This is a genomic window from Zhengella mangrovi, assembly GCF_002727065.1.
GTDB lineage: Bacteria > Pseudomonadota > Alphaproteobacteria > Rhizobiales > Rhizobiaceae > Zhengella > Zhengella mangrovi.
The window spans coordinates 672753-728076 of record NZ_PDVP01000001.1 but is presented as its reverse complement, the minus strand read 5'-3'; the positions used below and the strand labels follow the sequence as shown (position 1 = coordinate 728076).

The window sequence follows — 55324 nt, the reverse complement described above, 5'->3', positions numbered from 1 at the left end:
CTCGTCGGCAAGTCCAAGGCGATGGACATGTGCCTGACCGGGCGGATGATGGATGCCGATGAGGCAGAGCGGTCCGGCCTGGCCTCGCGCGTCGTGCCGCTGGCCGACCTGATGGACACCGCCATGGAAGCGGCGGAGAAGATCGCCTCGTTCTCGCTGCCGGCCGTGATGATGGCCAAGGAAGCGGTCAACCGGGCGCTGGAGACCACGCTGACAGAGGGCCTGCGCTTCGAGCGGCGGCTGTTCCACTCGACCTTCGCCTTCGAGGACCAGAAGGAAGGGATGAGCGCGTTCACCGAAAAGCGCAAACCGAATTTCAAGCACCGCTGACGCTTCGGCAGCAAAGCGCGGTTTGGGCGCGCGAAAGCGTTGACGCGGGAGGAAAGCTGCACTATAAGCCCTCAACAACCGCGGCGGCCATCTGGCCGCCCGTCATGTTTTCGCGTCTCGATGGCCGCAAGCCAGGACGCCCCAAGCTGAGACGAAAAGAGAGGCACCATGGCCAACACTCCTTCGGCCAAGAAGGCTACGCGCAAGATCGCCGCGCGCACTGCAGTGAACAAGACCCGCCGTTCGCGCGTCCGCACCTTCATCCGCAAGATCGAGGAAGCGATCGCTTCGGGCAACAAGGACGAGGCGCAGACCGCTTTCAGGGCGGTGCAGCCGGAACTGATGCGCGCCGCCTCGAAGGGCGTCATGCACAAGAACACGGCCTCGCGGAAAGTGTCCCGCCTGGCCTCGCGCGTGAAGGCCCTCGGCTGAGCCGACCGCCTTCCCCAGCGTTACATTCGGACGACCCGATCCGCGGCTTCCAGCCGCGGATTTTTTTTGCGCCTGCGGCAAGTGGCTAACATTGTTTTCCTTTTGCCGGCGCAGGACGGGAAAGGCCATGGCCGAGTCCGTGGCGGCAATCCGGCGCCATCTTTTTCGTGACACGGAATATCTTTATTTATCAATGTCTTGCTGGAGGTTTTTCCACAGCACATCCCCAATCCGGACCAGCAAAATCGGAACCGGACGAGTCAAGCGGATTCTTTTAAAAAATTTCTTTGCCGCCACCAGAAAACGGTCGCGCGGATAAACGATATGAATCCAAACGATTTATCCGGACGGGTCGATTCCGGCGCTGCGAGTCAAGTGGTCCCGAAGACCAGATTCGTTAAAAATTGGTAAGCGGGCGACTTGCCCTTTCCACAGTGTTTTTTGTAATCTCCAGACATCGAGAGGGACGGGCCGCCACGGCCTGAAGCACCGGAAAAAAAGAAGGGTTTTGAGCTCGGGTCAAGTGCCCGGGACGGGTGTTGTGTGTCTCTCGATATTGGTCAGCCTGGCTGACCTGTTGGGCTTGAGGTTTCCGTTTCCGGGGCTTCCGGTCCAGCCTTTTTGTCTTCACCGGCACTGCCGGTCGGGTGGGGCGACCTGCAGGCAAAGGGGCTTCAAGATAGTCGTCAAGGGTGCCGGATTGTGAAATCACCGGTTTCACAAAACGGTCGTTCCTTGGCCAAATTTGGGGGGCGGTCCTGCAACGGGCCTTCCCGGGTAAGCAGACTTCGGTGATGCGGGCGTAGCGGCGGCGATCCGGAGCGGGAAAAAGGAACGAGGAAACATGCAGGGTGCCATGCAGACTGCAGTGGCCGGGCAGTGCAATACTGTCTGCCCGGATGCGAGGAACGAGGGGATGACGAAGAAGGGAGCGAACGCGGAAGCGTCTTTCGAACGGGTGCGCGCACAGCTGAAGGCTCAGCTGGGCGGCGAAGTCTACCAGAGCTGGTTCGGACGGATGAAACTGGTCGAGGCCTCACGGTCCGTGGTGCGGCTCTCGGTGCCGACCGCGTTCCTGCGGTCCTGGATCAACGGACATTACATCGATCTCATGACGCAGCTCTGGCAGGCGGAAGATCCCGACATCCTGCGCGTCGAGCTGGTCGTCCGCTCGGCGACGCGGGCAAGGAAACCCGACCTGGCGGCCGACACGCCGGTGAGGCCGGCGACGAAGCCGGCGACCCAGTCCACCGCGACGATCGCCCAGTTTCCGAACCAGGCGCCGCGGACGACACCGCGGATGCGCGGCGAGGAAAGCGGCCGCAACAGCGTGCTGGGGTCACCGCTCGACCCGCGCTACACGTTCAGCACCTTCGTCGAAGGGGCGGCGAACCGGATGGCGCTCGCGGCTGCCCGCACGGTGGCCGAGTCGGGCTCGGGTTCGGTGCGGTTCAACCCGCTGTTCATCCATGCCTCCGTCGGCCTCGGCAAGACGCACCTGCTGCAGGCCATCGCGGCCGAGGCACTGAAGCGGCATGCCCAGGCACGGGTCGTCTACCTGACGGCGGAATATTTCATGTGGCGTTTCGCCACCGCGATCCGCGACAATTCCGCGCTGACGCTGAAGGACCAGTTGCGCGACATCGACCTGCTGATCATCGACGACATGCAGTTCCTGCAGGGCAAGACGATCCAGAACGAGTTCTGCCACCTGATCAACATGCTGCTCGACAGCGCCAAGCAGGTGGTGGTGGCGGCAGACCGCCCGGCCGGCGAACTGGAATCGCTGGAGCCCCGGGTGCGGTCCCGCCTCCTCGGCGGCGTGGCGCTGGAAATGGCCCAGCCCGACTACGACATGCGGCTGACCATGCTGCGCAACAAGCTGGCCGAGGCCAGGGTCGAGGACCAGAGCCTGGAGATCGGCGAGGACATCCTCGACCATGTCGCCCGCACGGTCAGCGGTTCGGGCCGCGAACTGGAAGGGGCCTTCAACCAGCTGCTGTTCCGGCGCTCGTTCGAGCCGCACCTCACCGTGGACCACGTGGAGGACCTGCTGGCGCACATCTACCGCTCGGGCGAGCCGAAGCGGGTGCGCATCGAGGACATCCAGCGTATCGTGGCGCGGCACTATAACGTGTCGAAGACGGAACTGCTGTCCAACCGGCGCACGCGGACGATCGTCAAGCCGCGTCAGGTGGCCATGTACCTGTCCAAGACGATGACACCCCGGTCGCTGCCCGAAATCGGGCGCCGGTTCGGCGGGCGGGACCATACGACGGTGCTGCACGCGGTGCGCAAGATCGAGGACCTGACCACCGGCGACCAGACGCTGGCGCAGGAAATCGAACTGCTCAAGCGGCTCATCAACGAGCAGGCCTGAACCGGGCCGCGGGGACCGCCCCGCAGACCACGAAAAGGGTTCCGCCGACATGCGGCGGGCCTGGCCGGTGGCGCTCCCGATGCGACATCGGCCCATGGCGAGAGGGGGAGCGCGCGCGGGGCTGCGCTCCCCTCTTCGCGCTGTCCGGCCGCAGCAGCACGACAATGCGGTTTGACGTGGATAGGGCGCGTCCGCGGCCCTTTGCGCCCTTGCCTTTGCGACTGTTTTCCTGTTGTTTTGCAGGACTCTTCCGGCCGTCCGGCCGGGGCGGTCCAGTGTTCGTGCCGGACCGGCTCCTGTTTCGATCAGTCCTGCAGGTCTTCCCATGCGCGTCACGCTTGAACGGTCCAACCTCCTTAAGTCGCTGAACCATGTCCATCGCGTGGTCGAACGCCGCAACACGATCCCGATTCTTTCCAACGTGCTGCTCAAGGCCGAAGGCGCGAGCCTGGAGATGAAGGCGACCGACCTCGACCTGGAAGTGACTGAGGCCACGAGCGCCCAGGTGGACCAGGCCGGCGCGACGACCGTGCCCGCCCACCTGCTCTACGACATCGTGCGCAAGCTGCCCGACGGCTCTGAAGTGATGCTGAAGGTGGAGGAGGACGGCGGCTCGATGAGCGTGATCTCCGGCCGTTCGAGCTTCCGCCTGCAATGCCTGCCGCAGGCCGATTTCCCGGAACTGACGGCCGGCTCGTTCAGCCACATCTTCCGCATGGATTCCGACGACCTGAAGGGCCTCATCGAGAAGACGCAGTTCGCGATCTCGACCGAGGAGACGCGCTACTATCTCAACGGCATCTTCTTCCACACGCTGGAAGACGGCGGCCAGCTCAAGCTGCGGGCCGTGGCCACGGACGGACACCGCCTGGCGCGCGCGGAAATGGAAGCGCCGGCCGGGTCGGAAGGCATGCCCGGCATCATCATCCCGCGCAAGACGGTCAGCGAGTTGCAGAAGCTCGTCGACGATCCGGACATCAAGGTGACGGTCGAGCTTTCGGACACCAAGATCCGCTTCACGCTCGGCTCGGTGATCCTGACGTCCAAGCTGATCGACGGCACCTTCCCCGACTACCAGCGTGTCATTCCGACCGGAAACGACAAGGAACTGCTCATCGACCGGCAGAGCTTCGGCCAGGCCGTCGACCGCGTGTCCACCATCTCGTCCGAACGCGGCCGGGCGGTCAAGCTTGCCATCGGCAACGGCCAGGTGGTGCTGACGGTCAACAACCCGGATTCCGGCTCGGCGACCGAGGAAGTGGCCGCCGGCTACGAGGCGGATCCGCTGGAGATCGGCTTCAACGCCAAGTACCTGCTCGACGTCACGTCGCAGATCGGCGGCTCGGAAGCCCGCTTCCTGCTGGCCGACGCCGGTTCGCCGACGCTGATTTCCGATCCCGCCGATCCGGACGCACTCTACGTCCTCATGCCGATGCGCGTGTAACCGGAGCGACGGCGGCCATGAACGATCACGGCGGCGCACCGCCGCGGGTCTGGTTGTCGCGCATCCGGCTGACCGATTTCCGCAATTATGCCGCGCTGTCGCTGCCGCTCGGCGACAGCCACGTGGTGCTGACCGGCGAGAACGGCGCCGGCAAGACAAACCTGCTGGAAGCGGTCTCGCTGCTGTCGCCGGGACGCGGCATGCGGCGCGCGCCCTACGAGACGGTGGCCCGCGAGGGGTCGGCCGGCTTCGCCATCCACGCCGTCATCAACGGGCCGCAGGGCGAGAGCGAGATCGGCACCGGCACGGCGGGGCTTGCGCCGGGCGAAGCCGGGCGGCGCATCCGCATCAACGGCGCGGCGGCACGCTCGGGCGAAGACCTGCTGGAGCACCTGCGCGTCGTCTGGCTGATCCCGGCCATGGACGGTCTGTTTACCGGACCGGCCGGGGACCGGCGGCGCTTTCTCGACCGGATGGTCCTGGCCATCGATCCGGCGCACGGCCGCCGGGCGCTGGATTTCGAAAAGGCGATGCGATCGCGCAACCGGCTGCTGGCCGAAGACCGGCGCGACGATGTCTGGTTCGAGGCCATCGAGGCGCAGATGGCCGAAACGGGAACGGCGATCGCGGCGGCGCGCGGCGAAATGATGCGGCTCCTGAAGGCCATGAACGAACGCCTGCCCGACGACAGCCCGTTTCCCAAGGCCGACCTGGCGCTGACCGGCGAGATGGAAACAGCCTGCGCGACCCGCCCGGCGGTCGAGGTGGAAGAGGACTACCGCCAGGCGCTCAGGACCGGCCGCCCGCGCGACCGGGCGGCAGGCCGCACGCTGGAGGGCCCGCATCGCTCGGACCTCGACGTGCGCCACCGGCCAAAGGACATGCCGGCAGCGCTGTGCTCGACGGGCGAGCAGAAGGCGCTGCTGACCGGCCTGGTCCTGTCGCATGCACGGCTGACCGGCGAGATGACCGGCATGGCGCCCGTGCTGCTGCTCGACGAGATCGCCGCGCACCTGGATGCGGGGCGGCGCGCCGCGCTGTTCGAGATCATCGACGGGCTCAATGCACAGGCGATCATGACCGGCACGGACGCGGCGCTGTTTTCCGCGCTTGCCGGCCGGGCGCAGTTCTTCCGCGTTTCCGGCGGAACGGTGGAACCGGAAAGCCCGCCTGACAGCGGCGCCTGAAAAGGATAGAAACGGCGCATGAACACGACCCTCAGCGACAGCGAACTGGAACGCTATGCCCGCCACATCGTGCTGCCGGAAGTGGGCGGCGCAGGCCAGCAGGCCCTGAAGGCGGCGCGGGTGCTGGTCATCGGCGCAGGCGGGCTCGGCGCGCCGGTGCTGGCCTATCTTGCCGCCGCCGGGGTCGGCACGCTCGGCATTGCCGACGACGACATCGTGGCGCTGTCCAACCTGCAACGGCAGGTTATCCACGGCACCGACGCGGTGGGTTCCGCCAAGGTGGAGAGCGCGGCACAGGCAATTGCCCGGCTCAATCCGCATGTCGCCGTCGAGGCGCACGCGACGCGGCTGGTGCCGGCCAACGCGGCCGATCTCGTCGGCCGCTACGATGTGGTGGTCGACGGGTCGGACAATTTCGCCACGCGGTACCTGGCCGCCGACACCTGCGCGGGGCTGTCGAAGCCGCTGGTGACGGGCGCGGTGGGCCGGTTCGACGGGTCGGTGACGGTTCTGACGCCCTTCGCCCGCTTCCCGGACGGAAGCCGCTGCCCCGGATATCGCGACCTGTTTCCCGAACCGCCGCCCGCCGGCGTTGTGCCGTCCTGCGCCGAGGCCGGCATCCTGGGCGCGCTGACCGGGGTGATCGGCACCCTCCAGGCGATGGAAACCATCAAGGTGATCACCGGCGCCGGCGAGCCGCTCGTCGGCCGCCTGCTGCTCTACGACGCGCTGGCGGCGCGTTTCGAAACGATCCGCTACAAGGCGCGGAAAGGCGACTGACATGGCCGTTCGGCTGAGCGACGAAGAAGAAGCCATTGCCCGCGGCAGGGACGGGGCGGGCGCGGCCATGGCGATGCGGCTGGTGGCGGAGACGGCGCGGCTGATGGGCGCGCCGCACCTGTTGCCGGTCGCCTCGGCGCATATCGACGGGGCGCTCTACCACGGCGATTCCGGCACGCTGTTCGCCGAGAAGCTCGTCGAAGGCGGCGCGCGCGTCGCCGTGCCGTCGACGCTCAACGTCGGCGCGCTGGACCTCACCGGCTGTTCGCGCCAGCAACTGGCCCCGCACGAGCGCGACATGGCGAAGCGCATGATGCAGGCCTACCTGGCGCTCGGCTGCCAGCCGTCCTGGACCTGCGCGCCCTACCAGGCCGGTCACCGGCCGGCAACGGGAAGCGACGTCGCCTGGGGCGAATCCAACGCCGTGGCCTTCTGCAACTCGGTGCTCGGCGCGCGGACCAACCGCTACGGCGATTTTCTCGACATCGCCTGCGCGATTGCCGGCCGGGCACCGGCCTACGGCCTGCACCTGGCTGAGAACCGCCGGGCGCGCTTCGTCTTCGATCTCGGCGACGCGCCTGCCGCCTTCCTCGCTGACCCATCGAGCTGGCCGGTGCTCGGATCGCTCTACGGCCGCCTGGCCGGCGACAGCGTCGGCGTGGTGACCGGTGTCCTCCGCCATCCGGGCGAAGACCAGCTGAAGGCCTTCGCTGCGGCAGCCGCCTCCTCCGGCGCGGTCGGCCTGTTTCACGTGGCCGGCATCACGCCGGAAGCGCCCGACGCGGCGACCGTGCTCGGCGGCCTGGCGCCCGAGGAGACGATCGCGGTGACGGGCGCGATGGTGGCACAGGCGCGCGCCGGCCTTTCCACCGCGACCGGCGACCGGCTGGACGCGGTCGCCATCGGCAGCCCGCACCTGTCGGAAGACGAGTTCCTGGCGCTCGACGCGCTGATCGGGGAGCGCCGTCTGGCCCTGCCCTTCTATGCCTGCACGGGCCGCCACGCGCTCGACGCCCTCGTCCGCCGCGGGCTGAAAGACGGCCTGGAGCGCAAGGGCGTGACCATCGTGGCGGATACCTGCGTGGTCGTCACGCCGATGATGGCCAGGAAGGCGGACGGGGTGCTGATGACCAATTCGGGAAAATTCGCCCATTACGCGCCGGGCAACACGGGCTACGCGACGCTCTACGGCTCGCTGGCCTCCTGCGTGGAAAGCGCGGTCGCGGGACGGCCGGTCTACACGGAGCAGGCAGCATGGACCTGAAGGCGGAAATCCTGTGCGCCGGCGTGCCCGGCCACGGCAAGGGGCTTGTGCTGACCGCGCCGATCAGCTTCTGGGGCGGCGTGGATCCGAAGACGGGACTGATCGCCGATGTCCGCCATCCGCAGCACGGTGTCTGCATCGCCGGGACGGTGCTTTTCCTGCCGGGCACGATCGGCTCGTCCTCGGCCTCGGCGGTGATGATGGAGCTGGTCCATGCCGGCCGGGCGCCCGCGGGCCTGGTCATGCACCAGCCCGATGCCATCCTGCTGCTGGGTTTCCTCACCGCCGCCGAGATGGGCTGGCGGCCGCCCATGGCGGTCCGGCTGGACAAGGCGCATCACGCCCGCTTCGACGGGTGCGAGATCGCGTTGCGCGAGGACGGGACGCTGGAAACGGCGCCGGCCTGAGCCGGTCAGACGCGCGAGGCGAGCACGCGGTCCGGCGGGCGGTGGCCGTCGGCCATGGTGCGGATGTTGATGATGACCTTCTCGCCCATGTCGATGCGGCCCTCGATGGTGGCCGAACCCATGTGCGGCAGAACCACGACCCTGCCGGATTCGGCGAGCCGGACGAAGCGCTTGTTGATGGCCGGTTCATGCTCGAAGACATCGAGGCCGGCACCGGCGAGATGCCCGCTTTCCAGGCAGTCGGCCAGGGCATTGCTGTCGACGATCTCGCCGCGGGCGGTGTTGACCAGGTAGGCGCCCGGCTTCATCAGCTGCAGGCGGCGGGCCGACAGCAGGTGAAAGGTGGCGGGCGTCGACGGGCAATTGACCGAGATGATGTCCATGCGCGCCAGCATCTGGTCGAGGCTGTCCCACCAGGTGGCTTCCAGGTCCTCCTCGATGGCCGGGGCGACGCGGCTGCGGTTGTGGTAGTGGATCGACAGGCCGAAAGCCTTGGCGCGGCGGGCGACGGCGGTGCCGATACGGCCCATGCCGACGATGCCGAGGCGCTTGCCGTGGATGCGGTGGCCGAGCATCCAGGTCGGCGACCAGCCGGCCCAGGTTCCGTCGCCCTTGAGAATGTCGGCACCCTCGACCAGGCGGCGCGGCACGGCGAGCATGAGCGCCATGGTCATGTCGGCGGTGTCCTCGTTGAGGACGTTGGGCGTGTTGGTGACGTAGATCCCGCGCTTCGCGGCCGCGGCAACGTCGATGTTGTCGACGCCGTTGCCGTAGTTGGCGATCAGCTTCAGATTGGCGCCGGCCTGCTCGATGAGGGCCGCGTCCACCCGGTCGGTGATCGTCGGCACCAGCACGTCGGCCTCCTTCATGGCGGCGAGAAGCTGGGGCTGGGTCATCGGCTTGTCGTCGATATTCAGGCGGGTATCAAAGAGCTCGCGCATGCGCGTTTCGACCTGGTCCGGCAGTTTGCGCGTGACAACGACGAGCGGCTTCTTTTTTCCCGACATGGACGACCTCGACTCCCATTCCGTTGAGACCTCTTTAACCAAGAACCGTCACAGTGCAACTGCTCATGGCGTGAAGCCCCTTCCGGGGCGAGGCGGCGCGCCCGGACTGCGCCACCTGTCTAACAAGCGCCGTGACGGATGACAAAGAAATTCGGGTCCGCGGACAGGCCGCGTCCCCGGCAAGCAGGTCTGTATCACGATGCGTCATTTCCTTCTCTGCGGCATGGCCGCGCTCACCGGAATTCTCCTTGCCGCGCCGCTTTCCGCCAGCGCCCATGCCGGCGAGGCCAAGGCCGCGACCCTGGGGCCGAGCGGCCTTCCGCTGCCGCGTTTCGTCTCCATCAAGGCGAGCAAGGTGAACCTGCGAATCGGGCCGGGAACCAACTACCCGGTGGACTGGATGTACGTGCGCCAGGGACTGCCGCTGGAGATCATCCAGGAATATTCGAACTGGCGGCGGGTGCGCGACGCCGACGGCACGGAAGGCTGGATCTCCCAGGCGCTGCTGTCGGGCAAGCGCACGGCGGTCGTCGAGCCGTGGAACGCGGGAAAGACCGCCCTGGCGGACCTGCGCTCCGGCCCGTCCGGTGACGCCGGACGGGTGGCGCGGGTCGAACCGGGCGCGATCGGCACGGTCACCTCGTGCAGTGGCCAGTGGTGCCACGTCGATTTTTCCGGCACCGAGGGCTGGATGGAGCAGGCGCAGCTGTGGGGCGTCTACCCGGGCGAAAAGGTCGACGACTGACGCGGCCCGGACGACGCAACCCGCCTTTCATCGAAATAATTCGCATCAAAATCGCGATATCGGGGCATTCGGGCTTTGATCCCGGGTGCCCTTTCCTGTAATCGCGAACCCTGAGAAATCGACCGTCGCGTTTCTTGCGCGGGCGGCGGTTTTCGCACACGTGGTGTCCGTGCTAGGGGTACGGCACCAAACGGATCAGGGAACGGAACGAACGATGGCCGAACGCAAGAGCGCATACGACTACGAAGACCTTCTCGCCTGCGGGCGCGGCGAACTGTTCGGTCCGGGCAATGCCCAGCTTCCCGCCCCGCCGATGCTGATGTTCGACCGCATCACCGAGGTCTCGGAAGACGGCGGCGTCAACGGCAAGGGCTGCATCCGCGCCGAGCTCGACATCAAGCCGGACCTCTGGTTCTTTCCCTGCCACTTCATCGGCAACGAGATCATGCCGGGCTGCCTCGGGCTGGACGCCATGTGGCAGCTCACCGGTTTCTTCCTCGGCTGGCTCGGCGAGCCGGGCTACGGCATGGCGCTGTCGACCGGCGAAGTGAAGTTCAAGGGCATGGTCACGCCGAAGACGAAGCTCGTCGAGTACGGCGTCGATTTCAAGCGCGTCATGCGCGGCCGGCTGGTGCTCGGCATCGCCGATGGCTGGCTGAAAGCCGATGGCGAGACTATCTATACGGCAACGGACCTGAAGGTCGGTCTGTCCAAGGAAAAAGCCGGCGCATGATGCGACCGGACCTGCCAGGCAAGGAGAACCCATGAGACGAGTGGTCGTAACCGGCATCGGGATCGTGTCATCGATCGGCAACAACCAGGCCGAGGTGACGGAGTCCCTGCGTCAGGCCAAATCGGGGATCACCTTTTCGGAATCCTTCGCTGAACACGGTTTCCGCAGCCAGGTCTGGGGACGGCCGACCATCGACGGCACGGACCTCGTCGACCGGCGGGCGATGCGCTTCCTCGGCCAGGGCGGCATCTGGAACCATATCGCCATGCAGCAGGCGATCGAGGATTCCGGCCTGGAAGAGGGCGACGTCACCAACGAGCGCACGGGCATCGTGATGGGCTCCGGCGGCCCGTCGACCCGCACCATCGTGGAAGCCGCGCTGACGACGGAAAAGAACGGCAGCCCGAAGCGGATCGGCCCCTTTGCCGTGCCGAAGGCGATGAGCTCGACCGCCTCGGCGACGCTGGCGACCTGGTTCAAGATCCACGGCGTCAACTACTCCATCTCCTCGGCCTGCTCGACCTCGGCGCACTGCATCGGCAATGCCGCCGAGCTCATCCAGATGGGCAAGCAGGACGTGATGTTCGCGGGCGGCCACGAGGACCTCGACTGGACCATGTCGAACCTGTTCGACGCGATGGGGGCGATGTCGTCGAAGTACAACGATGCGCCGGCCTCCGCCTCGCGCGCCTACGACGAAGGGCGTGACGGTTTCGTCATCGCCGGCGGCGCGGGCGTGGTGATCCTGGAAGAGCTGGAGCACGCCAAGGCGCGCGGCGCCAGGATCTATGCCGAACTGGTGGGCTACGGCGCCACGTCGGACGGCTACGACATGGTGGCGCCCTCCGGCGAGGGCGCGGTGCGCTGCATGCGCCAGGCCATGGCGACGGTCGACGCCAAGGTCGACTACATCAACACGCACGGCACCTCGACGCCGGTCGGCGACAGCCGCGAGATCGCGGCCATCCGCGAGGTCTTCGGCGAGGACATGCCCTGGATCGGCTCGACGAAGTCGCTCACCGGCCACTCGCTCGGCGGGGCCGGCGCACAGGAAGCGATCTACTCGATCCTGATGATGCAGAACGACTTCATGGCCGAGAGCGCGCACATCCAGACGCTGGACCCGGAATTCGAGGGCGCGCGCATCCTGCGGGCCCGCCAGGACGGCGCCTTCGACGTGGCGCTGTCGAACTCGTTCGGCTTCGGCGGCACGAATGCGACGCTGGTGTTCCAGCGCCATAACGGGTGAGGACCTGCAGATGACTTCGTTGATGGCGGGCAAACGCGGCCTGATCATGGGCGTTGCCAACGATCACTCGATCGCCTGGGGCATCGCCAAGGCCGTGGCCGCGCAGGGCGCCGAACTGGCCTTCACCTACCAGGGCGAATCCTTCGGCAAGCGGGTCAAGCCGCTGGCCGACCAGGTGGGTGCGAAGCACCTGCTGCCCTGCGACGTGGAGGACACGAGCAGCGTCGACGCTGTTTTCGAGACGCTCGGCAACGACTGGGGCTCGCTCGACTTCGTCGTTCACGCCATCGGCTTCTCGGACCGCAACGAGTTGAAGGGGCTCTATGCGGAAACCACCCGCGACAATTTCGTGCGCACGATGGTCATCTCCTGCTTCTCCTTCACCGAGGTTTCCCGCAAGGCCGCGGCGCTGATGCCGAACGGCGGGTCCCTCATCACGCTGACCTATGCGGGATCGACCCGCGTCATGCCCAATTACAACGTGATGGGCGTGGCCAAGGCGGGGCTGGAAGCCTCGGTGCGCTATCTGGCCAACGACTACGGTCCGCGCGGCATCCGCGTCAACGCGATCTCGGCCGGGCCGGTGCGCACGCTGGCCGGCGCCGGCATTTCCGACGCGCGCTACATGTTCTCGTTCCAGCAGCGCAATTCGCCGCTCCGGCGCACCGTTACCCATGACGAGGTCGGCAACTCGGCGCTCTACCTGCTGTCGGACCTTTCGTCCGGCGTGACCGGCGAAATCCACTACGTCGATTCCGGCTACAACATCATTTCCATGCCGTCGATCGACACGTTGAAGAAGCTGGACCAGATTCCCGAATAGTTGCAACCGGTTGCCGTTTGTTAACCGATGTTCTTGGGTCAAGCATTAACACCTTGGGCCGTATAGTCCCCATTCCAGAGGGGATTGTGATGGCTATCAAAGGCAACCCGAAGCGAACCCGCCGCTTTCGACTGATCACGATCGGAGCATCCGGTCTCGGCAGCATGCTGCTTGGCCAATGGGCCATGCAGCTGGGCCTTGCCGAGCACATGCAATCCATTCCCCCGTCCCTGCTCGGCGGCGCGATCGCGGGTCTGGGAACCGTTGCCGCCAGCTTCGCCGCCATCGCCTTCTTCGCCGGCGTCGACGAGTCGGAGCAATACGTTCACCAGGAAACCCATGTCGACAAGCTGACCGGGTTTCACACCCGCGTGGCGATGATCGCCAAGATCGCCGAGGCCGTCGCCAGTGTGCTGAAATCGGGCAAGCCGATCTTCATGCTCGACATCGACATCGACCGCTTCAAGCAGATCAACGACGCCATCGGCTACCAGCAGGGCGACCAGCTGATCCGCGCCTTCGGCGAACGCCTCAAGCTGCAGTTCCCGCGCGAAGTGGAAATCGGCCGCATGGGCGCCGGGGAGTTCGTCGTGCTCCTGCCCGACGAGGTCATGACGGAGTCCATCGACACGATGGTCGAGGACCTGCTGGCGGAAATGATGCGGCCCTACCAGATGGCGCACAATCCGCAATCGGTGAACCTGTCGGCCGGCATCGTCGCGCTGCCGAAGGACGGCCAGGACCCGATCGTGCTGCTGCGCCGCTCCAACCTGGCGCTGCAGCGGGCACGGGCAAGCGGCATCGGCACGTGGTCGATCTTCCATCCGGAAATGAGCCGCGTCGCCGACTACCGCCACTGGATCGAGGGCGAACTGCCGGTGGCGATGAAGCGGGGCGATTTCGACCTTCACTACCAGCCGCAGCTTGACCTGGGCACGGGCAAGGTGGTCGGCTACGAGGCGCTGCTGCGCTGGCGCCACCCGGAACGCGGCATGATCCCGCCGTCGGAATTCATCCCGGTCGCCGAGGAATCCGGCATGATCGTGCCGATCGGCGAGTGGGTGCTCAGGCGCGGCTGCCACGATGCGCTGTCGCTGCCGGAGGACAGCTACGTGGCGATCAACCTGTCGCCGATGCAGTTCATGTCCGGCGACCTGGTCGAACTCGTCAAGGGCGCGCTGGAAGAAGCCGGCCTGCCGGCCCGGCGGCTGGAACTCGAGATCACCGAAACCGCGATGACGCGGGACCGCAACAAGGCCGCCAGCATCCTCAAGCTGCTGTCGGACATGGGCGTGTCGATTGCCATCGACGATTTCGGCACCGGCTATTCCAACCTGAGCTATCTGATGGATTTCCACTTCAGGAAGCTGAAGATCGACCGGTCCTTCGTGCAACGGCTGGAAAGCGACGAGAACTCCGGGGCGCTGGTATCGACGATCGTCGGCCTATCGCGGGCGCTCGGCGCGAACACGCTGGCCGAGGGCGTGGAAACCGAGGGCCAGGCCGTGCTGCTGCGCGCGGCGGGCTGCGACGAGGTCCAGGGCTTCTACTACGGCAAGCCCGCGCCATTGGAAGACTGCAAGACCTTCGCTGCCCGGATGCGCGCGACGCCCGTGGCCAGCAGCGATCCGGTCATGGCCATGCCGGCACAGGCCGGCATGCTTCACTGAATTCGCGCATCCGCCTTCAGCGCTGAGCGACCAGGACCTTGAACCCGCCCTCTTCGGCGGGTTTTTCCACACTCCTGAAGTGGTGCGCCAGTTCGTCCTCGTAGGGCAGCTGGCGGTTCGCCACCATGAACAGGCGGCCGCCCGGCTTCAGCGCCGAGGCCGCGCGGCGGATCATCGCCTGGCCCAGTGACGGTTCGGCCTTCCGTCCCGCATGGAACGGCGGGTTCATGACGATGGCGGCGTATTTCCGCTCGACGGGTTCGGCGGCCAGGTCGTGCCAGTGGAACGCCACAGCAACCGGGCAGCCCGCGAGGTTTTCCCGGGCCGCCCGAAGCGCCGCGTGGTCGGCCTCGTAGAGGTCGATGGAGGCGACACCGGGACAGCGCGCGGCCACCTCGGCCGAAAGGTAGCCCCAGCCGGCACAGAAATCGGCCACCGCGCCAGCCAGGCCTTGCGGCAGGTGCGCGGCCAGCAGGTGCGACCCGGCATCGATCCGGTCATGGGAAAACATGCCCGCAGCGGTGCGGAAACGCCCGTCGATCCTCGCCTCATCGGCCGGCGGAAAGAGGGATGCCGCGGCCGCGTCATCCGGCCGTCGAAACCACATGGCAAGACCATGGTGCTTGGCGATCGTCGCGACATCCGGAAGGAGCGGCTTCAACCGCCTGGCAAAGCTCTGCGCGCCCTCGGTCTTGCCCCCGGCCACCAGAACGAGCGCGCCCGGCCGGAGCCGGACCACCGCCTCGTGCAGCCAGCGTTCGTTCTGGCCGCGATGGCGCCCGAGAAGGATCATGGCGCCATCGAAGCGAGGTGCGGTGGCATCCGGCCAGCCGGGCACCACCTGGAACCCGGCGCGGCGCAGCGCGTCGTGATCCGGCTTGAACCCCTGCACCAGCGTCAGGCCGGCGCCGAAATCCGCGGGCAGCGACAGGCCGGCGCCGAGGCCTGCCGCGATCCAGCGGCCGCCGTCCGGCATGTCGAGCAGGCCGGCCTTCAGGGGGTGAAACAGCGTCTTCAGCGCATCGTCGCTCATCGGTCATTCCCGCCACGAAAAAGGGGCGCGGATGGAAACCACCCGCGCCCCGTACCTCTTTTTGAAGGACGCGCCTTACTCGGCGTCGTCGTCCTTCTTCTCACGCTTCTCGCGGGCGATTTCCTGGCCGGTTTCCTGGTCGACGACCTTCATCGACAGGCGGACCTTGCCACGCTCGTCGAAGCCCATCAGCTTGACGTAGACCTTGTCGCCTTCCTTGACCACGTCGGTGGTCTTGGCAACGCGCTCGGGCGCCAGCTGGGAGATGTGGACCAGGCCGTCACGCGGACCGAAGAAGTTGACGAAGGCGCCGAAGTCGGCCGTCTTGACGACCGTGCCCTGGTAGATCTCGCCCACTTCCGGCTCGGCCACGATGGAGTGGATCCACTTCTTGGCGGCCTCGATTTCCTTGCCGTTCGACGAGGCGATCTTGATGGTGCCGTCGTCCTCGATGTTGATCTTGGCGCCAGTCTTTTCCACGATCTCGCGGATGACCTTGCCGCCGGTGCCGATCACGTCGCGGATCTTGTCGGTCGGGATGTTCATGACCTCGATGCGCGGGGCGAATTCGCCCAGCTCGCCGCGGCTCTCGGAAATGGCATTGCCCATCTCGCCGAGAATGTGCAGGCGGCCATCCTTGGCCTGGTTCAGCGCGACATCCATGATCTCTTCGGTGATGCCGGCGATCTTGATGTCCATCTGCAGCGAGGTGATACCATTGGCCGTGCCGGCGACCTTGAAGTCCATGTCGCCGAGGTGATCCTCGTCGCCGAGGATGTCGGACAGGACGGCGAAGCGGTCGCCTTCCTTGATCAGGCCCATGGCGATACCGGCCACCGGGGAAGCCAGCGGAACGCCGGCATCCATCAGCGCCAGAGAGGTGCCGCAGACGGTCGCCATGGAGGACGAGCCGTTCGACTCGGTGATCTCGGAGACGACGCGCAGCGTGTAGGGGAACTGGTCGGCCGAAGGCAGCATCGGGCGGATGGCGCGCCAGGCCAGCTTGCCGTGACCGATCTCGCGGCGGCCGGGCGACCCCATGCGGCCGGTTTCGCCGACGGAATAGGGCGGGAAGTTGTAGTGGAGCATGAAGCGCTCCTTGTACGTTCCCGTCAGGCTGTCGACGAACTGCTCGTCCTCGCCGGTGCCGAGCGTGGCGACGACGATGGCCTGGGTCTCACCGCGGGTGAACAGGGCCGAACCGTGGGTGCGCGGCAGCAGGCCGACTTCCGAAACGATCTGGCGGACGGTCGACAGGTCACGGCCGTCGATGCGGCTCTTGGTGTCGAGGATGTTCCAGCGGACGATCTTGGCCTGAAGCGACTTGAAGACCGTGCCGATCTGCTCGCCGGTCCACCTGGCGTCCTCGCCCTCGGCCGGGGCAAAGGCTTCCTTGACCTTGGCCTTGGCGGCATCGACGGCATCGTAGCGCTTCTGCTTGTCGACGATCTTGTAGGCGTCGCGCAGGTCGGCTTCGACGATCTTCAGCATCTCGCCTTCGAGGGCCGACAGGTCTTCCGGCTGGAAGTCGCGCGGGTCCTTGGCGGCCACTTCGGCCAGCTTGATGATGGCGTCGATGACCGGCTGGAAGGCCTTGTGGCCGAACATGACGGCGCCGAGCATGACGTCCTCGGCCAGTTCCTGGGCTTCCGACTCGACCATGAGCACGGCGTCCGAAGTGCCGGCGACGACGAGGTCGAGCTTGCTTTCCGGCATTTCGTCAACATGCGGGTTGAGCACGTATTCGCCGCCGATGTAGCCGACGCGGGCGCCACCGATGGGGCCCATGAAGGGCACGCCGGAGAGCGTCAGGGCGGCGGAGGCGGCGACCATGGCCAGCACGTCCGGATTGTTCTCCAGGTCATGCTGCACGACGGTGATGATGACCTGGGTGTCGTTCTTGTAGCCATCGGCGAAGAGCGGACGGATCGGGCGGTCGATCAGGCGCGAGACCAGGGTCTCGTTCTCGGAGGGACGGCCCTCGCGCTTGAAGTAGCCGCCCGGGATCTTGCCGGCGGCGAACGCCTTTTCCTGGTAGTTGACGGTCAGCGGGAAGAAGTCCTGGCCCGGCTTCGGCTCCTTCGCGGAGACGACAGTGGCGAGCACGACGGTTTCGCCGTAGGTGGCGAGCACGGCGCCGTCGGCCTGGCGGGCGATCTTGCCGGTTTCGAGCACCAGCGGACGGCCGCCCCACTCGATCTCAACCTTGTGGTGGGAAAACATGTCTTGTCCTTTTCATCGGCGGAACGGGCGCGCCCCCATGTTTCCGGCGCCGCGATGCGTTCCAATTTCTCGTCTCGGACGAGCCACGGGCAAGACAACGGGAGGCTTGATCGGAAGAAGGCAGCCAGCGCCTTCCAAGCATCCTGCAATCCTGCCCCATGACCGGTCCCATGGGCGGCTTTCCCTACCGTGCGGCCTTTCAGTGCCGCGCTTGGCTGGCGGGAACGCCGGGCGGGCCACCATGGCCCGAAAGGGGAAACGCAGCCGCATCGATCCGGCTGCGTTTCCTCGTCTCTTAGCGGCGGATGCCCAGCTTGCCGATCAGCGTCCTGTAGCGTTCCTCGTCCTTGCCCTTCAGGTAGTCCAGAAGGCGACGACGCTGCGAGACGAGCATCAGGAGACCACGGCGGGAATGATTGTCCTTCTTGTGGCCCTTGAAGTGTTCGGTCAGGTTGGTGATCCGCTCGGTCAGGATGGCCACCTGCACTTCCGGCGAACCGGTGTCGTTTGCAGCGGTGGCATATTCCTTGATGAGCTGCTGCTTGCGCTCAGCCGTAATCGACATCGTATTTTCCTTTCGAAAATGAGGATCGGGACGCCCAGAGCCGGGATGTCGTCCAGCACGGGCCATGGAACACGGCGGACAGAGCGGCCGCAATGTTGCGGTGCCTATACTGCAATTGCCCCGGAAATGAAAGCCCGCTGACAAACAATCGGCCTTTCCGGCTTGCCCACCGTTCATCATCGGCTAATGTCTGCGCGACAATTGCCAGAAAAGAGAAACGGGAGGACCCCCATGACGCTGAACCGACTGACCCGCCGCGCCTTCGTGGCCGCCACCGCCGCCACCTCCGTGCTTGGCCTGATGGCCGGCAGCGCCGAGGCCGCCGACAAGATCAAGGTGGGCATCCTGTCGCTGACCTCGCACGCCGGCGCCTATGTCGCCCACGAGCGCGGCTATTTCGCCGACGAGGGCCTGGATGCCGAACTGGTGATGTTCCAGGCCGCCGGCCCGATGGCCGTGGCGATCGCCTCGGGCGACATCGATTACGGCGTGACCGCCATGACCGGCGCGCTCATCAACCTGGCCGAAAAAGGCGCGGTCAAGGTGATCGGCGGCGCGCTGACGGAGGAAAAGGGCATCGACGGGCAGAAGATCCTGGCCTCCAACGCCGCCTACGACGCCGGCCTGAAGACGCCGGCCGACCTGAAGGGCAAGCGCTTCGGCATCACCGGCACGGGCTCCTCCTTCCACTACATGGCCTCGAAGATCGCCACCAAGGAAGGCTTCTCCACCGCCGACATGGAACTGGTGCCGCTGCAGAAGGTGCCGGCCGTGATCGCGGCGCTGAAATCGGGCCAGATCGATGCCTGGTCGATCGTGCCGCACATCGCCAAGGGCCTGGCCGGCGCGGGCGGCGCCAAGATCATCGGCGACGTGGCCGACTACATCGACGGCTACCAGGTGACCACGGTCTTCACCTCCACCGCCAACACGACCGAGAACCGGGCCGTGACGGAGCGCTTCCTCAAGGCCTATTCGAAGGGCATCGCCGATTACAATGCGGCGCTGGTCGACAAGACCGCCGGCGAGGACGCGGCCAACGCCATGGTCGAACTGATCCACAAGTATGTCTACACCGACCGGCCTCTGGAGAAGGCCGCCGGCCCGATCAAGGCCGGTGCGATGCGCCTGCAGCCGAACTGCAAGCTCAACATGGCCTCGGTCACCGACCAGTTCGACTGGTTCAAGGCCGAAAAGCTGGTGCCCGAGACGGCCAAGCTTGAAAACCTCGTCGACACGTCCTTCGTCGAGACCTACTGACGGACCGTCACAGACCGGGGCGGCGGCCGGAGCAGGGCCGCCGCCCGTTCCTTTTGCCGAACATGGGGGCCAGACGGGTTGGAACTTTCACTGCGCTCGGTCGCGAAATCCTATGGCGGCCTGACGGTGCTGGACGGCATTTCACTCGACATCGCCTCGGGCGAGATCCTGTGCCTTGTCGGCCCGTCGGGCTGCGGAAAGTCGACGCTGCTGCGCATGATCGGCGGGCTGGAGCGGCCCGACAGCGGCGCCATCCTGCAGATGAGCGAACCGCCGGCCAACTCGCTGAACCCGCTGACCTACATCTTCCAGGATTTCGCGCTGCTTCCCTGGCGCTCGGTGCATGACAACGTCGCGCTGGTGCTGGAAAACCAGGCCTCGGTGAGCCGCGCGGAACGCGAGGCCATCATCGCCGACGTGCTGGCGCGCACCAAGCTGACCGGGTTCGAAAAGGCCTGGCCGCGGCAGCTTTCGGGCGGCATGAAGCAGCGTGTCGCCATCGCGCGGGCACTGGCGGTCCGCCCGGCCGTCTTCCTGATGGACGAGCCGCTTTCCGCGCTGGACGCCCAGACCCGCGACCTGCTGATGGACGACCTGGTGCAATTGTGGCTGCGCGAACGGTTCACCGCCGTCTACGTCACCCACAACCTGCAGGAAGCCGTGCGGCTCGGCCACCGGGTGGCGATCCTGTCGCGCCGGCCCGGGCGGCTGCGCGACGTCGTTTCCATCGACACGCCGATCGAGACGCGCCGTCACGACGACCCGGCGCTGATCGCCATCCAGGAGCGCCTGTGGGACGCGATGCGCGAGGAGGCGGAAGCCGCCGACAAGGAGCTGGCCGATGTCTGAGCAGGAGCAGCCCGGCGGCAAGCCGGTCGCCTTTCGCGGCGGCGGCTTCGACTACAAGCCGTCGAAACTGACCGCGCTTCTCACCTTCGCCGTGCTGCTCGCCATCTGGGAAGTGGGCAGCCGGACCGGCTTCATCTCCAACCTCGTGCTGCCGGCCCCCTCCGAGGTGCTGGCCGCCTTCGTGCAGCTCTGGCGGTCGGGCGATCTCTGGGCGCACCTGAGCGCCTCGCTGTACCGGCTCGTGCTCGGCTGGACCATGGGCACGGTGCTGGGCGTGGCGGTGGGCTTCGCCATCGCGCTGTTTGCCCCGGTCCGGGCCAGCCTGACGCCTCTGGTGGCCGCCATCTTCCCGGTGCCGAAGATCGCGCTGCTGCCGCTGTTCATCATCTGGTTCGGCATCGGCGAGGCCTCGAAGGTGGGCCTGATCCTGTTCGGGACCTTCTTTCCGACGATCATCGCCACCTACGGCGGGGTCGACAACGTCGACCGTTCGCTGATCCGCATGGGCCAGAGCTTCGGGCTGACGCGGGCCCAGATCGCGCGCAAGATCCTGCTGCCCGGGGCCATGCCGGTCATCCTGTCGGGCATGCGCATCACCTCCGCCATCGCCATCATCCTGATCGTCGCGGCGGAACTGATCGCCGCGCAGAAGGGAATCGGCGCCTATATCCAGATGGCCGGCTCGCTGTTCGCCACCGACCAGCTGATCGCCGGCGTGCTGGTGCTGTCGGCCCTGGGCCTGACGGTGAGCTGGCTGATCACGCGGGCGGAGCGCTGGCTGCTGCGCTGGCGGGGGTAACGCGACCCGTGCCGTTGTCGCTACACCTCCGTCAAAGCGCCAGGGTCATGAAGAACGAATGCGGGTCCGGGCCGTAGTCGGCGAAAGGTCCGGTCTGCCTGAAACCGAATGAGCGGTAGAGGCGTTGCGCGGGCAGGAAATGCTCTGTCTTGCCGGTTTCCAGCGACAGGCGAGTCAGACGGTGGCTGCGTGCCTGCGACAGGAGATGCGCCAGAAGCGCGCGTCCGACCCCTCTGCCGCGCATTTCAGCGACGGTGTGCATGGACTTGATCTCGCCCAGCCCGCCGCCATGATCCTTGAGGGCAATACATCCGGCCAGCTTTTCGCCAGCCCATGCGCTCCAGAATGTGATTGCGGGGAGACGCAGCCGTTCAAGGTCAAGCGCATGGACGCTGCCCGCGGGCGTGACCGCGCGCATGTGTTCGAGATGGCGGATCAGAAGTGCGGCGATTTCCGGCCCGCGCAAATCGTCAACGTGGATCGACAGTTCCTTCACATCAGCACCCTCGCTTCACATAGGCTCCGGGCACCATGTCCGGCCAATGGACATTCTCGCCCTGCGCCTGCGATTCGAAGGGTCCGTCCACGACGCAGAACAGGCCCGGGTTGAAGTCCGGGTAGTCGCCCGTCTCGACGACATGGGTGCCGACGCTGCCCGGCAGGACGACACCGCGCACTTTTTCAAGCGTCTTCTCGGCGCCGTAGGCATCCGGCGCGCAGCCGAGGATGACATACCAGCCGCATTGACGGTCCGAAGCGCTGGCAGGTCCGGGCGCGGCGAGGCAGAGAAGGATCGCGCCGACGGCCGCCGCAACCGGGGACATGGCTCGGCTTCCAGGCCTCACCATGTCACAGCCAGTCCTTCCAGCGGAACCAGCCCAGCAGTCCGAGGGCGATGAGCGCCATGGTGCCGAGCGCCAGCGGGTAGCCGTGGGCCCAGTGCAGTTCCGGCATGTCGGTGAAGTTCATGCCCCAGATGCCGGCCAGGAAGCTCAGCGGAATGAAGATGGTGGCGATGATGGTCAGCACCTTCATCACCTCGTTCATCCGGTTGGAGATGCTGGACAGGTAGAGATCGTGCAGGCCGGTGGCGATTTCGCGGCAGGTCTCGATGATGTCGATGAGCTGGAGAACGTGGTCGTGGACGTCGCGCAGGTAGCGGCGCGTGTCATGCTCGACGATGTCGTTGTCCTCGTCGCGCAGGGCGCTCATCACCTCGCGCATCGGCCAGAGCGAGCGCTTGAGCGACACGAGCTCGCGCTTGAGGCCGTGCAGGCGGGCGATGTGCTCCGGCTCGGGGTCGACCGTGATGATGTCCTCCATTTCCTCCAGTTGCTCGCCGAGGTTCTCGGCGAGCGGGAAATAGGCATCGACGACCGCATCGATGATGGCATAGGCAAGATAGTCGCCCTTCGCCGCCCGGATGCGCGGCTTGCCGCGGCGCAGGCGCTCGCGCACCGGATCGAGGCAATCGTCGGCGCGCTCCTGCACCGTGATGACGAAATCGCGGCCGAAGATGATGGAGAGCTGTTCGCGCGACCCGACCGACAGGCCGCTCACCATGTGCAGGACGACATAGGCGTAGCCGGGATAGTCCTCCGCCTTCGGGCGCTGGTTGAGGTTGACCACGTCTTCCAGCACGAGCGGATCAATGCCGAACAGGCTGCCGAGGCTTTCGAAAAACGCCGTGTCGCCGGTGCCGACCACATCCAGCCAGATCCGGCTGCCCCTGGAGCGCAGGCCGGCCAGATCGTCGAGGCGCACGTTCTCGTGCTCCTCGCAGGCCGTCTCGCTCCATGTCATGACCCGCATGACCGGCTGTGCAGCGGTCGGATCGACAACCAGCGTTCCCGGCGGTGCGCCGACCGGCACCCGCCTTCGCGTTATGATGGACCGGCGTCTGTCCCTTCGGCCGCTGGCCATGATGCGTCTCCCAATGCCCGCCAGGGCGTATCCGTGCGCGGTGCCGGTGGCAAGAAAACCTGTGCGCCGGGCGAGCGCTGCCGCTTTCTTGTCCGGCGGCCACGCGGCAGGCACTGTCGCAGCGCCGGCTCCGGTTGGCCAGCGGGAAATGCGATCAGGCGAAGACGCGCCGCGGATGGAACTGGCCGGCGGAAACCGCACCGATGGCGACCAGCCGGCCACGGGCCGTCACGTAGGCCTCGTCGGCCTCGACGGGGGCGTCGCGTCCACGCAGGATGACCGGGTTGCCGAGCCGGACGCGGTTGGCCGCATCGTCGGTCAGCGCCACGTGCGGCAGGTCTTCGAGCGCTGCCTGTGTGTCGATGAGCAGCGCGTCGAGCGCGGCGAACCGCTCCTTCGTCGATGCGTCCTCGGCTAGGGCATCGCCTTTGGCGCGGGCCGCTTCCAGCGCCTCCACGGTGACGAAGTCGTCCACGGTGAAGGGGGCGACCTCCTCGCGGCGCAGCAGGGAGACATGTCCGTAGCAGCCAAGCTGGCGGCCCATGTCGCGGGCGAGACTGCGCACGTAGGTGCCCTTGCCGCAGGCCACCTCGAACGTGGTCGTGCCGGCGTCCATGGCGGTGATCTCGAGGCTGAAAATCTCGACTTCGCGCGCCGGTATCTCCACGTCCTCGCCGTCGCGGGCGATGTCATAGGCGCGCTCGCCGTCGATCTTGATGGCGGAGAACTGGGGCGGCACCTGCATGATGATGCCGAGATAGCCGGGCAGGATGGCCTCGATCCCGTCGCGCGTCGGGCGCTTGTCAGACGTGGCGGTCACCTCGCCCTCGAGGTCGTCCGTCGACCGTTCCTCGCCCCAGGCCACGGTGAAGGCATAGACCTTCTCGCCTTCCATCACGTAGGGCACCGTCTTGGTGGCATCGCCGAGCGCAATCGGCAGCATGCCGGAGGCCAGCGGATCGAGCGTCCCGGCATGGCCGGCCTTCTGGGCGTTGAACAGCCACTTGACCTTGGAGACGGCCTGGGTGGACCCCATGCCCGCCGGCTTGTCGAGGATGATCCAGCCGGAAACGTCCCGGCCCTTCTTCTTGCGCTGGCGTGCCATGCCTATTCTTCTTCTTGGCCGTTGTCGTCGTCGTGGCCGAGGTCGCGGGCCACTTCCGGCGAATGCAGCAGTTCGTCGATCTTGCGGAAATTGTCGAAGGAGGTGTCGAGCCGGAAGCGGAACTCCGGCATGTATTTCATCTGGCGCAGGGCGCCCGACACGCGGCCACGGATGAACTTCGCGTTGGCGGCCAGCGCCTTGATCACCGGCTGGCCATCGTCGAGGCCCAGCGGCGTGACAAAGGCCGTGGCAATCTTCAGGTCGGGCGACATGCGCACCTCGTTGACCGAGATCACCGTGGTCTCGAGCAGCGGATCACGCACCTCACCACGCTGCAAGACATCGGACAGGGCGTGGCGCACCTGCTCGCCCACCCGCAGCTGGCGCTGCGACGGCCCCTTTGAGGATTCGGATCGTGACATTGTCCTGTCCCTGATTCACGGCAGCGGACTGGAACCGCTTTCCGTGCGTCAAAAGAACCAGACCGGCACGGCGCCGGTCCGGCATGTTTTCACTCCTGCGGCCCGCCTCAGAGCGTACGGGCCACCTGCTCGACGCGGAAGCACTCGATGACGTCGCCCTGGCGGATGTCGTCGTAGTTCTCGAAGGCCATGCCGCATTCCTGGCCGGACTGGACCTCGGAGACCTCGTCCTTGAAGCGCTTGAGCGTCTTGAGCTTGCCTTCGTGGATGACGACGTTGTCGCGCAGCAGGCGCACGCCGACGCCACGCTCCACCTTGCCTTCGGTCACGCGGCAGCCCGCGACCTTGCCAACCTTGGTGATGTTGAACACCTCCAGGATCTCGGCGTAGCCGAGGAAGGTCTCGCGGCGCTCCGGAGACAGCAGGCCCGACATGGCCGCCTTCACGTCATCCACGAGGTTGTAGATGATGTTGTAGTAGCGGATCTCGATGCCGGCCTGTTCGGCGGCGTCGCGAGCCTGCTTGTTGGCGCGGACGTTGAAGCCGATGATCGCGGCGTTGGACGCCTCGGCCAGCGACACGTCGGACTCGGTGATGGCACCGGCACCCGAGTGGATGATCCGGGCCCGCACCTCGTCGGTGGAGAGCTTGTCGAGCGCGGCGGCAATGGCCTCGACAGACCCCTGCACGTCACCCTTGATGAGCAGCGGGAACTCGGCCGTCTCGGACGAGCGGGCCTGCGCCATCATCTGCTCGAGCGAACCGCGCGAGCCAGCCTGGCGTGCAACCGCCATCTCGCGCGCCTTGCGCTGGCGGTATTCCGCGATCTCGCGGGCCTTGCCCTCGTTCTCGACAACGTGGAAGGTGTCGCCGGCCTGCGGCGTTCCCTGCAGGCCGAGGATCTCGACCGGCATGGCCGGACCGGCTTCCTTGAGCTGGGCGCCCTTGTCATTGACGAGCGCGCGGACGCGGCCCCATTCGTTGCCGGCCACGAGGATGTCACCGGTGCGCAGCGTGCCGGCCTGGACCAGGACGGTAGCAACCGAGCCGCGGCCCTTGTCCAGCTTGGCCTCGACCACGGCGCCCTCGGCGGGACGGTCCGGGTTGGCCTTCAGTTCCAGCACTTCGGCCTGAAGCAGGATGGCTTCCAGCAGCCCGTCGAGATTGGTGCCCTTGAGCGCGGAGACCTCGACGTCCATCGTCTCGCCGCCCATGCTTTCGACGAACACCTCGTGCTGGAGCAGCTCGGTGCGCACCTTCTGGGCGTTGGCGGCGGGCTTGTCGATCTTGTTGATCGCCACGATGATCGGCACACCGGCCGCCTTGGCGTGGTTGATGGACTCAATCGTCTGCGGCATCACGCTGTCATCGGCGGCAACCACCAGGATGGCGATGTCGGTGATGTTGGCGCCGCGGGCGCGCATGGCGGTGAAGGCCGCGTGGCCGGGCGTATCGATGAAGGTGATCTTCTGACCGTTCTTCTCGACCTGGTAGGCGCCGATGTGCTGGGTGATGCCGCCCGCCTCGCCGGACACGACGTTGGCATTGCGGATGGCATCGAGCAGCGACGTCTTGCCGTGGTCGACGTGGCCCATGATGGTGACGATCGGCGGACGCGGCTTCAGATCCTCGGCCTTGTCCTCGACGTTCATGATGGCGTCCTCGACATCGGACTCCGACACGCGCTTGACGGTGTGGCCGAAATCTCCGGCGATCACTTCCGCGGTGTCGGCGTCGATGATGTCGCCGGGCTTGATCATCTGGCCCTGCTTCATCATGTACTTGACGACGTCGACGGCACGCTCGGCCATGCGGTTGGCCAGTTCCTGGACCGAAATGGTCTCGGGGAGAACGACCTCGCGCACGATCTTCTCGCGCGGCTCCTGCTGCATGGAGCGCTTGAACTTCTCCTGGCGGCGGCGCATGGACGACAGCGACCGGCCGCGGCCCTCGCCATCGTCGTTGAGGGCGCGATTGAGCGTCAGCTTGCCGGAGCGGCGGCCTTCGTCTGTCTTCGGACGGGCCGGCGCGCGGGGCGCGGCATCAACCTTGGCCGGCGCGCCACGCTTGGCACCACCACGCACCTTGTCGTCGTCCTCGGCGATTTCCGGCTCGGGCTTGGCAGCCTTCGGCGGCTCGACGTCGCGCTTGCGCTGCTTTTCCTCGGCCATGGCCTGGGCTTCCACCTCGGCCTGCTTGCGGGCAGCTTCCTCGGCTTCCTGGCGCTCGCGCTCGGCGCGCTCGCGGGCGCGGCGCGCATCCTCCTCGGCGAGGCGGCGGGCCTCCTCCTCGGCCTTGGCGCGGTCCTCGGCCTCACGGGCCTTGGCTTCTTCCAGCGCGCGGCGGCGGGCATCCATCTCGTGGTTGGACAGGTCGGAGGCTGCCGACGTCTGAACCGGGCGCGGCGCAGGGCGCGGCGCCGACGGGGCTGGCCGGGGCGCGGGAGCCGGTGCTGCCGCTGCGGGCGCAGCCGGCTTCTTCACTTCCGCGGCCGGCTTTTCATCCGGGCGGGAGAACTTGCGCTTCTTGGTCTCGACGACGACCGCCTTGGAACGCCCGTGGGAGAAATTCTGCCGCACCACGCCCTGCTCGTTCCCGCCACGCTTGATCGTGAGGGTCTTCTTGGAGGCTACGTGGAGGGTCTTGTCGTCGCCCGATTTGCTATCGCTCATCTATCATCCTTTGCGGCTTTGGCCGCATCCGTCTCAGTGCCGGGGCCTTCCCGGTATTCGTGCAACGCAACAATGCGTTTGACCGCCGCCCGGCCGGCCTGCCCGTCGAGCACGGCTGCATGTATCACATTTGTACCCCCGATTGCCAAACCCAATTCGGCCTCGGGGAAGAGTTTGAAGGCCGGTATAACCGGACCATCCATATATTCAACCGCCCGGCGCGCCTGATCCAGCTTGCGGACCCCGTCCGGCGCCGCCTCGAAGGCGTGAAGGACGGCCACGGCCTGTCCGGAGCGGACGGCGGCATCGCACTTGGCGGAGCCGGTCACGAACTGACCCGCCTTCCTTGCCATCAATATGGCCCCGAGCGCGGATTTTACCAGTAGGCGGTCGACAAGCGCGCCCAGTTCGGGATCCACGCTCACCTCGGCCTTGAGGGCGCGGCGGAAGAGGTTCTTCCGCGCCGCCTGGTCGACCCGGGCCCGTGTTGCCGTCACCCAGCAGCCGCGGCCGGGCAGGTTGCGCTTGAGATCGGGGACGACGGACAGGTCCGGCCCGGCGACGAAGCGGATCAGCCGATCCGGTTCGCCCGCCTGGCGCGTGACAATGCATGTCCGTTCGGCCATCGCTTCCAATCAGCGCTCCCTCGCCCGTGTCCAGCGGCCGGCCGGGCCATCAGGCCCCGGCCTCCTGCGTTTCACCTTCGGCAACCTCTTCGGCTTCCGTATCCGCCGCGGGGGCCAGGTCCTCTTCGGTCACCCAGCCGGCCATCAGGCGGGCTGCCATGACCATTTCCTCGGCCTCGGCGTGGGTGGTGCCGAACGGCGTGAAGACACCATCGTGCACCGTGGTCTCGCCATCCTTGCGCTCGCGCCAGCCGACCAGGTCGTCGGCGGCGTAGCCGGCGAAGTCCTCGATGGTCTTGACGCCGTCCTCGCCGACGGCGGCCATCATGGCGGTCGTCATGCCCGGCACCTGGCGCAGCTCGTCCTCGACGCCGAGGCTGCGGCGCTTCTCGTCCAGCTCGGCCTCGATGGCCTCCAGGTAGTCGCGGGCGCGGTTCTGGATTTCCTGGGCGGTATCCTCGTCGAAACCGTCGATGGAGGAAATCTCGTCGAGGTCGACGTAGGCCACTTCCTCGACCGAGGTGAAGCCTTCCGAGGCCAGCACCTGGCCGACCATCTCGTCGACGTTGAGGGCGTCCATGAACAGGTTGGAACGCTCGACGAATTCCTTCTGGCGGCGCGCCGATTCCTCTTCCTCGGTCAGGATGTCGATATCCCATCCGGTGAGCTGCGAGGCCAGGCGGACGTTCTGGCCGCGGCGGCCGATGGCCAGGCTCAGCTGCTCATCCGGCACCACGACCTCGATGCGCTCGGCATCCTCGTCGAGCACGACCTTGGCCACTTCGGCCGGCTGCAGCGCGTTGACGATGAAGGACGCGGCATCCGGCGACCAGGGAATGATGTCGATCTTCTCGCCCTGCAGTTCGCCGACGACGGCCTGGACGCGGCTGCCGCGCATGCCGACGCAGGCGCCGACCGGATCGATGGAGGAATCGCGGCTGACGACGGCGATCTTGGCACGCGATCCCGGGTCACGGGCCACCGACTTGATCTCGATGATGCCGTCGTAGATTTCCGGCACTTCCATCTGGAACAGCTTGGCCATGAACTGCGGGTGGCTGCGCGACAGGAAGATCTGCGGACCGCGCGGCTCGCGGCGCACGTCGTAGACATAGGCGCGCACGCGGTCGCCATACTTGAAGATCTCGCGCGGGATCAGCTCGTCGCGGCGGATGATCGCCTCGCCGCGGCCCAGGTCCACGATGACGTTGCCGTATTCGACGCGCTTGACCGTGCCGTTGACGATCTCGCCGATGCGGTTCTTGTATTCCTCGAACTGGCGGTCGCGCTCGGCTTCGCGCACCTTCTGGACGATCACCTGCTTGGCCGACTGGGCGGCGATGCGGCCGAAGTCCAGCGGCGGGAGCTGCTCGGCGATCTGGTCGCCGACCTGGGCGTCGGGATTGCGCGAGCGGGCCTCGTCGAGCGAAATCTGGGTCGAGAAATCCTCGACGGCATCGACCACGTCCATCAGGCGCTGAAGCTTCATCTCGCCGGTGTTCGGGTTGATGTCGACCCGGATGTTGGTTTCCTGGCCGTAGCGCGAGCGCGCCGCCTTGCCGATGGCGTCCGCCATGGCCTGGATGACGATGCTCTTGTCGATCGACTTCTCGCGTGCCACCGCGTCGGCGATCTGGATGAGTTCAAGCCTGTTTGCACTGATGGCCATTGTGGTCTCCCTTGTGGAACGCCCGCCCGGCTCCTGCCTGGTCGCGGGCCTTCGAAACGTCAGTCCTCGTTGTCACTGTCTCCGGCCGGCGCCTCTTGCGCCTTGCCGCCTTTCTTGCGGGCCTTGCGCGCCGCCTTGTCCTTTTTCAACGCATCGCGAATGAGGTCGTCGGTGAGGATGAGCCGCGCATCGGCGACCGCGTCGAAGGGAATGTCCACCGTCGGCTCGTCGCCGTAGCTCATCTGGTCGCGCTCCAGCGTGAAGCCGTCTTCCGAGACCACGGCGATCTTCCCCTTGAAGCGCTTGCGCCCGTCGACCAGGATGGCCGTCTCCAGCTTCACCACGTGGCCCTGCCAGTCGGAAAAGTCGGAGCGGCGCACCATTGGGCGGTCAATGCCGGGCGACGACACTTCCAGATGGTAGGCGCCGTCCACCGGGTCGTCCACATCGAGCGCGGGAGAAATGGCGCGGGAGAGTTCCTCGCAGTCCTCGACGGTGATCGTGCCGTCCGGGCGTTCCGCCATGACCTGCAGCGTCAGACCGTTCTGCCCGGACAGGCGAACCCGCACGAGGCGGAAGCCCATACCAACGATCACCGGCTCGACGATGGCGGCGATGCGGGCGTCGATACCGGTTTCACGGATGATGCGGTCGTCTGCTTTTTCCAACACTGGGTCCCGATACGTGGTCTGCCGGCCGCCGACGGTTCCCGTTGCGGGTAACAAAAAAGAGCGGGACCGGCGGGACCCACTCTCCGTCATACGACCAAGAATTTGAGGTCCATATAGGCCTGTTCGCGCGAAAACGCAAGCGGGGCGCATGGCATGCGCCACGGGCGGCCGGTTTCAGGCGGTGGCGCCGTGCCCGCCAGGCCGCATCCGCCCCTGCCTGCGGCAGCGATCGGAGCAGTAGCGCACCGCTTCCCAGTCGCGCGCCCACTTGCGGCGCCAGGCGAAGGGCCGGCCGCATGCAGCACAGACCTTCTGCGGCAGGCCCTTGCTCTTCAGGAACCGATCAGGCGTAGATCTCTTCATGCCCGGGGATCTGGCGCGGCGGCGCGGGTCTTCAAGTGCGCAGGAACGTCAGGTAAGCGGGCGTGCGGCCCTCGCGCACGGCCTTGGCCTCGTAGCGGGTACCCGGCCAGCCCTCGTAGGGGGTGTGCCAGTCCTGCGCGCTGGCCGCCTGCCAATCGAAGGCAGGGTGGGCGCGGCAATGCTGCAGCGTCCAGTTGACATAGGTGTCGATGTCGGAGGCGAAGCGGAAGCGGCCGCCCGGCTCCAGGACGCGGGCGAAGCGGTCGAGGTTGGCGCGGCTGACGAAGCGGCGCTTCCAGTGCCGCTTCTTCGGCCAGGGATCGGGATAGAACAGGTCGATCCCGGCAAGCGAGGCGTCCGGCAGCCAGTCGAGAATGCGGGTGGCGTCGTCGTCGTAGAGGCGCAGGTTGGCGCGCGGCTCCTCGTCGAGCTGGCGGCAGAGCTTGGCCATGCCGTTGACGAAGGGCTCGACGCCGATGAAGCCGGTGCCGGGATGGCGCCCGGTCTCATGGTGGAGGTGCTCGCCACCGCCGAAGCCGATCTCGAGACGGACACCGGAAACGGGCGCTTCGAAGAGGGCTTCCAGCGGCCGCGGCGGCGGCAAAGCCGGATCCAGCCGCAGGCGGGCCAGCGTCTCGTCGAGACTTTCGGCCTGGCGGGGACGCAAGGTCTTTCCGTGGCGGCGACCGAAGAAGGCCTCGGTCGCCCGGCTCTTGCGCTCCTCGCCCATGCCCGCCGGTTCCCGTTCAGGCGTCCTTGACGGCAGCCTTGAGCGCCTTGACGAGGTCGGTCTTCTCCCAGGAGAAGGACCCGTCGCGGCCGGCCTTGCGGCCGAAGTGGCCATAGGCGGCGGTGCGCGCGTAGATCGGCTTGTTCAGGTCGAGATGCTTGCGGATGCCGCGCGGGGTCAGGTCCATGACCTTGGCGACCGCCTTTTCCAGCACGGCATCGTCGACCTTGCCGGTGTCATGGGTGTTGACGTAGATCGACAGCGGGCGCGCCACGCCGATGGCGTAGGAAAGCTGGATGGTGCAGCGGTCGGCGAGGCCGGCGGCAACAACGTTCTTGGCCAGGTAGCGCGAGGCATAGGCCGCGGACCGGTCCACCTTGGTGGTGTCCTTGCCGGAGAAGGCGCCGCCGCCGTGAGGCGCGGCACCGCCGTAGGTGTCGACGATGATCTTGCGGCCGGTCAGGCCGGCATCACCGTCCGGACCGCCGATGACGAAGGCGCCGGTCGGGTTGATGTACCACTTGCAGTCATCGGAGATCGGCATGTCGGCGAGGGCCTCGCGGACATAGGGCTCGATGACCGAACGGACCTTGGCGGAATCCCAGGAATGGTCCAGGTGCTGGGTGGAGACGACGATCGAGATGACCTCGACCGGCCGGCCGCCCTCGTAGCGGATGGTGACCTGGCTCTTGGCGTCCGGGCCGAGCTTGCCAGCGTCGCCCTCGCCGGCATGGCGGGCGGCGGCGAGGCGCTCGAGAATCTTGTGGGCGTAGTAGATCGGCGCGGGCATCAGTTCCGGCGTCTCGTTGCAGGCATAGCCGAACATGATGCCCTGGTCGCCGGCCCCCTCGGAGCCCTGCTCGTCCGCGGCATTGTCCACGCCCTGGGCGATGTGCGCCGACTGGCTGTGCAGCAGCACCTCGATGCGCGCCGTCTTCCAGTGAAAATCGTCCTGCTCGTAGCCGATCGAACGGATCGCCTTGCGGGCGGCGGACTTGAACTTGGCCGGGTTGATGACCGGTTCGCCGCGCTTGTTGTAAACGAGGTTGCCTTCCTTGTCCTTCTTCATCAGGGAATCGGGAACCCGGACCTCGCCGGCGATCACGACGCGGTTGGTCGTCGCCAGGGTCTCGCAGGCCACGCGCACAGACCAGGGGTCGGTGCCGGTCTTCTTGGCTTCGCGATAGACGAGATCGACGATCTCGTCGGAAATCCGGTCGCAAACCTTGTCTGGGTGACCTTCCGAAACGGACTCACTGGTGAAGATGTAGTCTGCACGCGCCATTGGGGGTTCCACTCAAGAAAAAGGGCGCTCCATTGCGGTCGCGCCGGGCGCTGGCCTTTTGCCAACTGTTCCATGTTTCGTCAACCGCTTCCGGACATGTCCGGACGCATAAACCCGCCCGTCGCGGCCTGCGACGGGCGGGTTTGCAGGGAAAACGGATGGTTGCCGTGCGACGGTCAGTCCGCGTCGCTGTCGCCGAGCGTGCGCACCAGGTCGATCACCTTGCGGCGCACCTTGGGATCGCTGATCTTGACGAAGGCGCGGTTGAGCTGGAGGCCCTCGGTGGAATTCAGGAAGTCGACGACATAGGAGGTGGAACTGTCCTCGGCGAGTCCTTCTGGCGCATTGGACTGGCCGGGCGCGTCCTCGAAGAAAAAGGCCACGGGAACCTGGAGCACGTCAGAGATCGCCTGCAACCGGCTTGCCCCGACGCGGTTGGTGCCCTTTTCGTACTTCTGGATCTGCTGGAAGGTAATGCCAAGGCTCTCACCCAGCTTCTCCTGGCTCATTCCCAGCATGTTGCGTCGCAGCCGGATTCGGCTGCCGACATGAATGTCGATCGGATTCGGTTTCTTCTTGTTCTCTGTCATGTTGTCCTCGCCGTGCGCCACGGACTTGTTCGATTTGTTATCCGGCGAGAAAGCCTCATTCACCACATGCCCCCACAAGCACAAACTGCGGTCAGCTTTCCTATGCCGGAGGTTGCACTATGGGCCTGCATTCGCCAGCGTGTCAATTCGGCCTTACTCTTGCCGCAATGGCGAAAACCAACGCCATGAACAAGGCTAGCATATTAGCGAACACGCTGTTCACTAAAATATTGCCGAACGAAGCGTCAAGCCGCTCCAACCGGACCTTCGCGTCGATCACACCCACGGAATCGAGCGCCAGCGCCTCGATCACGCGTCCCTTTGGATCGACATAAGCGCTGATGCCGTTGTTGGCGGCGCGCAGCAGCGGGAGGCCCAGCTCCACGGCACGGATCTGCGCCTGGCGGAAATGCTGCCAGGGGCCCGGGGTCCGCCCGTACCAGGCGTCATTGGTCACGTTGACGATCAGGTTGGCCGGTTTTCCCTCGGCGCGGCCGGCCTCGAAGGGGAAGATGACCTCGTAGCAGACAAGAGGCAGTGCGGTGATCCCGTCAGGCAGGTCCATGGTGTGGCGGGACGCTGCCGGCGTGAACTGTCCCGGCGCATGGGCGACCTGCTCGAGGCCGGCCGCCGAAAGCAGGCCGGAGAAGGGAAGGTACTCGCCGAAGGGAACGAGGTGCATCTTGTCGGCCGCTTCGATGATCTCGCCCTTGCCGTTGATCGCGGTGATCGAGTTGTAGAAACGCGCCGACTGGCTGGAGACGTCGCCTTCGGCCCTCACCGCCCCGGCCAGCAGGACCTGATCGTCGGCGAGCGTCGCGCCGATGGCCGACAGGACTTCCGGGCGCTCGGTCAGCAGCCAGGGAACGGCGGTTTCCGGCCAGACGATCAATTGCGGCGCCGGCCCGCCGTCCTCGGGCCGGGCGGCGGTCATGGCGAGGTAGGTCTCGAAGATCCTGCCCCGCGTTTCCGGGTTCCATTTCAGATCCTGGGCGATCGACGGCTGGACAAGGCGGACCCGCACCGTCGGCACGTCCCCTGCGTCCGGCTGCGCCAGGCGCCAGTAGCCGAAGCCGACATGGGCGAGCACGAGGGCAAGCGCGACGGCAAGGCCGGTGCGTCGCCAGCGGCGGCCGCCAAGAAGCGCGGGGCTGGCGAAGACATAGACGGAAAGGGCATTCATTCCGAACAGGCCGATCACCGCCGCGCTCTGCATCAGCAGCGGCACGGGCATCGCGGCCTGGCCGATGGCATTCCAAGGAAAGCCGGTGAAGAGCACGGCGCGGGCCCATTCGGCGGCGCCGAAGCCGAAGGCCAGCGCGAAAATGCGCCCGAGGTCATGGCGCCACAGCAGGCGGGCGAGCGCACAGGCCAGGCCATAGAACAGGGCGAGGACGGCGGGCAGGCCGACCACAGCGAAAGGCATGGCCCAGGCAAAGCTGTCGGCTTCGACCAGCAGGGCATTGCCGATCCACCACAGCCCGGCGACGAAATAGCCGAAGCCGAACCACCAGCCGATACCGAAGAAGGGCAGGATGCGGGAGACCGGCCCGCGCGCCTCGTCACCGGCCGCGCCGTCGAGCAGCCAGACCAGGACGGGGAAGGAGACGAAGCAGACCGCGAAGAAATCGAAGGGCGGCTGGGCGAGCACGGCAAGCACGCCGGCAAGGAAGGCGACGGTCCATCGCTTCCAGCCCCACAAGAGGATGATCCTGCCTGACAGACGCTCCATGGAGCTCCCGCGCCGTTTGCCCCCGTTGCCGTGCGAATCACGACGCTCCAGACTTAGAGCATTTCCGCCGAATATTGAATCGTCCGGGAACGGCCGGACCGGGAAACGAGATGCCGATCCGCCGAATGCCCGCAGGACGAGGTCGGCGCCTTGCCGCCAGGCGGGCCGCCGGGGGCTACCCGGCTTCGGAACGCTCGGGCACGGCCTCGGGTGCCGGCTCCGCGGCCGGCTCCCCGCTGTTGGCCGGTTTCGGGGGCAAGCGGCGGCGGCCGTGGCCGGCGCGCACCTGCACGATGCGGACACGCTTGACGCGCCGCGGGTCGGCATCGAGGACGTGGAACTCGAAGCCCGGAATGGCCTGCACCACCTCGCCGCGCACCGGCACGCGGCCAAGCGTGTTGAAGATCATGCCGCCCACGGTATCGACGTCTTCCTCGTGCTCGCCGGCGGAGAAACCGCTGCCGATCATGCGGGCGACCTCGTCGATCTCGGCGCGGGCATCGACGACATAGACGCCGTCGCCGGTCTGCGTGACCATGGGCTCGTCGTCGTCGTGCTCGTCCTCGATGTCGCCGACGACCATTTCCACGATGTCCTCGAGCGAGACCAGGCCGTCGGTGCCGCCGTATTCATCGATGACCAGCGCCATCTGGATGCGCGCGGCCCGCATGCGCGCCATCAGGTCGGAAGCCAGCATGGAAGGCGGCACGAAGAGCACCGGGCGGATCATGTTCAGATCGCGCAAGGGGCGCGACAGCTCGACCAGCGAAAGATCGAGATCCGGGGTCGCCGCCGCCGCTTCGGCGGCATCCTTGCGGGGACGGCCGCGTTTCCTGCGCCCCTTGGCGGCCCGGGTCACGTAGTTGAGGACGTCGCGGATGTGGATCATGCCGCGCGGATCGTCCAGGGTATCGTCGTAGACCGGCAGGCGCGAATGGCCGGAATTTTCCAGCATGACCAGCAGTTCGCCGAGCGTGGTGGACAGTTCGACCGCATCGATCTCGGCGCGCGCCACCATCACGTCCTCGACCCGCAATTCGCGCAGGGTGAGGATGTTGTTGAGCATGGCGCGCTCTTCCGGCGTGAAGGCGTTCCTGTGGCCGCTCTCCTCCGCCAGGGCGTCGGTCAGGTCGTCCCGCAGGCTGGTGCCGTTCTTGGTGCGCAGGCGTTCGGCAAAGCGGCGCAGCAGAGACCGCGGGCGCGCGGACTCCTGCCCTGTTTCCGGACTGGGGGGCTCTGGTTGAGCGTCGGCGGATTGCGGCGCGCCGGAAGCCGATTGCTGGTCGTTCATCTTTCCTTCGCGGACCCGGCGTCCGGTTCTCCATAGGGATCGGAAATGCCGAGGTCTTCCAGAATGGCCGTCTCGAGGGATTCCATCGCTTCGGCCTCGTCTTCGTCCAGGTGATCATAGCCCAAAAGGTGAAGAAAACCATGAATCACCAAATGGGTCAGATGGTGATCGAAGGGCTTGTTGTCCAGTGCCGCCTCGCGCTCGACCGTCTCGCGCGCCAGGACGATGTCGCCGAGCACCGGCGGCAGGGGATCGCCGGGGGCCAGGTCGAAGGCGGGGAACGACAGGACATTGGTCGGCTTGTCCTGGCCGCGCCATTCGGCATTGAGCGCGCGCGCGGCCTCGTCGTCGGTGAAGACGAGGCTCAGTTCCGTGCCGGCGGCGTCGAGGCCGAGATGGTTCAGGGCGGCCGCAAGCGCACGGCGCGCCAATGCCGCCAGCTGCTCCTCGGGCAACCAGCCATCATCCTCGACGGAGAGGTCCAGTTCCGGCTGTGCGGCTGTCATCGATGCCTTCAATCCGCCCCGCCGGAAGGGGATGCCGCCGGCCGGGCGGTGCGCCGGGCAGCATCGTCGTCGTAAGCCTTGACGATGTCGGCGACAAGCTGATGACGGACGACGTCCTTTTCGTTGAAGCGGACCTTGACGATGCCCGGCACGTCGGCGAGCACCCGCAGGGCCTCGACGAGCCCCGACTTGACGTTCGGCGGCAGGTCGATCTGGCTCGGGTCGCCCGTCACCGTCATGCGCGCGCCCTCGCCCAGGCGGGTCAGGAACATCTTCATCTGCATCGAGGTGGTGTTCTGCGCCTCGTCGAGGATGACGGCGCAATGGGCCAGCGTGCGCCCGCGCATGAAGGCCAGCGGCGCGATCTCGATGACGCCGGCGGCGAGCGCGCGCTCCACCTTGTCGGACGGCATCATGTCGTAGAGCGCGTCGTAGAGCGGACGGAGATAGGGATCGACCTTCTCCTTCATGTCGCCGGGCAGGAAGCCGAGGCGTTCGCCGGCCTCGACGGCGGGACGCGACAGGATGATGCGTTCCACCTGGCCCCGCTCCAGCAGCATGGCGGCGTGGGCGACGGCGAGATAGGTCTTGCCGGTGCCGGCCGGGCCGATGCCGAAGACCAGTTCGGAGCGATCGAGGGCGCGCATGTAGGCGTCCTGGTTCGGCGTGCGGGCATAGATCGTGCGCTTGCGCGTGGCGATCTGCGCCGCCGCCAGCCGGGCCCCGGTCTCCATCGTCGGCAACTGAAGCTGGTCGTCGGCGGCGATCGCCATGCGGATGGCGCCATCGACGTCCGAGGCTTCCACCTCGACGCCCTTCTGCAGCAGGTCGTAGAGATAATCGAGGGTGCGGCGGGCCTGCTCGGAGGCCTCCGGCGTTCCCTTGATGGCGACCTGATTGCCTTTGGAGCGGATATCGACGCCAAGCTTCTGCTCGACGCGGGCCAGGTTCTGGTCGAACTGGCCGTACAGCGCCGAGGCCAGACGGTTGTTGTCGAAGGTCAGGACAATATGCGCCATGTCGGAGGCGCCGGCGGGGATCTGCTTCAGTTCACTTGAAGCGGTCAACGAATTCTCCTCGTCAACGGGCCCGAACCCTCGCCCCGAAAAGGCTGTTGGAACCGGCCTTCGTGATTCGCACTTCTACAATGTCACCGATTTCGATGTCGTTTTCATCAAGAATTACCGGTTGCAGCCACGGGCTGCGGCCGACCTTCTGCCCGGCATGGCGGCCCGGCTTCTCGACCAGCACGTCCATGGTGCGGCCGACGAGCGAAGCGGCGAAGGCGGCCTGCTGTTCGGCGAGCAGGGCCTGCAGCGCCTGGAGGCGTCCGTCTTTCGCCTGTGCCGGGACCTGGTCCGGCAGATCCGCGCCGGGCGTTCCGGGCCTGGGCGAGTACTTGAACGAGAAGGCCTGGGCATAGGTGACGTCGCGGATGAGGCGCATCGTGTCCTCGAAATCGGCATCCGTCTCGCCGGGGAAGCCGACGATGAAATCGCCCGACAGGGCGATGTCCGGGCGGGCGGCGCGGATGCGGTCGACCAGGCGGCGGTAATCGTCGCCCGTATGCCGGCGGTTCATGGCCTTGAGGATGCGATCCGAGCCGGCCTGGACCGGCAGGTGCAGGTAGGGCATGAGCGCGGGCAGGTCGCGGTGGGCGGCGATCAGGGCATCGTCCATGTCGCGCGGGTGGCTGGTCGTGTAGCGCAGGCGCTCGAGGCCCTCGACCCCGGCCAGCGCGAAGAGCAGCCGGCCAAGCCCCCATTCGCTGCCGTCCGGGCCCTCGCCGTGCCAGGCGTTGACGTTCTGGCCAAGCAGCGTGATCTCGCGCACACCGGCCTCGGCCAGTTGACGGGCTTCGGCCAGGATCTGGGAGACCGGACGCGAGACCTCGGCACCACGGGTATAGGGCACCACGCAGAAGGTGCAGAACTTGTCGCAGCCCTCCTGCACGGTGAGAAAAGCGGTGACGCCACGGGCCTGGACGCGGCGCCGGTCGGCGGGCGGCAGGTGATCGAACTTGTCCTCGGCGGGAAAGTCGGTCTCGACGGAGCGGACGCCCGCCTTCGCCTGGCGCACGAACTCAGGGATGCGGTGATAGGTCTGCGGCCCGGCAACCAGGTCGACGGCCGGCTGGCGGCGCATGATCTCGCCGCCCTCGGCCTGCGCGACGCAGCCGGTGACACCGATCACCAGGTCGGACCCGCCGGCACGGCGCTCGTCCTTCAGCTGGCGCAGGCGGCCCAGTTCCGAATAGACCTTCTCGGCGGCCTTCTCGCGGATATGGCAGGTGTTCAGCAGGACCAGATCGGCCTCTTCCGGCGAGGCGGCCTCGGAATAGCCCTCGGCGGCCAGCGCATCGGCCATGCGCTGGCTGTCATAGACATTCATCTGGCAGCCGTAGGTCTTCACGAAGACCTTTTTCCGGTCATCCGTGCCTGCTCCTTGCGCGGGAGCCGCTTCCTGCTTGTCGATCGTCTCGGTCGTCATGGGCGCTTCCATAGTGCAAAAGCAGAGCGAAATATAGGGTCCCCGCCCCTCACATTCCATCAACCGTTTTCACGCCGGAAGGGGGATCCCGGCATTGCGGCGGCGCTCCACCACAAGGGCGCGAACGCGGGCTTCCAGTTCGCGGGTGACGGCCTTGCGGTCGGATCCGGCGGTGACGGCAATGGGCTCGCCGACGATCACCTCGGCATCGACGCCGCCGTCGCCGACGATGCGCACCAGGTGCGGCGCCAGGTCCTCGTCACCGATCCACGACAGGCCGGCCTGGTCCTTGCGGCCGGCGGGAAGCCCGTGGTGGCGGGCATAGACGAGGGCGACGGGCTGGACGAAAACCTCCTCGACGCCGGTTTCGGCGATGGTTCGGCTCGCCGCCGACAGGAGCGCGCTCTTGAACGGGAAGAGGTAGTTGCCGTCGCCGGTGGTGCCTTCCGCGAACAGGGCGACGGGATCGCCGCCGGCCAGCCGCAGCGCCATCTCGCCGGCCTGTTCGGCCGATTTCTGGCGGCGCTCGCGTTCGACATAGATGGTGCGGGCCAGGCGGGCCAGGTGCTTCACGACGGGCCACGTGCGCATGTCGGCCTTGGCGACGAAGGCCACCGGCGCGGCCGATCCCAGCACGAGGATATCGGTCCAGGACACGTGGTTGGCGACGACCAGAAGCGGACGGGCGGTGATGAACTCGCCGTGAACCGAAACGCGGATGCCGAGGAACGGCAGGACCAGCCGGTACCAGAGCCGGGGAATGCGCCGGGCGACGGGCCACTTGAACACCATGGCCGGGATCTGCACGGGCATGAGCACGAGGGTGACGGCCAGCGCCACGAGGACAGCTGCGACAAGGCGAAAGCGCTGGATCGCGACCGGCGTGCCGGCTTCTTCTCCGGGAAAGCCGCTCACCGGAAATCCGCCCGCATGACGATGGCGCTGTTCCGGCTGCCGTCGCCGGCATCGTAATAGGCCTTTCGCTCGCCGACCTTGCGGAAGCCGAAGCGGCGGTAAAGCGCGATGGCCGGCGCGTTGGTCTCGTCGACCTCCAGGAACAGGCTCTCGGCGCGGTCGGCGTGCAGCTTGCGCATCACCGCATCCATCAGCAGGCGCCCGATGCCGCGGCGTCGGACCGAGCGTGCCACGGCGATGGTCAGGATCTCGGCCTCGCCGGCGGCCAGCCGGGCGAGCACGAAACCGGCAGGGCTGGTCACGCCCTTGCCCTCCTGGCAGGCGACGAAGGCGAAGACCGTGTCCTGCTTGAGAAGCTGGACGAACTCGCCATCGGTCCACGGCCGGATGAAATCTTCCTCGTGCAGGCGCGCCATGGCCTGCGCGGCCTCGGGACCGGCGGCAATGGCGACATAGGTTTTCGACCAGAACGAAGCCAGGGACTTCATGCGCTCTCCGCCTTCCTGGGCAGGGCGAAGCCTTCCTGCGGGCGCGCGTCGGCGGCGCGCAGGTAAAGCGGCTTCGGCCGCTCCCCGGAAACGGGCCTTGCCGCGGCAAGTGCCGCGATGGTCGCGATATCGGCCGTTGCGCCCTCGGGCCCTCGGGCGAGATCGGCGGCACCGGACGCCTCGGCGAGAAGTGCCGCGGCTGTGCCGCACAGCGCCATGCCGGTACTCACCCGACGCGCGGCATCCGCGACCGCCTCAGCGGCCGGATCGGCGAGCGGTGTTCCATCGGCGGCAAAGGGCTGCACGTAGACCTCGCCGCGGCGGGCATCGAGCGCCGCCAGGACCGAACGGCCGGGGTTCAGCGCCCTTGCCTCGGTCGCCAGCGCTTCCAGCGTGGTGATGCCGGCGCAAGGCAGATCGAGGGCCAGCGCCAGGCCGCGCGCGGCGGCCACGCCCACCCGGATGCCGGTAAACGATCCCGGCCCGACGGAGACCGCCAGCCGGGTGAGGCCGGCGTAGCCAACCCTGGCGTGGCGCATGGCCTCGGCGATCACGTCCATGAGCTGTTCGGCGTGCCCCTTTCCGATATCGCGCGATACACGGCCCAGCACGGCGCCGGAGACCGGATCGGTCAGGCAGGCGGCGCACAGGTTTGCGGCGGTATCGATGGCAAGCAGCGTCATGAGGAAGCGGGTAGCCCAAAGTGCCGCGCGCGGCAAGCGGCTGATCCTCCGCCGCGATGCCAGGGCAAGCCCGGCAGGGAACGCAGCCTCGCAAGAGGCTTGCACCGCTGCGGCTTTGCTGTATCGTCATATGCGCAAAATACAATATTTGGGAGGATTCCAGAATGATACGGACAGCCATGCTCGGCCTTGCGACGGCCCTTGCCCTGTCGGGCGCGACGGCAGCGTTTGCCGCGGACGCCCACAAGGTCGCCATCCACGTCAACCAGAACGACCCGGAGGTCATGAACATGGCGCTCAACAACGCCAAGAACCTGCAGGCCTACTATGCCCAGAAGGGCGAGGCGGTGGACCTGGAAATCGTCACCTACGGTCCCGGCCTGCACATGGTCATGGCGGACAGCCCGGTGAAGGACCGGATTTCCACCATGGCGATGGAAGCGGGCGACCACATGCACTTCTCGGCCTGCGCCAACACCATGGCGGCGATGGAGCGCAAGTCCGGCAAGAAGCCGACGCTGCTTTCGGAAGCGACGGTGGTTCCCTCCGGCGTGGTCCGGCTGATGGAACTGCAGGAGCAGGGATATTCCTACGTAAAGCCCTGATCCGGCGGCGGACCTGAGCACAACACGGGCAGGTGGCGGGTTGACGCCCGGCACCTGCCCTTTCATCTTGCGCGGCCTGCGGCGGCGGTCACATCCCTGACACGGCCGCAGCCCAAGACACCCATCCTCCCAAGACCTTCCAGAAAATGACGGAGCCTTTGATGAGCCAAGTGGAAAACTGGACGCCGCAGCAGGTGAAACAGGCGCTCGATGCCGGCGAGATCGTGCTGATCGACGTGCGCACGCCGCCCGAATACATGATGGAACACATCGAGGGCGCGCTGCTGATGCCGATGTCCTTCTTCACGCCGAAGAGCCTGCCGACCCAGGACGGCAAGCGCATCGTGCTGCATTGCGGCTCGGGCGTGCGCTCCGGCAAGATGTGCGAGAAGATGGGCGCGGCCGGGATTGCGCCGCTGGCCCACCTGGAAGGCGGGTTCGCCGCCTGGAAGGCCGCCAGGCTACCCTATGTCGGCATCGAGATGTCGAGCGGCGCGCCGGTCAAGGTGAACGGCTGACAGGCCCCGGGCCGGGGCGGTGTCCCATGCCGCCCCGGCCATTGACAAGCAGGTTGCCATGAGTGATCCATGGCCATGCGCCCGACTCGCGAACAGGACCTTGCCCAAATCCTGGCATTGCTCCGCCTCGTCCCCTCCGACCTGGCCGACGCCTACCAGCGCCTGCACGAGGCGGCCGGCGTGAACCGGTCGGAACTCATCGTCCTGGAACGGCTGGCCGATGACGGCGCGGCGACCGTGCCGGACCTCGCCCGCGCGCAGGGGGTGAGCCGCCAGCATGTCCAGCAGGTGTGCAACCGGCTCGCGGAGAAGGAGCTGATCGCCTGGGGCCGCAATCCCGCGCACAAGCGCTCCAGGCTGGCTGCCGTTACCAACGAGGGCTACAAGACCGTGGACCAGGCCCGCATGCGCGAAAGCCGGTTCATGCTGACGCTTGCCGGCCAGTTCTCCGCCAGCGCACTGGACATGACGCGGCGCACGCTGGAAAGCCTGCGCACGATGCTGTGAGCTTCGCCCGACCCGCGCCATGAAAAAAGGCGCGGCCGAAGCCGCGCCCTGTTTTTGTGCGGTGACGGAACGGCCGATCAGCCGGCGGCGCGCTCGGCCTTCAGTTCCAGCCGGCGGCGGTGCAGCACCGGCTCTGTGTAGCCGTTGGGCTGGCTGGTGCCCTCGAACACGAGGTCGCAGGCGGCCTTGAAGGCAATGCCGTCGAAGCCCGGCGCCATGGGCACATAGGCCGGATCGCCGGCATTCTGGCGGTCGACGACGGCGGCCATCTCCTTCATGACGTCCATCACCTGGTCCTTGGTCACCACGCCGTGGCGCAGCCAGTTGGCGATGTGCTGGGAGGAAATGCGCAGGGTGGCGCGGTCTTCCATCAGGCCGACGTCGTTGATGTCGGGCACCTTGGAGCAGCCGACGCCCTGGTCGACCCAGCGGACCACGTAGCCGAGGATGCCCTGGGCGTTGTTGCGCAGTTCGGCGATCTTGTCCTCCTCCGACCAGTTCGGGCGAACGGCCACCGGCACCGAGAGGATGTCGTCCAGCTTCGCACGGCCGCGGCTCTTCAGGCCGTCCTGCACGTCGGCGACATTGACCTTGTGGTAGTGGGTGGCGTGCAGGGTGGCAGCGGTCGGGCTCGGCACCCAGGCGGTGTTGGCGCCGGCCCTGGGATGGCCGATCTTCTGCTCCAGCATGGCCGCCATCAGGTCGGGCATGGCCCACATGCCCTTGCCGATCTGGGCGTGGCCGCTCAGGCCGCATTCCAGGCCGACATCGACGTTCCAGTTCTCGTAGGCCTGGATCCAGGCGGCGGCCTTCATGTCGCCCTTGCGGATCATCGGGCCGGCCTCCATGGAAGTGTGCATCTCGTCGCCGGTGCGGTCGAGGAAGCCGGTGTTGATGAAGACGACCCGGTGCCTGGCAGCGCGGATGCATTCCTTGAGGTTGACCGTGGTGCGGCGCTCCTCGTCCATGATGCCCATCTTCATGGTGTTTTCCGCCATGCCGATGGCCTTTTCGACGCGGCCGAAGAGTTCCACCGCGAAGGCCACTTCCTCCGGCCCGTGCATCTTCGGCTTGACGACGTACATGGAGCCTTCGCGCGAATTGGCGCGGCGGCCGTCCGGTCCGATGTCGTGCAGGGCGATCAGCGCGGTGACGAAGGCATCCATGATGCCCTCGGGGATTTCCGTGCCGTCGTCCAGCAGGATGGCCGGGTTGGTCATCAGGTGGCCGACGTTGCGGATGAGCATCAGCGAGCGGCCCTTGAGCGAGGCGGCCTTACCGTCCGGCGCGGTGTAGTCCACGTCCGGGTTCATGCGCCGCGTCATCGTCCTGCCGCCCTTCTCGAAGGTCTCCTCGAGGTTGCCCTGCATCAGGCCGAGCCAGTTGGAATAGACGAGCACCTTGTCCTCGGCATCGACGGCGGCGACAGAATCCTCGCAGTCCATGATGGTGGTCAGCGCGGATTCCAGGATGACGTCGGCGACATGGGCCGGGTCGGTCCTGCCGATCGGGTGGCCGGCATCGACCACGACGCGGGCATGCATGCCGTTCCGGGCGACGATGACTTCCGACGGGGCGGCCGCGTCGCCGACGTAGCCGGCGAACTGGCTGGCATCCCTGAGAGCGGCCGTGCCGTTGGCCGTCGTCACCGCCAGCCGGCCGCCATCCACGGCAAAGCCGGTGGCGTCGGCCCAGGAGGCGCCGTCCAGCGGCGCGCTGTCATCGAGGAAGGCCTTGGCCCAGGCGATAACGCGGGCGCCGCGCTCGGGATCGTAGCCCCCGGCCTTCGGCGTGTCGCCCAGCGCATCGGTGCCGTAGAGCGCATCGTAAAGCGATCCCCAGCGGGCATTGGCCGCATTGAGCGCAAAGCGAGCGTTCATGATCGGCACCACGAGCTGCGGACCGGCGACGGAGGCGATCTCGGGATCGACGTTGCGGGTGTCGACCCTGAAATCCGGGCCCTCAGGCAGGAGGTAGCCGATCTCGCGGAGGAAATCCTTGTAGACTTCCATGTCGGCGGGCGCGCCGTTCTCGCGGTACCAGGCGTCGAGCTTTTCCTGCATGGCATCACGCGTCTTCAGCAGGGCGCGGTTCTTCGGCGCAAGGTCAGCGACGGCAGCGCCGAACGCCTCGAAGAAGGCGCCTGCCTCCACGCCGGTGCCGGGAATGGCCTTGTCGACGATGAAATCGTGCAGGCGCTTGTCGATCTGCAAGCCGTTGCGGGTAACGCGTTCGGTCATGGGGGCCTCCTTGCCTGGTCCTTCGTGCGCGAGCGCGCATCCGTTGCCGTTCAAGAGCACGGCATCCGCTTTTCCGTCAATCGGCGAAAGTCGAAATCACTTTCTCCAATTTGGAAAAGGTTCTTTTCAGCCGGCCGACCCGGACGCCCGATCGCTGCAATTCAGCGTTTTGTCAGCCGGGTGCTGCAATTCTTCCGCCATGATGACACCCGACACCATATCCGCATCCCCGTCCCGTGACGCTGCCGGCCCGGTCCGGACCTGGGATCCGCTCGTCCGCCTGTTCCACTGGTCGCTGGTCGCCACGGTCGGGACGGCGCTGGCGACGGGGCTGTTCACCGCGGCGGACTGGATCGACGTTCACGTGTGGGCTGGCGCCGCGATGGCGGGACTGGTCGGCATCCGCCTCGCCTGGGGGTTTCTTGGCGGCCGCAACGCGCGGTTTTCGGGCTTCGTCACAGGGCCCCGCGCGGTTCTGGCGCACCTGAAGGCGCTGAGAGCCGGTGAGGGCGAGCGGCATCTCGGCCACAATCCGGCCGGCGCGGTGATGATCGTGGCGCTGCTGGCCGTGCTTGCCGGACTGGCCGTAACGGGCCTGGCGGTTTTCGGCGGCGTGCTGAAAAGCGGGCCGCTGGCCTGGCTGGTCCCGTTCGAAACCGGCTGGAGCCTGCGCGAACTGCACGAGGTGCTCGCCTATGGCCTGATCGCGCTGATCGGCCTGCACCTGGCCGGCACGGTGTTCGAGAGCATCCGCACGCGGGAGAACCTGGCGCGCGCCATGATGACCGGAACCAAGGAAGCGCGGCCCGGCGACCATGCCGCGCCGGCGGTCCGGGCGCGGCCGCTGCTGGCGGGGCTGGTGATGGCCGCGCTGCTCGGCGCCGCGGGCGCCGGCCTTTTCGCCCTTGCGCAACGGCCGGCGTTCAACGTGCCGACGGCAGCGCTCGACCCGGTCTACGCGGACGAATGCGGCGCCTGCCACATGGCCTACCATCCCAGTCTCCTGCCGCGCCAGGCCTGGGAAAAGCTGCTGGCCGGCCTCGGCGACCATTTCGGCGAGGACGCGAGCCTGCCCGATGCGACGCTGGAGGCCATCCGCACTTACGTGATGGCCAACGCGGCGGAAGCCTTCGACACCAAACCCGCGCACATGCTGGCGCGCATCAACCCGGACATGCCCTTCACCCTCACCGCGACCCGCTTCTGGCAGCGGGTTCACGGCGATCTTCCGGCCGCCGTCTTCAAGCGGGCGAAGGTCGGGGCGAAGGGCAACTGCCAGGCCTGTCACCGCGACGCGGAGAGCGGCCTGTTCTACCCCGGCAACATCTCGATCCCGAAGGAGTGAACCGACGATGACACATCTCCCAACCCGCCTTTGCCTCGCGCTGGCGATCGCGCTCGGCGCCACGGCCGGCGCGCTTGCCGACCCGGCACGCGACGCCATACTGGCCGGCTACGAAAAGGCCGCCGGCGAACCGCTGTCGGCGGATCGCGGCAAGGCGTTCTTCAATGCCACGCACGCCGGCGGCAAGCCCGACACGCCCACCTGCACGACCTGCCACACGGCGAACCCGAAGGCGGCCGGCAAGACCCGCGCGGGCAAGGCGATCGAGCCGATGGCCGTGTCGGCCAACCCGAACCGCTTCACCGACCCGGCCTTCGTGGAAAAGTGGTTCGGGCGCAATTGCAACTCGGTTCTCGGCCGTGACTGCACGACCCGGGAAAAGGGCGACGTGATCACCTGGCTTTCCAACCTCTGAACCTTCAAGGGAGATGCATTCGATGACAAGCTGCACCACACCCGCGCCGGGCACCCGGTTCCCGTTCACCCTCGCGGCCGTCCTCGGCCTGGCACTGGCTTCCGCCCTGCCCGCCGCGGCCGACAGCGAGGAATATTTCCGCCCGGTGACCGACGAGACCGTGAAGACGGAATGCTCGGCCTGCCACATGGCCTATCCTGCCGGCATGCTTCCGGCGCGGTCCTGGAGCGCGATCATGGCCGACCTTCCCAACCATTTCGGCGAGGACGCAAGCCTTGCGGAAGAGACGCGGGCAAGGATCGAGGCCTGGCTGGTCGCCAATGCCGCGCCCGAGAATTCCCGCATCGCGCGGTCGCTGCAGGGCGGCGAGCCGGTGCTTCGCATCAGCGAAACGCCATGGTGGGTGCGCGCCCACAAATGGGAGGTCAGCCCGGCCGCCTTCGAAAATCCGAAGGTCGGCTCGAAGGCCAATTGCGTGGCCTGCCATCGCGGCGCCGAACAGGGCTACTTCGAGGACGACTGAGCCTGCACCGCCGGTCAGCCCGTGGCGAGGCGCGGGCGGCCGGAAGCCGTCGCCGTGATGGTGGCGGCGACGAGGAAACGCTGGCCATCGAGTTCGCTGGCCTTGATGTCCTGCGTCACCGTGGCATGGGCCTCGGCGGCACCGGCTGACAGCGCCAGGTCCACGGCCATGGCCACGGCGCGCTCCGCCGCGTGGCCGAGGGCCTCCGCCTCGGTGTTGAAATCGGCAACGTCCTCGCCGGCCATGACGCGGAACCGCCCGTTGGCGAGCGGCGCCACCTCGGCGCTGGCCGACAGGCGCACCTGGCCGGCGACCGCGCCCACGGCATTGGCCACGCCGGCATCGGCGGGCACGACCACGTCGGCGCCGACCCGCTGGCCCAGCGTCGCGTAGTGCAGGCCGGCGGAGGCGCCCAGCCCGATCACCGGCCGGTCGAGCGTCAGCGAGGCCCTGACGAAACCGTCGACGCCATCCAGAGCCCGCCGGGCGAGCGGATGCGCCATCATCGCCGCGCCGTCGAGACCGTCTTCCACCAGCGCGGTTTCCAGGATGACCTCGGCGGAACGGCGGGTCACGGCGGCAAGCACCATGGCCGCCATGTCCTCGATGGACGTGGCGAGCGGGCGGCCGCGTCCATCCTTGCGCCGCATGAACAGCGCAGTCGCCAGGCGGGCCGCATCGACATGCCAGTTGTCCTGCCGCCCGGCCGCATGGGCCGCGTCCGACGGGGTGAAGCCGGCCACCTGGGCCAGGCCGCGGGCGACCAGGCGATCGAGCGCGGTCTGCATCGGCAGTGCCGTCAGCACGCGGTCGAGCGGCTGCGGATCAGCGGTCAGCAGGTCCATCAGCCTGCGTTCGGACCGGTCGAGCCCGTCGGTCAGGCCCAGCCCCGTGGCCCAGGCGAAGCGGCCTTCCTGGCGCGAGGGCCGGTCGGAGGCAAGCTGCCGCTCGAGCACCGGCGCGATTCGTCCCGGGAACAGGGTTTCGGCAAGCGACAGCGGGATGACCCGGCGCGGCCCGAGTTTCAGCCCGGCGTCCAGGCCGTCCTCGGCGGGCGTGACGGCGGAATCGCCGCCCAGGCCGAAGGTGCGCATGGCCACGGCCTCGACCATGGTGCGCCAGCCGCCGACCATGGCGCCCTCGGGGTCGAGGCGCGGCAGGCCCTTGTCGAGCACCGCGACATCGGTCGTCGTGCCGCCGATGTCGGAAACGAAGGCATCTCCGAGGCCTGTCAGCGCGCGGGCACCCGCCAGGCTGGCGGCGGGACCGGACAGGATCGTCTCGATCGGGCGGCCCCGGGCGAAGCCGGCCGACACCAGCGCTCCGTCGCCGCGCACAACCATCAGCGGTGCGCCAATGCCCTCCTCGGCCAGGAAGCGCTCCATGGCGTCGAGCAGGGCGCCGATCATCGGCACCAGGCGGGCATTCAGCAAGGTCGTCAGGGCGCGGCGCGGACCGCCCAGCTTCGAGGTCAGGTGGTGCGAGCAGGTCACCGGCAGGCCGGTGCGCTCCGCGATCATCCGCGCGGCGGCTTCCTCGTGCTCCGGGTTGCGGACGGCAAAATAGCCGGCGACGGCGATGCCGGCCCGCGTCGTCGCCCAGTCGTCGAGCACGGCTTCCAGCGGCGAGAGGTCCAGCGGCTGGGGCCGGGCGTGAATGTCATGGCCGCCCGGGCAGAAGACCACCGGCTCGGGCCCTAGCGCCCGCGCCAGGCCGTCGCGCTCCAGGTCCTTCTCGCCGAACCCGATCATGACCAGGGCCGCCGGCGCGCCCTGCCCTTCGACCAGCGCATTGGTGGCCAGCGTGGTGGACAGCGAGGCCAGGGCAATGCGCGACGGCGCGATGCCGCTTTCGGCGATCACCGCGCGCGCCGCTCCGGCGATGCCGACAGCAAGGTCATGGCGCGTGGTCAGCGCCTTGGCGCGGGCGATAACTCCATGGCCCTCGCGCCAGAGTACGGCATCGGTGTAGGTGCCGCCGGTGTCTATCCCCAGGAAGATCGGCTGGTCAGGCGCGGACGCGGTCATGAAGGCCCCTCGGACAAAATTTGCCAGAGGGTTAGGGCGACGGACGGGAAATGCAAGGAATTTTGGCGCGTATTCAACCGCCGGTATCGAGCGGGAGGCGGTCGACGAGTCCGGTCAGGGCCTGCCCTGGCAGTTTCGGCGCGACGCGGGAACGGGTGTTGCGGCCGGGCCAGGCGCGCATGGCAAGCATGCGGTCATACATGATCAGCGCCCCGGCCAGACCCACGTTGATGCAGAAGCGGGTGGGAATGCGGATCACGTGGGCGCAGCGGGCCTGGGCTTCCGGCGACAGCGAGCCGCGCTCGCGGCCCATCAGGTAGGCCGCGCGCAAGGGGTGGCGAAACGTCGGCAGGTCGATCGCGTCGTCGGTCAGTTCGACGCCCACCAGCACGCAACCCGACGGCAGTGCCATGTCCTCCACCGTGTCCCAGGTGTAATAGGGCACGTGATGGGTGGAGCGGGACGTATCGGCGCGTTCCAGCGCCTTGATGCGCGGACCTGCGCCCAGCGTGAACACGAAGGACGCGCCGAAGGCATGGGCGGTCCGCATCAGGGAGCCAAGGTTCATCGGCTTCGCGATGCCCTCGACACCGATGCCGTAATATCCGCGCTGCGCCTGCTCCGCCATGCCCCCGCCAATCCGCTGTTTCGATTGGCGATGTTTTAGGCGAGTGCGAAGGAAACGCCAAACCGGGCCTGTGGATGACCCGAGCCCGATGCCGTCACCCGGCGCAATCGGCGGCGCCAACCTCGAGATCGAAGCGGCGCGGGCCCATCACGTCCTCGCCGCCCGGCACGTCGACGATCGTCACCTCGACGGCGCAACTGCCGGCATAGACGCGATAGAGGTCCTCGCCCGTGTATTCGATGGCTTCGATGGGCTCGGATTTCAGCGCCTCCATCACGCGCGCATCGGTGATGATGCGCTCCAGTTCCTTCTGGCGCTGGTACCAGGGCGAGAGCGCGGCCAGCGCGGGCGCGGCGACGAGGCAGGCGAGGGCGAGGACGGCGGCGCGGACAGCAGGCGACATGGACGGGTTTCCCTGGTCATTCATGGTGGAGGGCCTCGATCGGGTCCAGCCGGGCGGCGCGCCGGGCCGGGAAATAGCCGAAGATGATGCCGATGAAAGCGGAAAAGACGAAGGCGAGCACGGCGACGGACCAGTCCGGCGCGAAGGGCACTTTCATGAAGATGGCACCGACATAACCGAGACCCAGGCCGAAGCCGATGCCGATCAGGCCGCCGATCAGCGACAGCACCACGGCCTCGACGAGGAACTGCATCAGCACCTGCGTCTCGGTGGCGCCGATGGCCAGCCGGATGCCGATCTCGCGGGTGCGCTCGGTGACGCTGACGAGCATGATGTTCATGATGCCGATGCCGCCGACCAGCAGGCTGACGGCCGCGACAGCGGAGAGCAGCCCGGTCATCACGCCGGTCACGCCGGTCAGCATGGAGGTGATTTCCTTGGTGTCGCGGATGCGGAAGTCATCCTCGTCGCCGGGCCGGATACGGCGCCGTTCGCGCAGGAGCGTCTCGATGGCCGACTGGACGCGTGCGGTGGAGACCCCCTGCTTCACGCCGACGTAGATCATCCGCACTTCCTGCTTGCCGGACACGCGGCGCATGAAGGTACGGGCCGGCATGAGCACGACGTCATCCTGGTCGGAACCGTAGGCGGAGGCGCCCTTTTCCGTCAGCAGCCCGATGACGCGACAGGAGATCTGCTCGATGCGGATCTTCTCGCCCATCGGGTTGCCGGAGCCGAAGATCTCCTTGCGCACGGTCTCGCCGAGGATGCAGACGGCAGCACCGGAGCGGATCTCGCTTTCGAAGAATTCACGCCCCTCGGCAAGCTTCCAGTCGCGGGCAGCGAAGAAGGAATTGTCGGTACCGGTCACCTCGCCGGTGTAATTCTCGTTGCCGCTGACGATGGTCATGGCCTGGACATTCATCGGCGCCACGGTCTCGACGCCTGCAACCTGGGTCCGGATCGCCTCGACATCGCGGGTGGTGAAGGGCGTCGCCGGGCGTCCCGATCCCGCCGGACCGCGGCGCAGGCCGGGGCGGACCATGAGAAGGTTGGTGCCGAGCTTGGAAACGTCGGATTCGATCTGCACCGTGGAGCCGCGGCCGATGGTGACCATGGCGATGACGGCCGCCACGCCGATGATGACGCCCAGCACGGTGAGGAAGGAACGCAGCGCGTTGCGCAGGATGGCCGCCAGGGCCTGGAGCAGCGTTTCACGAAACATCGGCCGTCTCCTTCAGGCGAATGCGCTCGGCCGCCGGGCGCGTGCTGTCGCTCTCGATCTTGCCATCGACGAACAGGACGACGCGATCCGCGTAACGGGCCATGTCGGGTTCGTGGGTCACCATGATGACGGTGAGGCCCTCGTCGCGGTTGAGCCGGGTGATCAGTTCCATGATTTCGACCGAGCGGGCGGTGTCGAGGTTGCCGGTCGGCTCGTCGGCGAGAAGCACTTCGGGCTGCGTGACGATGGCCCGGGCGATGGCGACGCGCTGCTGCTCGCCGCCCGACAGCTTGGAAGGCTCGCGGTCCATGCGCCCGCCGAGGCCGACCTTTTCCAGCATGGCGGCGGCACGGGCGCGGCGCTCGGTGCGCGCAATGCCCTTGTAGATCAGCGGCAGGAGGACGTTGTCGATCGCCTTCGTGCGGGCCAGCAGGTTGTAGCGCTGGAAGACGAAGCCGAGATAGTCGCGGCGGAGAAGCGCGCGCTGGTGGCGGTCGAACTGCGCCACGTCGGCCCCGGCGAAGAGGTACTTGCCCTCCGTCGGCTTGTCGAGGCAGCCGAGGATGTTCATGGCGGTGGACTTGCCGGACCCGGACGGTCCCATGATGGCGACGAATTCGCCGCGCGCGATGTCGAGATCGATGCCGCGCAGGGCGCGCACCATTCCTTCGCCCTCGCCGTAAACCCGGGTGATGCCGCGGAACGAGATCAGCGGCGGCGCCTCCGGCTGCTGCGTGTCCTGCATCATCGCGCCGTTCTCACGTCCGTGATCACCGGGTCGCCCGGCTTCAGATCGCCAGCCACGATCTCGGTGACGATGCCATCGGTGGCGCCGGTCCTGACGGCGACCTCCTGCGGCTGGCCGTCCTTCAGGACCCAGAGCGGGCGCATGCCGTCGGCGTCGAGCGCAACGGCTGGCCGGCGGTTGCCGTCATGCGACCGGCGCGGCAGGATCATGCCGAGCAGGCCGGAGCCGCCGGAGCGTTCCGTCCGCACCGGCGGCGAAAAGCGCAGCGCCGTGTTCGGCACGGTGAGCACGCCCGCCTTCTCGTCCACCGTGATCTCGGCCGTCGCGGTCATGCCCGGGCGCAGCAGCAGGTCGGAATTGTCGACATCGAGGATCGCCTGGTAGGTGACGACGCCCTCGACCGTCTCCGGCGCGAAGCGCAGGCCGGTGATGGCCGCCTTGAAGGTGCGGTCCTGGTAGGCCTCGACCGTGAAGGTCGCGTCATTGCCGATCACCACCTGGCCGATGTCGGCCTCGTCGATGGCGACGGTCAGTTCCATGGCGGTCAGGTTCTCGGCCAGCGTGAACAGGACCGGCGCCTGCAGCGTGGCGGCGACGATCTGGCCCGGCTCGACCGAGCGCTTCAGCACGATGCCGTCGATCGGGGCGCAGATGCAGGCCTTGGCGAGGTTGGTCTCCTGCAGCTTCAGGTCGGCCTGGGCGACGCGGATATTGGCCTCGGCGGTCTTGATGGCCGCGTCGGCGCGCTGCCATGCGGCCTTGGCGGTAAGCAGGTTCTCCGACGAGGCGATGCCGCGCTCGTTGAGCCGCACCGCCCGTTCATAGGCCTCGCGGCGTTCGTCCACCGTCACCTTCGCCTCTTCCAGCGCGGCCTGGCGGGCCGACACCTGGGCACGGGCGGATTCGACGTTGGCTTCCAGCTTGTCGGTGTCGAGCGTGGCCAGCACCTGGCCCTTCTTGACCACGTCGTTGAAGTCGGATTCCACCGAGCGGACCGTCCCCGACAGTTCCGACGAGATGTCGACCTGGCGGATCGGCTCGATCGTGCCCGTGGCGGTCACCTTGACGGTGATGTCCTTCACGGCCGCCGGCGTGGTTTCATAGGTGGCAACCTGGCCGCCGGATTGGGCCTGCCAGTACCACCAGCCGCCGCCGGCCGCGGCAATGACGACGATGGCGGCCAGCCAGCCAGGCCAGCGCCGGTTTTTCCTTTTGCCCAGGGCCTCGATTTCCGCAGTGCTCGGCATTTGTCCGATATCCCCATGCTCGTGTTCCCGGCACATTGACCGAAATGCATGTCCGCGCCTTGACGCTTATCAAGGAATGCAACAACGCTAAGTCATCTTTTCCGGCATGGCGAGCGCTGAAACAGAAGGGCTGCCTTCCGCGCTTGGCGCTTGCGTTTCCTTGGCCCCATGGTAAATGCGCGAGCATGACCGATACGCCACGCTCCCATATCCGCAACTTCTCCATCGTCGCCCACATCGACCATGGAAAGTCGACGCTTGCCGACAGGCTGATCCAGATGACCGGGTCCATCGAGGACCGGGAGATGAAGGAGCAGATCCTCGACGCCATGGACATCGAGCGCGAACGCGGCATCACGATCAAGGCCAACACCGTCCGGCTGGAATATGACGCCAAGGACGGCGAGCACTACGTGCTCAACCTGATCGACACGCCCGGGCACGTGGACTTCGCCTACGAGGTGTCGCGCAGCCTCGCGGCCTGCGAAGGCTCGCTGCTGGTCGTCGACGCCTCGCAGGGCGTGGAGGCGCAGACGCTGGCCAACGTCTACCAGGCGCTCGACAACGACCACGAGATCGTCACCGTTCTCAACAAGATCGACCTGCCGGCGGCCGAGCCGGAACGCATCAAGGCGCAGATCGAGGACGTGATCGGGCTGGACGCCTCGGATGCCTGCATGATCTCGGCAAAGACGGGTCTCGGCGTCGACACGGTGCTGGAGGCCATCGTCACCAAGCTGCCGCCGCCCAAGGAAGGCGAGCGCGACAAGCCGCTGAAAGCGATGCTCGTGGACAGCTGGTACGATTCCTACCTCGGCGTGATCGTGCTGGTGCGCATCATCGACGGCGTGCTGAAAAAGGGCCAGACCATCCGCATGATGGGCACGGACGCCCGGTACCCGGTCGAGCGCGTCGGCGTGATGACGCCGAAGATGGTGATGGTGGACAGTCTCGGCCCCGGCGAGATCGGCTTCATCACCGCCTCGATCAAGGAAGTGGCCGACACGCGCGTCGGCGACACGATCACCGAGGACAAGAAGCCCTGCGCAAAGCCGCTGCCGGGCTTCAAACCGGCCCAGCCGGTGGTTTTCTGCGGCCTGTTCCCGGTCGATGCGGCCGACTTCGAGGACCTGCGCGCGGCCATGGGCAAGCTCCGGCTCAACGACGCCTCGTTCTCGTTCGAGATGGAGACATCGGCGGCGCTCGGCTTCGGCTTCCGCTGCGGCTTCCTTGGCCTGCTGCACCTGGAGATCATTCAGGAGCGGCTGGAGCGCGAGTTCAACCTCGACCTGATCGCCACCGCGCCGTCGGTGGTCTACCACCTGAACATGACCGACGGCTCGGTGATGGAACTGCACAACCCGGCCGACATGCCCGACACGGTGAAGATCGGCTCCGTCGAGGAGCCGTGGATCCGCGCCACCATCCTGACGCCGGACGATTATCTCGGCTCGATCCTGAAGCTGTGCCAGGAGCGGCGCGGCGTGCAGATCGACCTCAACTATGTCGGCAAGCGCGCCATGGTCACCTACGACCTGCCGCTCAACGAGGT

55 protein-coding genes (2 of these 55 only partly in view) are annotated in these 55324 nt (G+C 67.1%); 23 read left to right on the top strand and 32 right to left on the bottom strand.

The window, feature by feature from the left end; all coding sequences use genetic code 11:
* From CSC94_RS03585 to CSC94_RS03550, 8 genes are all read left to right on the top strand, one after another.
* A protein-coding gene (locus tag CSC94_RS03585) for an enoyl-CoA hydratase (RefSeq protein ID WP_099303769.1) crosses the window boundary here: on the top strand, nucleotides 1–330 show its 3' portion. 444 nt of this gene lie to the left of the window's left edge; only the last 330 of its 774 coding nucleotides appear in the window; the start codon falls outside the window, past its left edge; its stop codon occupies nucleotides 328–330.
* 168 nt (nucleotides 331–498) lie between these two features.
* Nucleotides 499–762, top strand: a complete 264-nt coding sequence (gene rpsT, locus CSC94_RS03580) for a 30S ribosomal protein S20 (protein ID WP_099303767.1) — start codon at nucleotides 499–501, stop codon at nucleotides 760–762.
* Nucleotides 763–1678: 916 nt separating this feature from the next.
* Nucleotides 1679–3142 (top strand): chromosomal replication initiator protein DnaA, encoded by a 1464-nt coding sequence (gene dnaA / locus CSC94_RS03575; protein ID WP_245408238.1) that lies wholly within the window; start codon nucleotides 1679–1681, stop codon nucleotides 3140–3142.
* Nucleotides 3143–3467: 325 nt separating this feature from the next.
* On the top strand, nucleotides 3468–4586 hold the full coding sequence (gene dnaN, locus CSC94_RS03570; protein WP_099303763.1) for a DNA polymerase III subunit beta: 1119 nt from the start codon (nucleotides 3468–3470) through the stop codon (nucleotides 4584–4586).
* A 17-nt stretch (nucleotides 4587–4603) separates the two neighbouring features.
* Complete coding sequence (gene recF / locus CSC94_RS03565; RefSeq protein WP_099303761.1) at nucleotides 4604–5773, top strand: DNA replication/repair protein RecF; 1170 nt, start codon at nucleotides 4604–4606, stop codon at nucleotides 5771–5773.
* A gap of 18 nt (nucleotides 5774–5791) precedes the next feature.
* The gene (locus CSC94_RS03560) at nucleotides 5792–6553 is read left to right on the top strand and encodes a molybdopterin-synthase adenylyltransferase MoeB (RefSeq protein WP_099303759.1); all 762 of its coding nucleotides are present in this window, start codon (nucleotides 5792–5794) and stop codon (nucleotides 6551–6553) included.
* Between the two features lies 1 nt (nucleotide 6554).
* A complete protein-coding gene (locus CSC94_RS03555) occupies nucleotides 6555–7817 on the top strand; it encodes an aconitase X (RefSeq protein ID WP_099303757.1) in 1263 nt (420 codons plus the stop codon).
* Nucleotides 7808–8224, top strand: coding sequence for an aconitase X swivel domain-containing protein (locus tag CSC94_RS03550; protein ID WP_099303755.1), 417 nt, complete (start codon nucleotides 7808–7810; stop codon nucleotides 8222–8224). Before CSC94_RS03555 ends, CSC94_RS03550 begins: the two co-directional genes overlap by 10 nt.
* A 5-nt stretch (nucleotides 8225–8229) precedes the next feature.
* On the opposite strand, the gene CSC94_RS03545 is transcribed toward CSC94_RS03550, so the two are convergent.
* The gene (locus CSC94_RS03545) at nucleotides 8230–9231 is read right to left on the bottom strand and encodes a 2-hydroxyacid dehydrogenase (protein WP_099303753.1); all 1002 of its coding nucleotides are present in this window, start codon (nucleotides 9229–9231) and stop codon (nucleotides 8230–8232) included.
* A gap of 199 nt (nucleotides 9232–9430) precedes the next feature.
* On the opposite strand from CSC94_RS03545, the gene CSC94_RS03540 reads away from it, so the two are divergent.
* The 5 genes from CSC94_RS03540 (at nucleotide 9431) to CSC94_RS03520 (ending at nucleotide 14451) form a co-directional block, all read left to right on the top strand.
* A complete protein-coding gene (locus CSC94_RS03540) occupies nucleotides 9431–9976 on the top strand; it encodes an SH3 domain-containing protein (RefSeq protein ID WP_099303751.1) in 546 nt (181 codons plus the stop codon).
* Between the two features lie 214 nt (nucleotides 9977–10190).
* Entirely contained in the window at nucleotides 10191–10709 is a 519-nt protein-coding gene (gene fabA, locus CSC94_RS03535) for a 3-hydroxyacyl-[acyl-carrier-protein] dehydratase FabA (protein WP_099303749.1), read from the top strand.
* 31 nt (nucleotides 10710–10740) lie between these two features.
* On the top strand, nucleotides 10741–11958 hold the full coding sequence (gene fabB / locus CSC94_RS03530) for a beta-ketoacyl-ACP synthase I (protein WP_099303747.1): 1218 nt from the start codon (nucleotides 10741–10743) through the stop codon (nucleotides 11956–11958).
* 10 nt (nucleotides 11959–11968) lie between these two features.
* On the top strand, nucleotides 11969–12781 hold the full coding sequence (gene fabI / locus CSC94_RS03525; protein ID WP_099303745.1) for an enoyl-ACP reductase FabI: 813 nt from the start codon (nucleotides 11969–11971) through the stop codon (nucleotides 12779–12781).
* Between the two features lie 89 nt (nucleotides 12782–12870).
* Nucleotides 12871–14451 (top strand): putative bifunctional diguanylate cyclase/phosphodiesterase, encoded by a 1581-nt coding sequence (locus CSC94_RS03520; protein ID WP_099303743.1) that lies wholly within the window; start codon nucleotides 12871–12873, stop codon nucleotides 14449–14451.
* Nucleotides 14452–14467: 16 nt separating this feature from the next.
* Here CSC94_RS03520 and CSC94_RS03515 read toward each other — a convergent pair whose 3' ends face one another.
* The 3 genes from CSC94_RS03515 to rpsO all read right to left on the bottom strand — a co-directional run bounded on the left by CSC94_RS03515 (nucleotide 14468) and on the right by rpsO (nucleotide 18272).
* Complete coding sequence (locus CSC94_RS03515; RefSeq protein WP_099303741.1) at nucleotides 14468–15484, bottom strand: class I SAM-dependent methyltransferase; 1017 nt, start codon at nucleotides 15482–15484, stop codon at nucleotides 14468–14470.
* Nucleotides 15485–15559: 75 nt separating this feature from the next.
* Nucleotides 15560–17707, bottom strand: coding sequence for a polyribonucleotide nucleotidyltransferase (pnp, locus tag CSC94_RS03510; protein ID WP_099303739.1), 2148 nt, complete (start codon nucleotides 17705–17707; stop codon nucleotides 15560–15562).
* Between the two features lie 295 nt (nucleotides 17708–18002).
* Nucleotides 18003–18272 carry a 30S ribosomal protein S15 gene (gene rpsO, locus CSC94_RS03505; RefSeq protein WP_099303724.1) on the bottom strand — a complete coding sequence of 90 codons (270 nt, stop codon included), beginning with the start codon at nucleotides 18270–18272 and terminating at the stop codon, nucleotides 18003–18005.
* 231 nt (nucleotides 18273–18503) lie between these two features.
* Here rpsO and CSC94_RS03500 point away from each other — a divergent pair, with 231 nt between their 5' ends.
* The 3 genes from CSC94_RS03500 (at nucleotide 18504) to CSC94_RS03490 (ending at nucleotide 21180) form a co-directional block, all read left to right on the top strand.
* Nucleotides 18504–19532, top strand: a complete 1029-nt coding sequence (locus CSC94_RS03500; RefSeq protein WP_099303722.1) for an ABC transporter substrate-binding protein — start codon at nucleotides 18504–18506, stop codon at nucleotides 19530–19532.
* A 78-nt stretch (nucleotides 19533–19610) separates the two neighbouring features.
* Nucleotides 19611–20381 (top strand): ABC transporter ATP-binding protein, encoded by a 771-nt coding sequence (locus tag CSC94_RS03495; protein ID WP_099303720.1) that lies wholly within the window; start codon nucleotides 19611–19613, stop codon nucleotides 20379–20381.
* Nucleotides 20374–21180: an ABC transporter permease gene (locus tag CSC94_RS03490; protein ID WP_099303718.1), complete on the top strand. Its 807-nt coding sequence runs from the start codon at nucleotides 20374–20376 to the stop codon at nucleotides 21178–21180. The genes CSC94_RS03495 and CSC94_RS03490 overlap by 8 nt, the downstream gene beginning before the upstream one ends.
* 31 nt (nucleotides 21181–21211) lie before the next feature.
* Here CSC94_RS03490 and CSC94_RS03485 read toward each other — a convergent pair whose 3' ends face one another.
* From CSC94_RS03485 to tsaB, 21 genes are all read right to left on the bottom strand, one after another.
* Nucleotides 21212–21676, bottom strand: a complete 465-nt coding sequence (locus tag CSC94_RS03485; protein ID WP_205853217.1) for a GNAT family N-acetyltransferase — start codon at nucleotides 21674–21676, stop codon at nucleotides 21212–21214.
* Between the two features lies 1 nt (nucleotide 21677).
* Nucleotides 21678–22004 carry a hypothetical protein gene (locus tag CSC94_RS03480; protein WP_099303716.1) on the bottom strand — a complete coding sequence of 109 codons (327 nt, stop codon included), beginning with the start codon at nucleotides 22002–22004 and terminating at the stop codon, nucleotides 21678–21680.
* Between the two features lie 25 nt (nucleotides 22005–22029).
* On the bottom strand, nucleotides 22030–23103 hold the full coding sequence (gene corA / locus CSC94_RS03475; RefSeq protein ID WP_099303714.1) for a magnesium/cobalt transporter CorA: 1074 nt from the start codon (nucleotides 23101–23103) through the stop codon (nucleotides 22030–22032).
* Between the two features lie 154 nt (nucleotides 23104–23257).
* Complete coding sequence (truB, locus tag CSC94_RS03470) at nucleotides 23258–24208, bottom strand: tRNA pseudouridine(55) synthase TruB (RefSeq protein ID WP_099303712.1); 951 nt, start codon at nucleotides 24206–24208, stop codon at nucleotides 23258–23260.
* Nucleotides 24209–24210: 2 nt separating this feature from the next.
* Entirely contained in the window at nucleotides 24211–24630 is a 420-nt protein-coding gene (gene rbfA / locus CSC94_RS03465) for a 30S ribosome-binding factor RbfA (RefSeq protein WP_099303710.1), read from the bottom strand.
* Between the two features lie 107 nt (nucleotides 24631–24737).
* Complete coding sequence (infB, locus tag CSC94_RS03460; RefSeq protein ID WP_099303708.1) at nucleotides 24738–27302, bottom strand: translation initiation factor IF-2; 2565 nt, start codon at nucleotides 27300–27302, stop codon at nucleotides 24738–24740.
* A complete protein-coding gene (locus CSC94_RS03455; RefSeq protein WP_099303706.1) occupies nucleotides 27299–27928 on the bottom strand; it encodes an RNA-binding protein in 630 nt (209 codons plus the stop codon). Before CSC94_RS03455 ends, infB begins: the two co-directional genes overlap by 4 nt.
* A 49-nt stretch (nucleotides 27929–27977) precedes the next feature.
* Entirely contained in the window at nucleotides 27978–29597 is a 1620-nt protein-coding gene (gene nusA / locus CSC94_RS03450) for a transcription termination factor NusA (protein WP_099303704.1), read from the bottom strand.
* A 59-nt stretch (nucleotides 29598–29656) separates the two neighbouring features.
* Nucleotides 29657–30265: a ribosome maturation factor RimP gene (rimP, locus tag CSC94_RS03445; protein WP_245408237.1), complete on the bottom strand. Its 609-nt coding sequence runs from the start codon at nucleotides 30263–30265 to the stop codon at nucleotides 29657–29659.
* A 177-nt stretch (nucleotides 30266–30442) separates the two neighbouring features.
* Complete coding sequence (locus tag CSC94_RS03440; protein WP_205853216.1) at nucleotides 30443–30631, bottom strand: DUF2256 domain-containing protein; 189 nt, start codon at nucleotides 30629–30631, stop codon at nucleotides 30443–30445.
* Nucleotides 30632–30662: 31 nt separating this feature from the next.
* A complete protein-coding gene (gene trmB, locus CSC94_RS03435; RefSeq protein WP_099303700.1) occupies nucleotides 30663–31361 on the bottom strand; it encodes a tRNA (guanine(46)-N(7))-methyltransferase TrmB in 699 nt (232 codons plus the stop codon).
* A 16-nt stretch (nucleotides 31362–31377) separates the two neighbouring features.
* Nucleotides 31378–32646 carry a methionine adenosyltransferase gene (gene metK, locus CSC94_RS03430; protein ID WP_099303698.1) on the bottom strand — a complete coding sequence of 423 codons (1269 nt, stop codon included), beginning with the start codon at nucleotides 32644–32646 and terminating at the stop codon, nucleotides 31378–31380.
* A 176-nt stretch (nucleotides 32647–32822) separates the two neighbouring features.
* Nucleotides 32823–33236: a helix-turn-helix domain-containing protein gene (locus tag CSC94_RS03425; RefSeq protein ID WP_099304020.1), complete on the bottom strand. Its 414-nt coding sequence runs from the start codon at nucleotides 33234–33236 to the stop codon at nucleotides 32823–32825.
* Nucleotides 33237–33378: 142 nt separating this feature from the next.
* Nucleotides 33379–34968: an apolipoprotein N-acyltransferase gene (gene lnt / locus CSC94_RS03420; RefSeq protein ID WP_099303696.1), complete on the bottom strand. Its 1590-nt coding sequence runs from the start codon at nucleotides 34966–34968 to the stop codon at nucleotides 33379–33381.
* A gap of 175 nt (nucleotides 34969–35143) precedes the next feature.
* Nucleotides 35144–36259: a hemolysin family protein gene (locus CSC94_RS03415; RefSeq protein WP_099303694.1), complete on the bottom strand. Its 1116-nt coding sequence runs from the start codon at nucleotides 36257–36259 to the stop codon at nucleotides 35144–35146.
* Entirely contained in the window at nucleotides 36256–36765 is a 510-nt protein-coding gene (ybeY, locus tag CSC94_RS03410) for an rRNA maturation RNase YbeY (RefSeq protein WP_099303692.1), read from the bottom strand. The genes CSC94_RS03415 and ybeY overlap by 4 nt, the downstream gene beginning before the upstream one ends.
* A gap of 8 nt (nucleotides 36766–36773) precedes the next feature.
* Nucleotides 36774–37784 carry a PhoH family protein gene (locus CSC94_RS03405; protein WP_099304018.1) on the bottom strand — a complete coding sequence of 337 codons (1011 nt, stop codon included), beginning with the start codon at nucleotides 37782–37784 and terminating at the stop codon, nucleotides 36774–36776.
* A 61-nt stretch (nucleotides 37785–37845) separates the two neighbouring features.
* A complete protein-coding gene (gene miaB / locus CSC94_RS03400; RefSeq protein WP_099303690.1) occupies nucleotides 37846–39255 on the bottom strand; it encodes a tRNA (N6-isopentenyl adenosine(37)-C2)-methylthiotransferase MiaB in 1410 nt (469 codons plus the stop codon).
* A gap of 69 nt (nucleotides 39256–39324) precedes the next feature.
* Nucleotides 39325–40170 carry a lyso-ornithine lipid O-acyltransferase gene (olsA, locus tag CSC94_RS03395; RefSeq protein WP_245408236.1) on the bottom strand — a complete coding sequence of 282 codons (846 nt, stop codon included), beginning with the start codon at nucleotides 40168–40170 and terminating at the stop codon, nucleotides 39325–39327.
* Nucleotides 40167–40658 (bottom strand): ribosomal protein S18-alanine N-acetyltransferase, encoded by a 492-nt coding sequence (gene rimI, locus CSC94_RS03390; protein WP_099303688.1) that lies wholly within the window; start codon nucleotides 40656–40658, stop codon nucleotides 40167–40169. The genes olsA and rimI overlap by 4 nt, the downstream gene beginning before the upstream one ends.
* Nucleotides 40655–41377 (bottom strand): tRNA (adenosine(37)-N6)-threonylcarbamoyltransferase complex dimerization subunit type 1 TsaB, encoded by a 723-nt coding sequence (tsaB, locus tag CSC94_RS03385; RefSeq protein WP_342585941.1) that lies wholly within the window; start codon nucleotides 41375–41377, stop codon nucleotides 40655–40657. The genes rimI and tsaB overlap by 4 nt, the downstream gene beginning before the upstream one ends.
* Before the next feature lie 128 nt (nucleotides 41378–41505).
* On the opposite strand from tsaB, the gene CSC94_RS03380 reads away from it, so the two are divergent.
* The 3 genes from CSC94_RS03380 to CSC94_RS03370 all read left to right on the top strand — a co-directional run bounded on the left by CSC94_RS03380 (nucleotide 41506) and on the right by CSC94_RS03370 (nucleotide 42971).
* Nucleotides 41506–41946, top strand: coding sequence for a DsrE family protein (locus tag CSC94_RS03380; RefSeq protein ID WP_099303686.1), 441 nt, complete (start codon nucleotides 41506–41508; stop codon nucleotides 41944–41946).
* 161 nt (nucleotides 41947–42107) lie between these two features.
* The gene (locus CSC94_RS03375) at nucleotides 42108–42464 is read left to right on the top strand and encodes a rhodanese-like domain-containing protein (protein WP_205853215.1); all 357 of its coding nucleotides are present in this window, start codon (nucleotides 42108–42110) and stop codon (nucleotides 42462–42464) included.
* Nucleotides 42465–42533: 69 nt separating this feature from the next.
* Nucleotides 42534–42971 (top strand): MarR family winged helix-turn-helix transcriptional regulator, encoded by a 438-nt coding sequence (locus CSC94_RS03370; RefSeq protein WP_099303682.1) that lies wholly within the window; start codon nucleotides 42534–42536, stop codon nucleotides 42969–42971.
* Nucleotides 42972–43048: 77 nt separating this feature from the next.
* Here the strand turns inward: CSC94_RS03370 and CSC94_RS03365 are convergent, their stop codons facing one another.
* Nucleotides 43049–45211, bottom strand: a complete 2163-nt coding sequence (locus CSC94_RS03365; RefSeq protein ID WP_099304012.1) for a malate synthase G — start codon at nucleotides 45209–45211, stop codon at nucleotides 43049–43051.
* Between the two features lie 199 nt (nucleotides 45212–45410).
* Between CSC94_RS03365 and CSC94_RS03360 the strand changes: the two genes are divergently transcribed.
* Genes CSC94_RS03360 through CSC94_RS03350 form a run of 3 tightly spaced genes read left to right on the top strand, consistent with a single transcriptional unit; the run spans nucleotide 45411 to nucleotide 47494 of the window.
* Nucleotides 45411–46556, top strand: coding sequence for a cytochrome b/b6 domain-containing protein (locus tag CSC94_RS03360; protein WP_205853214.1), 1146 nt, complete (start codon nucleotides 45411–45413; stop codon nucleotides 46554–46556).
* Between the two features lie 7 nt (nucleotides 46557–46563).
* Complete coding sequence (locus CSC94_RS03355) at nucleotides 46564–46971, top strand: DUF1924 domain-containing protein (RefSeq protein ID WP_099303680.1); 408 nt, start codon at nucleotides 46564–46566, stop codon at nucleotides 46969–46971.
* A 22-nt stretch (nucleotides 46972–46993) separates the two neighbouring features.
* A complete protein-coding gene (locus CSC94_RS03350; RefSeq protein ID WP_099303678.1) occupies nucleotides 46994–47494 on the top strand; it encodes a diheme cytochrome c in 501 nt (166 codons plus the stop codon).
* Between the two features lie 14 nt (nucleotides 47495–47508).
* Here CSC94_RS03350 and CSC94_RS03345 read toward each other — a convergent pair whose 3' ends face one another.
* From CSC94_RS03345 to CSC94_RS03320, 6 genes are all read right to left on the bottom strand, one after another.
* A complete protein-coding gene (locus CSC94_RS03345; RefSeq protein WP_099303676.1) occupies nucleotides 47509–49521 on the bottom strand; it encodes a hydantoinase/oxoprolinase N-terminal domain-containing protein in 2013 nt (670 codons plus the stop codon).
* Nucleotides 49522–49594: 73 nt separating this feature from the next.
* A complete protein-coding gene (locus tag CSC94_RS03340; protein ID WP_099303674.1) occupies nucleotides 49595–50149 on the bottom strand; it encodes an RNA methyltransferase in 555 nt (184 codons plus the stop codon).
* 94 nt (nucleotides 50150–50243) lie between these two features.
* On the bottom strand, nucleotides 50244–50552 hold the full coding sequence (locus CSC94_RS03335) for a hypothetical protein (RefSeq protein WP_099303672.1): 309 nt from the start codon (nucleotides 50550–50552) through the stop codon (nucleotides 50244–50246).
* Between the two features lie 16 nt (nucleotides 50553–50568).
* Nucleotides 50569–51777: an ABC transporter permease gene (locus CSC94_RS03330; RefSeq protein WP_099303670.1), complete on the bottom strand. Its 1209-nt coding sequence runs from the start codon at nucleotides 51775–51777 to the stop codon at nucleotides 50569–50571.
* Nucleotides 51767–52522, bottom strand: a complete 756-nt coding sequence (locus tag CSC94_RS03325; RefSeq protein WP_099304008.1) for an ABC transporter ATP-binding protein — start codon at nucleotides 52520–52522, stop codon at nucleotides 51767–51769. Before CSC94_RS03325 ends, CSC94_RS03330 begins: the two co-directional genes overlap by 11 nt.
* A complete protein-coding gene (locus tag CSC94_RS03320) occupies nucleotides 52522–53772 on the bottom strand; it encodes an efflux RND transporter periplasmic adaptor subunit (protein ID WP_099303668.1) in 1251 nt (416 codons plus the stop codon). Before CSC94_RS03320 ends, CSC94_RS03325 begins: the two co-directional genes overlap by 1 nt.
* Nucleotides 53773–53957: 185 nt before the next feature.
* Between CSC94_RS03320 and lepA the strand changes: the two genes are divergently transcribed.
* Nucleotides 53958–55324, top strand: partial view of a translation elongation factor 4 gene (gene lepA / locus CSC94_RS03315; protein WP_099303666.1) — the 5' portion only. Its footprint extends 445 nt past the window's final position; only the first 1367 of its 1812 coding nucleotides appear in the window; its start codon is at nucleotides 53958–53960; the stop codon falls past the right edge of the window.

What these genes read in the sequence shown, in the direction of transcription:
- metK (WP_099303698.1), bottom strand. Translation starts at nt 32,646, where the DNA reads ATGGCGCGTGCAGACTACATCTTCACCAGTGAGTCCGTTTCGGAAGGT.
- CSC94_RS03360 (WP_205853214.1), top strand. Translation starts at nt 45,411, where the DNA reads ATGATGACACCCGACACCATATCCGCATCCCCGTCCCGTGACGCTGCC.
- CSC94_RS03365 (WP_099304012.1), bottom strand. Translation starts at nt 45,211, where the DNA reads ATGACCGAACGCGTTACCCGCAACGGCTTGCAGATCGACAAGCGCCTG.
- dnaA (WP_245408238.1), top strand. Translation starts at nt 1,679, where the DNA reads ATGACGAAGAAGGGAGCGAACGCGGAAGCGTCTTTCGAACGGGTGCGC.
- CSC94_RS03375 (WP_205853215.1), top strand. Translation starts at nt 42,108, where the DNA reads ATGAGCCAAGTGGAAAACTGGACGCCGCAGCAGGTGAAACAGGCGCTC.
- CSC94_RS03545 (WP_099303753.1), bottom strand. Translation starts at nt 9,231, where the DNA reads ATGTCGGGAAAAAAGAAGCCGCTCGTCGTTGTCACGCGCAAACTGCCG.
- nusA (WP_099303704.1), bottom strand. Translation starts at nt 29,597, where the DNA reads ATGGCCATCAGTGCAAACAGGCTTGAACTCATCCAGATCGCCGACGCG.
- lnt (WP_099303696.1), bottom strand. Translation starts at nt 34,968, where the DNA reads ATGGAGCGTCTGTCAGGCAGGATCATCCTCTTGTGGGGCTGGAAGCGA.
- rpsT (WP_099303767.1), top strand. Translation starts at nt 499, where the DNA reads ATGGCCAACACTCCTTCGGCCAAGAAGGCTACGCGCAAGATCGCCGCG.
- CSC94_RS03555 (WP_099303757.1), top strand. Translation starts at nt 6,555, where the DNA reads ATGGCCGTTCGGCTGAGCGACGAAGAAGAAGCCATTGCCCGCGGCAGG.
- rimI (WP_099303688.1), bottom strand. Translation starts at nt 40,658, where the DNA reads ATGAAGTCCCTGGCTTCGTTCTGGTCGAAAACCTATGTCGCCATTGCC.
- CSC94_RS03405 (WP_099304018.1), bottom strand. Translation starts at nt 37,784, where the DNA reads ATGGCGCATATTGTCCTGACCTTCGACAACAACCGTCTGGCCTCGGCG.
- dnaN (WP_099303763.1), top strand. Translation starts at nt 3,468, where the DNA reads ATGCGCGTCACGCTTGAACGGTCCAACCTCCTTAAGTCGCTGAACCAT.
- CSC94_RS03490 (WP_099303718.1), top strand. Translation starts at nt 20,374, where the DNA reads ATGTCTGAGCAGGAGCAGCCCGGCGGCAAGCCGGTCGCCTTTCGCGGC.
- CSC94_RS03480 (WP_099303716.1), bottom strand. Translation starts at nt 22,004, where the DNA reads ATGTCCCCGGTTGCGGCGGCCGTCGGCGCGATCCTTCTCTGCCTCGCC.
- CSC94_RS03345 (WP_099303676.1), bottom strand. Translation starts at nt 49,521, where the DNA reads ATGACCGCGTCCGCGCCTGACCAGCCGATCTTCCTGGGGATAGACACC.
- CSC94_RS03335 (WP_099303672.1), bottom strand. Translation starts at nt 50,552, where the DNA reads ATGTCGCCTGCTGTCCGCGCCGCCGTCCTCGCCCTCGCCTGCCTCGTC.
- CSC94_RS03340 (WP_099303674.1), bottom strand. Translation starts at nt 50,149, where the DNA reads ATGGCGGAGCAGGCGCAGCGCGGATATTACGGCATCGGTGTCGAGGGC.
- ybeY (WP_099303692.1), bottom strand. Translation starts at nt 36,765, where the DNA reads ATGACAGCCGCACAGCCGGAACTGGACCTCTCCGTCGAGGATGATGGC.
- CSC94_RS03455 (WP_099303706.1), bottom strand. Translation starts at nt 27,928, where the DNA reads ATGGCCGAACGGACATGCATTGTCACGCGCCAGGCGGGCGAACCGGAT.
- CSC94_RS03540 (WP_099303751.1), top strand. Translation starts at nt 9,431, where the DNA reads ATGCGTCATTTCCTTCTCTGCGGCATGGCCGCGCTCACCGGAATTCTC.
- rpsO (WP_099303724.1), bottom strand. Translation starts at nt 18,272, where the DNA reads ATGTCGATTACGGCTGAGCGCAAGCAGCAGCTCATCAAGGAATATGCC.
- truB (WP_099303712.1), bottom strand. Translation starts at nt 24,208, where the DNA reads ATGGCACGCCAGCGCAAGAAGAAGGGCCGGGACGTTTCCGGCTGGATC.
- CSC94_RS03415 (WP_099303694.1), bottom strand. Translation starts at nt 36,259, where the DNA reads ATGAACGACCAGCAATCGGCTTCCGGCGCGCCGCAATCCGCCGACGCT.
- CSC94_RS03380 (WP_099303686.1), top strand. Translation starts at nt 41,506, where the DNA reads ATGATACGGACAGCCATGCTCGGCCTTGCGACGGCCCTTGCCCTGTCG.
- CSC94_RS03320 (WP_099303668.1), bottom strand. Translation starts at nt 53,772, where the DNA reads ATGCCGAGCACTGCGGAAATCGAGGCCCTGGGCAAAAGGAAAAACCGG.
- CSC94_RS03370 (WP_099303682.1), top strand. Translation starts at nt 42,534, where the DNA reads ATGGCCATGCGCCCGACTCGCGAACAGGACCTTGCCCAAATCCTGGCA.
- recF (WP_099303761.1), top strand. Translation starts at nt 4,604, where the DNA reads ATGAACGATCACGGCGGCGCACCGCCGCGGGTCTGGTTGTCGCGCATC.
- CSC94_RS03325 (WP_099304008.1), bottom strand. Translation starts at nt 52,522, where the DNA reads ATGCAGGACACGCAGCAGCCGGAGGCGCCGCCGCTGATCTCGTTCCGC.
- fabA (WP_099303749.1), top strand. Translation starts at nt 10,191, where the DNA reads ATGGCCGAACGCAAGAGCGCATACGACTACGAAGACCTTCTCGCCTGC.
- fabI (WP_099303745.1), top strand. Translation starts at nt 11,969, where the DNA reads ATGACTTCGTTGATGGCGGGCAAACGCGGCCTGATCATGGGCGTTGCC.
- CSC94_RS03515 (WP_099303741.1), bottom strand. Translation starts at nt 15,484, where the DNA reads ATGAGCGACGATGCGCTGAAGACGCTGTTTCACCCCCTGAAGGCCGGC.
- CSC94_RS03440 (WP_205853216.1), bottom strand. Translation starts at nt 30,631, where the DNA reads ATGAAGAGATCTACGCCTGATCGGTTCCTGAAGAGCAAGGGCCTGCCG.
- rbfA (WP_099303710.1), bottom strand. Translation starts at nt 24,630, where the DNA reads ATGTCACGATCCGAATCCTCAAAGGGGCCGTCGCAGCGCCAGCTGCGG.
- CSC94_RS03520 (WP_099303743.1), top strand. Translation starts at nt 12,871, where the DNA reads ATGGCTATCAAAGGCAACCCGAAGCGAACCCGCCGCTTTCGACTGATC.
- trmB (WP_099303700.1), bottom strand. Translation starts at nt 31,361, where the DNA reads ATGGGCGAGGAGCGCAAGAGCCGGGCGACCGAGGCCTTCTTCGGTCGC.
- corA (WP_099303714.1), bottom strand. Translation starts at nt 23,103, where the DNA reads ATGGCCAGCGGCCGAAGGGACAGACGCCGGTCCATCATAACGCGAAGG.
- miaB (WP_099303690.1), bottom strand. Translation starts at nt 39,255, where the DNA reads ATGACGACCGAGACGATCGACAAGCAGGAAGCGGCTCCCGCGCAAGGA.
- fabB (WP_099303747.1), top strand. Translation starts at nt 10,741, where the DNA reads ATGAGACGAGTGGTCGTAACCGGCATCGGGATCGTGTCATCGATCGGC.
- CSC94_RS03350 (WP_099303678.1), top strand. Translation starts at nt 46,994, where the DNA reads ATGACAAGCTGCACCACACCCGCGCCGGGCACCCGGTTCCCGTTCACC.
- CSC94_RS03425 (WP_099304020.1), bottom strand. Translation starts at nt 33,236, where the DNA reads ATGACAGAGAACAAGAAGAAACCGAATCCGATCGACATTCATGTCGGC.
- CSC94_RS03500 (WP_099303722.1), top strand. Translation starts at nt 18,504, where the DNA reads ATGACGCTGAACCGACTGACCCGCCGCGCCTTCGTGGCCGCCACCGCC.
- CSC94_RS03330 (WP_099303670.1), bottom strand. Translation starts at nt 51,777, where the DNA reads ATGTTTCGTGAAACGCTGCTCCAGGCCCTGGCGGCCATCCTGCGCAAC.
- CSC94_RS03560 (WP_099303759.1), top strand. Translation starts at nt 5,792, where the DNA reads ATGAACACGACCCTCAGCGACAGCGAACTGGAACGCTATGCCCGCCAC.
- pnp (WP_099303739.1), bottom strand. Translation starts at nt 17,707, where the DNA reads ATGTTTTCCCACCACAAGGTTGAGATCGAGTGGGGCGGCCGTCCGCTG.
- CSC94_RS03550 (WP_099303755.1), top strand. Translation starts at nt 7,808, where the DNA reads ATGGACCTGAAGGCGGAAATCCTGTGCGCCGGCGTGCCCGGCCACGGC.
- CSC94_RS03355 (WP_099303680.1), top strand. Translation starts at nt 46,564, where the DNA reads ATGACACATCTCCCAACCCGCCTTTGCCTCGCGCTGGCGATCGCGCTC.
- infB (WP_099303708.1), bottom strand. Translation starts at nt 27,302, where the DNA reads ATGAGCGATAGCAAATCGGGCGACGACAAGACCCTCCACGTAGCCTCC.